This window comes from Terribacillus halophilus (assembly GCF_900162685.1).
Taxonomy (GTDB): domain Bacteria; phylum Bacillota; class Bacilli; order Bacillales; family Amphibacillaceae; genus Terribacillus; species Terribacillus halophilus_A.
Genome location: NZ_LT727826.1, coordinates 1 through 54,928 on the forward strand (window position 1 = coordinate 1; position 54,928 = coordinate 54,928).

Annotated in this window: 71 protein-coding genes, 1 pseudogene and 2 other annotated features (1 of these 74 cut by a window edge); of the genes and pseudogenes, 70 read left to right on the forward strand and 2 right to left on the reverse strand. The window is 43.3% G+C overall.

Annotated elements, in window-relative coordinates; genetic code table 11:
• Nucleotides 1–199: 199 nt before the first annotated feature.
• From B1K52_RS00460 to B1K52_RS18135, 70 genes and pseudogenes are all read left to right on the forward strand, one after another.
• Nucleotides 200–895: an MgtC/SapB family protein gene (locus B1K52_RS00460; protein WP_077304009.1), complete on the forward strand. Its 696-nt coding sequence runs from the start codon at nt 200–202 to the stop codon at nt 893–895.
• 127 nt (nt 896–1,022) lie between these two features.
• The gene (locus tag B1K52_RS00465) at nt 1,023–1,481 is read left to right on the forward strand and encodes a CtsR family transcriptional regulator (protein ID WP_077304012.1); all 459 of its coding nucleotides are present in this window, start codon (nt 1,023–1,025) and stop codon (nt 1,479–1,481) included.
• Between the two features lie 21 nt (nt 1,482–1,502).
• Nucleotides 1,503–2,033, forward strand: a complete 531-nt coding sequence (locus tag B1K52_RS00470; RefSeq protein ID WP_077304015.1) for a protein-arginine kinase activator protein McsA — start codon at nt 1,503–1,505, stop codon at nt 2,031–2,033.
• Nucleotides 2,033–3,100, forward strand: a complete 1,068-nt coding sequence (locus B1K52_RS00475; RefSeq protein WP_077304018.1) for a protein-arginine kinase McsB — start codon at nt 2,033–2,035, stop codon at nt 3,098–3,100. The genes B1K52_RS00470 and B1K52_RS00475 overlap by 1 nt, the downstream gene beginning before the upstream one ends.
• Nucleotides 3,101–3,122: 22 nt before the next feature.
• Entirely contained in the window at nt 3,123–5,552 is a 2,430-nt protein-coding gene (gene clpC, locus B1K52_RS00480; RefSeq protein WP_077304021.1) for an ATP-dependent protease ATP-binding subunit ClpC, read from the forward strand.
• A 138-nt stretch (nt 5,553–5,690) separates the two neighbouring features.
• The gene (gene radA / locus B1K52_RS00485; protein ID WP_077304024.1) at nt 5,691–7,067 is read left to right on the forward strand and encodes a DNA repair protein RadA; all 1,377 of its coding nucleotides are present in this window, start codon (nt 5,691–5,693) and stop codon (nt 7,065–7,067) included.
• A gap of 172 nt (nt 7,068–7,239) precedes the next feature.
• Nucleotides 7,240–8,349, forward strand: coding sequence for a PIN/TRAM domain-containing protein (locus B1K52_RS00490; RefSeq protein ID WP_077304027.1), 1,110 nt, complete (start codon nt 7,240–7,242; stop codon nt 8,347–8,349).
• A gap of 92 nt (nt 8,350–8,441) precedes the next feature.
• The gene (gene ispD / locus B1K52_RS00495) at nt 8,442–9,119 is read left to right on the forward strand and encodes a 2-C-methyl-D-erythritol 4-phosphate cytidylyltransferase (protein ID WP_077304030.1); all 678 of its coding nucleotides are present in this window, start codon (nt 8,442–8,444) and stop codon (nt 9,117–9,119) included.
• Between the two features lie 15 nt (nt 9,120–9,134).
• Nucleotides 9,135–9,611 (forward strand): 2-C-methyl-D-erythritol 2,4-cyclodiphosphate synthase, encoded by a 477-nt coding sequence (gene ispF / locus B1K52_RS00500; RefSeq protein ID WP_077304033.1) that lies wholly within the window; start codon nt 9,135–9,137, stop codon nt 9,609–9,611.
• 27 nt (nt 9,612–9,638) lie between these two features.
• A complete protein-coding gene (gltX, locus tag B1K52_RS00505) occupies nt 9,639–11,108 on the forward strand; it encodes a glutamate--tRNA ligase (protein ID WP_077304036.1) in 1,470 nt (489 codons plus the stop codon).
• A gap of 43 nt (nt 11,109–11,151) precedes the next feature.
• Nucleotides 11,152–11,371: a binding site (T-box leader), on the forward strand.
• A 54-nt stretch (nt 11,372–11,425) separates the two neighbouring features.
• Entirely contained in the window at nt 11,426–12,094 is a 669-nt protein-coding gene (gene cysE, locus B1K52_RS00510; protein ID WP_179106410.1) for a serine O-acetyltransferase, read from the forward strand.
• Complete coding sequence (gene cysS / locus B1K52_RS00515; protein ID WP_077304039.1) at nt 12,075–13,475, forward strand: cysteine--tRNA ligase; 1,401 nt, start codon at nt 12,075–12,077, stop codon at nt 13,473–13,475. The genes cysE and cysS overlap by 20 nt, the downstream gene beginning before the upstream one ends.
• Nucleotides 13,476–13,478: 3 nt before the next feature.
• Complete coding sequence (locus tag B1K52_RS00520) at nt 13,479–13,883, forward strand: Mini-ribonuclease 3 (RefSeq protein ID WP_077304041.1); 405 nt, start codon at nt 13,479–13,481, stop codon at nt 13,881–13,883.
• The gene (gene rlmB, locus B1K52_RS00525; RefSeq protein ID WP_077304044.1) at nt 13,873–14,616 is read left to right on the forward strand and encodes a 23S rRNA (guanosine(2251)-2'-O)-methyltransferase RlmB; all 744 of its coding nucleotides are present in this window, start codon (nt 13,873–13,875) and stop codon (nt 14,614–14,616) included. Before B1K52_RS00520 ends, rlmB begins: the two co-directional genes overlap by 11 nt.
• Nucleotides 14,617–14,618: 2 nt before the next feature.
• Nucleotides 14,619–15,128: an NYN domain-containing protein gene (locus B1K52_RS00530; RefSeq protein ID WP_077304047.1), complete on the forward strand. Its 510-nt coding sequence runs from the start codon at nt 14,619–14,621 to the stop codon at nt 15,126–15,128.
• A gap of 87 nt (nt 15,129–15,215) precedes the next feature.
• Nucleotides 15,216–15,866, forward strand: coding sequence for an RNA polymerase sporulation sigma factor SigH (gene sigH, locus B1K52_RS00535; RefSeq protein ID WP_077304050.1), 651 nt, complete (start codon nt 15,216–15,218; stop codon nt 15,864–15,866).
• Nucleotides 15,867–15,905: 39 nt separating this feature from the next.
• Nucleotides 15,906–16,085 (forward strand): 50S ribosomal protein L33, encoded by a 180-nt coding sequence (gene rpmG, locus B1K52_RS00540; RefSeq protein WP_077304052.1) that lies wholly within the window; start codon nt 15,906–15,908, stop codon nt 16,083–16,085.
• A gap of 38 nt (nt 16,086–16,123) precedes the next feature.
• Nucleotides 16,124–16,300, forward strand: a complete 177-nt coding sequence (gene secE, locus B1K52_RS00545) for a preprotein translocase subunit SecE (protein ID WP_077304056.1) — start codon at nt 16,124–16,126, stop codon at nt 16,298–16,300.
• A gap of 153 nt (nt 16,301–16,453) precedes the next feature.
• Nucleotides 16,454–16,987: a transcription termination/antitermination protein NusG gene (nusG, locus tag B1K52_RS00550; RefSeq protein WP_077304060.1), complete on the forward strand. Its 534-nt coding sequence runs from the start codon at nt 16,454–16,456 to the stop codon at nt 16,985–16,987.
• 170 nt (nt 16,988–17,157) lie between these two features.
• Nucleotides 17,158–17,583 carry a 50S ribosomal protein L11 gene (gene rplK / locus B1K52_RS00555; RefSeq protein WP_143588801.1) on the forward strand — a complete coding sequence of 142 codons (426 nt, stop codon included), beginning with the start codon at nt 17,158–17,160 and terminating at the stop codon, nt 17,581–17,583.
• A gap of 162 nt (nt 17,584–17,745) precedes the next feature.
• Nucleotides 17,746–18,438 (forward strand): 50S ribosomal protein L1, encoded by a 693-nt coding sequence (gene rplA, locus B1K52_RS00560; RefSeq protein ID WP_077304066.1) that lies wholly within the window; start codon nt 17,746–17,748, stop codon nt 18,436–18,438.
• A gap of 49 nt (nt 18,439–18,487) precedes the next feature.
• Nucleotides 18,488–18,632: a sequence feature (ribosomal protein L10 leader region), on the forward strand.
• Nucleotides 18,633–18,673: 41 nt separating this feature from the next.
• Complete coding sequence (rplJ, locus tag B1K52_RS00565) at nt 18,674–19,174, forward strand: 50S ribosomal protein L10 (RefSeq protein ID WP_077304068.1); 501 nt, start codon at nt 18,674–18,676, stop codon at nt 19,172–19,174.
• Nucleotides 19,175–19,226: 52 nt separating this feature from the next.
• Nucleotides 19,227–19,589 carry a 50S ribosomal protein L7/L12 gene (rplL, locus tag B1K52_RS00570; RefSeq protein WP_077304071.1) on the forward strand — a complete coding sequence of 121 codons (363 nt, stop codon included), beginning with the start codon at nt 19,227–19,229 and terminating at the stop codon, nt 19,587–19,589.
• Between the two features lie 99 nt (nt 19,590–19,688).
• The gene (locus B1K52_RS00575; RefSeq protein WP_077304074.1) at nt 19,689–20,291 is read left to right on the forward strand and encodes a class I SAM-dependent methyltransferase; all 603 of its coding nucleotides are present in this window, start codon (nt 19,689–19,691) and stop codon (nt 20,289–20,291) included.
• A 631-nt stretch (nt 20,292–20,922) separates the two neighbouring features.
• A complete protein-coding gene (rpoB, locus tag B1K52_RS00580; protein WP_077304077.1) occupies nt 20,923–24,462 on the forward strand; it encodes a DNA-directed RNA polymerase subunit beta in 3,540 nt (1,179 codons plus the stop codon).
• Between the two features lie 56 nt (nt 24,463–24,518).
• A complete protein-coding gene (gene rpoC / locus B1K52_RS00585) occupies nt 24,519–28,130 on the forward strand; it encodes a DNA-directed RNA polymerase subunit beta' (RefSeq protein WP_077304080.1) in 3,612 nt (1,203 codons plus the stop codon).
• Nucleotides 28,131–28,273: 143 nt separating this feature from the next.
• Nucleotides 28,274–28,525, forward strand: coding sequence for a 50S ribosomal protein L7ae-like protein (locus B1K52_RS00590; RefSeq protein ID WP_077304082.1), 252 nt, complete (start codon nt 28,274–28,276; stop codon nt 28,523–28,525).
• Between the two features lie 108 nt (nt 28,526–28,633).
• The gene (gene rpsL, locus B1K52_RS00595; RefSeq protein WP_077304085.1) at nt 28,634–29,047 is read left to right on the forward strand and encodes a 30S ribosomal protein S12; all 414 of its coding nucleotides are present in this window, start codon (nt 28,634–28,636) and stop codon (nt 29,045–29,047) included.
• Between the two features lie 41 nt (nt 29,048–29,088).
• Nucleotides 29,089–29,559, forward strand: a complete 471-nt coding sequence (gene rpsG / locus B1K52_RS00600; protein ID WP_077304088.1) for a 30S ribosomal protein S7 — start codon at nt 29,089–29,091, stop codon at nt 29,557–29,559.
• A 39-nt stretch (nt 29,560–29,598) separates the two neighbouring features.
• Nucleotides 29,599–31,677, forward strand: coding sequence for an elongation factor G (fusA, locus tag B1K52_RS00605; protein ID WP_077304091.1), 2,079 nt, complete (start codon nt 29,599–29,601; stop codon nt 31,675–31,677).
• 127 nt (nt 31,678–31,804) lie between these two features.
• A complete protein-coding gene (gene tuf / locus B1K52_RS00610) occupies nt 31,805–32,995 on the forward strand; it encodes an elongation factor Tu (protein ID WP_077304093.1) in 1,191 nt (396 codons plus the stop codon).
• Nucleotides 32,996–33,356: 361 nt separating this feature from the next.
• Nucleotides 33,357–33,665 (forward strand): 30S ribosomal protein S10, encoded by a 309-nt coding sequence (gene rpsJ / locus B1K52_RS00615; RefSeq protein ID WP_077304095.1) that lies wholly within the window; start codon nt 33,357–33,359, stop codon nt 33,663–33,665.
• 27 nt (nt 33,666–33,692) lie between these two features.
• The gene (gene rplC, locus B1K52_RS00620) at nt 33,693–34,322 is read left to right on the forward strand and encodes a 50S ribosomal protein L3 (RefSeq protein WP_077304097.1); all 630 of its coding nucleotides are present in this window, start codon (nt 33,693–33,695) and stop codon (nt 34,320–34,322) included.
• Nucleotides 34,323–34,348: 26 nt separating this feature from the next.
• Nucleotides 34,349–34,972 carry a 50S ribosomal protein L4 gene (gene rplD / locus B1K52_RS00625; RefSeq protein ID WP_077304100.1) on the forward strand — a complete coding sequence of 208 codons (624 nt, stop codon included), beginning with the start codon at nt 34,349–34,351 and terminating at the stop codon, nt 34,970–34,972.
• The gene (rplW, locus tag B1K52_RS00630; RefSeq protein ID WP_077304103.1) at nt 34,972–35,262 is read left to right on the forward strand and encodes a 50S ribosomal protein L23; all 291 of its coding nucleotides are present in this window, start codon (nt 34,972–34,974) and stop codon (nt 35,260–35,262) included. The genes rplD and rplW overlap by 1 nt, the downstream gene beginning before the upstream one ends.
• 28 nt (nt 35,263–35,290) lie before the next feature.
• Complete coding sequence (rplB, locus tag B1K52_RS00635; RefSeq protein ID WP_077304106.1) at nt 35,291–36,121, forward strand: 50S ribosomal protein L2; 831 nt, start codon at nt 35,291–35,293, stop codon at nt 36,119–36,121.
• 57 nt (nt 36,122–36,178) lie between these two features.
• Nucleotides 36,179–36,457 carry a 30S ribosomal protein S19 gene (gene rpsS / locus B1K52_RS00640; protein ID WP_077304109.1) on the forward strand — a complete coding sequence of 93 codons (279 nt, stop codon included), beginning with the start codon at nt 36,179–36,181 and terminating at the stop codon, nt 36,455–36,457.
• Nucleotides 36,458–36,475: 18 nt separating this feature from the next.
• Nucleotides 36,476–36,817, forward strand: coding sequence for a 50S ribosomal protein L22 (rplV, locus tag B1K52_RS00645; RefSeq protein WP_077304112.1), 342 nt, complete (start codon nt 36,476–36,478; stop codon nt 36,815–36,817).
• 3 nt (nt 36,818–36,820) lie between these two features.
• Nucleotides 36,821–37,462, forward strand: coding sequence for a 30S ribosomal protein S3 (rpsC, locus tag B1K52_RS00650; protein ID WP_077304115.1), 642 nt, complete (start codon nt 36,821–36,823; stop codon nt 37,460–37,462).
• Nucleotides 37,463–37,480: 18 nt separating this feature from the next.
• A complete protein-coding gene (rplP, locus tag B1K52_RS00655; RefSeq protein ID WP_077304118.1) occupies nt 37,481–37,915 on the forward strand; it encodes a 50S ribosomal protein L16 in 435 nt (144 codons plus the stop codon).
• A complete protein-coding gene (rpmC, locus tag B1K52_RS00660; RefSeq protein WP_077304121.1) occupies nt 37,905–38,105 on the forward strand; it encodes a 50S ribosomal protein L29 in 201 nt (66 codons plus the stop codon). Before rplP ends, rpmC begins: the two co-directional genes overlap by 11 nt.
• Nucleotides 38,106–38,127: 22 nt before the next feature.
• A complete protein-coding gene (gene rpsQ, locus B1K52_RS00665) occupies nt 38,128–38,391 on the forward strand; it encodes a 30S ribosomal protein S17 (protein WP_038565201.1) in 264 nt (87 codons plus the stop codon).
• Nucleotides 38,392–38,434: 43 nt separating this feature from the next.
• On the forward strand, nt 38,435–38,803 hold the full coding sequence (rplN, locus tag B1K52_RS00670; RefSeq protein WP_077304124.1) for a 50S ribosomal protein L14: 369 nt from the start codon (nt 38,435–38,437) through the stop codon (nt 38,801–38,803).
• A 35-nt stretch (nt 38,804–38,838) separates the two neighbouring features.
• Nucleotides 38,839–39,150, forward strand: coding sequence for a 50S ribosomal protein L24 (rplX, locus tag B1K52_RS00675; protein ID WP_077304127.1), 312 nt, complete (start codon nt 38,839–38,841; stop codon nt 39,148–39,150).
• 25 nt (nt 39,151–39,175) lie between these two features.
• On the forward strand, nt 39,176–39,715 hold the full coding sequence (gene rplE, locus B1K52_RS00680) for a 50S ribosomal protein L5 (protein ID WP_077304130.1): 540 nt from the start codon (nt 39,176–39,178) through the stop codon (nt 39,713–39,715).
• A gap of 21 nt (nt 39,716–39,736) precedes the next feature.
• The gene (rpsN, locus tag B1K52_RS00685) at nt 39,737–39,922 is read left to right on the forward strand and encodes a 30S ribosomal protein S14 (RefSeq protein ID WP_077304134.1); all 186 of its coding nucleotides are present in this window, start codon (nt 39,737–39,739) and stop codon (nt 39,920–39,922) included.
• A gap of 31 nt (nt 39,923–39,953) precedes the next feature.
• Nucleotides 39,954–40,352 carry a 30S ribosomal protein S8 gene (rpsH, locus tag B1K52_RS00690; RefSeq protein WP_077304137.1) on the forward strand — a complete coding sequence of 133 codons (399 nt, stop codon included), beginning with the start codon at nt 39,954–39,956 and terminating at the stop codon, nt 40,350–40,352.
• Nucleotides 40,353–40,381: 29 nt separating this feature from the next.
• On the forward strand, nt 40,382–40,918 hold the full coding sequence (rplF, locus tag B1K52_RS00695; RefSeq protein ID WP_077304140.1) for a 50S ribosomal protein L6: 537 nt from the start codon (nt 40,382–40,384) through the stop codon (nt 40,916–40,918).
• A gap of 32 nt (nt 40,919–40,950) precedes the next feature.
• Nucleotides 40,951–41,313 (forward strand): 50S ribosomal protein L18, encoded by a 363-nt coding sequence (gene rplR, locus B1K52_RS00700; protein WP_077304143.1) that lies wholly within the window; start codon nt 40,951–40,953, stop codon nt 41,311–41,313.
• Between the two features lie 21 nt (nt 41,314–41,334).
• Complete coding sequence (gene rpsE, locus B1K52_RS00705) at nt 41,335–41,838, forward strand: 30S ribosomal protein S5 (RefSeq protein WP_077304145.1); 504 nt, start codon at nt 41,335–41,337, stop codon at nt 41,836–41,838.
• A 13-nt stretch (nt 41,839–41,851) separates the two neighbouring features.
• A complete protein-coding gene (gene rpmD, locus B1K52_RS00710) occupies nt 41,852–42,034 on the forward strand; it encodes a 50S ribosomal protein L30 (protein ID WP_077304148.1) in 183 nt (60 codons plus the stop codon).
• Between the two features lie 30 nt (nt 42,035–42,064).
• Nucleotides 42,065–42,505: a 50S ribosomal protein L15 gene (gene rplO / locus B1K52_RS00715; protein ID WP_077304151.1), complete on the forward strand. Its 441-nt coding sequence runs from the start codon at nt 42,065–42,067 to the stop codon at nt 42,503–42,505.
• The gene (secY, locus tag B1K52_RS00720) at nt 42,505–43,794 is read left to right on the forward strand and encodes a preprotein translocase subunit SecY (protein ID WP_077304154.1); all 1,290 of its coding nucleotides are present in this window, start codon (nt 42,505–42,507) and stop codon (nt 43,792–43,794) included. The genes rplO and secY overlap by 1 nt, the downstream gene beginning before the upstream one ends.
• Nucleotides 43,795–43,833: 39 nt before the next feature.
• Nucleotides 43,834–44,484: an adenylate kinase gene (locus tag B1K52_RS00725; RefSeq protein WP_077304157.1), complete on the forward strand. Its 651-nt coding sequence runs from the start codon at nt 43,834–43,836 to the stop codon at nt 44,482–44,484.
• Nucleotides 44,485–44,865: 381 nt separating this feature from the next.
• Nucleotides 44,866–45,174 carry a KOW domain-containing RNA-binding protein gene (locus B1K52_RS00730; protein WP_077304160.1) on the forward strand — a complete coding sequence of 103 codons (309 nt, stop codon included), beginning with the start codon at nt 44,866–44,868 and terminating at the stop codon, nt 45,172–45,174.
• 4 nt (nt 45,175–45,178) lie between these two features.
• The gene (gene infA / locus B1K52_RS00735; protein WP_038565240.1) at nt 45,179–45,397 is read left to right on the forward strand and encodes a translation initiation factor IF-1; all 219 of its coding nucleotides are present in this window, start codon (nt 45,179–45,181) and stop codon (nt 45,395–45,397) included.
• A gap of 35 nt (nt 45,398–45,432) precedes the next feature.
• Nucleotides 45,433–45,546 (forward strand): 50S ribosomal protein L36, encoded by a 114-nt coding sequence (gene rpmJ, locus B1K52_RS00740; RefSeq protein WP_003156543.1) that lies wholly within the window; start codon nt 45,433–45,435, stop codon nt 45,544–45,546.
• Between the two features lie 22 nt (nt 45,547–45,568).
• A complete protein-coding gene (rpsM, locus tag B1K52_RS00745) occupies nt 45,569–45,934 on the forward strand; it encodes a 30S ribosomal protein S13 (protein ID WP_077304163.1) in 366 nt (121 codons plus the stop codon).
• Nucleotides 45,935–45,952: 18 nt separating this feature from the next.
• Nucleotides 45,953–46,342, forward strand: coding sequence for a 30S ribosomal protein S11 (gene rpsK / locus B1K52_RS00750; protein WP_077304166.1), 390 nt, complete (start codon nt 45,953–45,955; stop codon nt 46,340–46,342).
• A 184-nt stretch (nt 46,343–46,526) separates the two neighbouring features.
• Entirely contained in the window at nt 46,527–47,471 is a 945-nt protein-coding gene (locus B1K52_RS00755; protein WP_077304169.1) for a DNA-directed RNA polymerase subunit alpha, read from the forward strand.
• A 47-nt stretch (nt 47,472–47,518) separates the two neighbouring features.
• Entirely contained in the window at nt 47,519–47,872 is a 354-nt protein-coding gene (gene rplQ, locus B1K52_RS00760; protein ID WP_077304172.1) for a 50S ribosomal protein L17, read from the forward strand.
• 202 nt (nt 47,873–48,074) lie between these two features.
• Nucleotides 48,075–48,908 carry an energy-coupling factor ABC transporter ATP-binding protein gene (locus B1K52_RS00765; protein WP_077304175.1) on the forward strand — a complete coding sequence of 278 codons (834 nt, stop codon included), beginning with the start codon at nt 48,075–48,077 and terminating at the stop codon, nt 48,906–48,908.
• On the forward strand, nt 48,884–49,750 hold the full coding sequence (locus B1K52_RS00770; protein ID WP_077304178.1) for an energy-coupling factor ABC transporter ATP-binding protein: 867 nt from the start codon (nt 48,884–48,886) through the stop codon (nt 49,748–49,750). The genes B1K52_RS00765 and B1K52_RS00770 overlap by 25 nt, the downstream gene beginning before the upstream one ends.
• Nucleotides 49,743–50,546, forward strand: coding sequence for an energy-coupling factor transporter transmembrane component T family protein (locus tag B1K52_RS00775; protein WP_077304181.1), 804 nt, complete (start codon nt 49,743–49,745; stop codon nt 50,544–50,546). Before B1K52_RS00770 ends, B1K52_RS00775 begins: the two co-directional genes overlap by 8 nt.
• An 11-nt stretch (nt 50,547–50,557) precedes the next feature.
• Nucleotides 50,558–51,301 carry a tRNA pseudouridine(38-40) synthase TruA gene (gene truA / locus B1K52_RS00780; protein ID WP_077304184.1) on the forward strand — a complete coding sequence of 248 codons (744 nt, stop codon included), beginning with the start codon at nt 50,558–50,560 and terminating at the stop codon, nt 51,299–51,301.
• 171 nt (nt 51,302–51,472) lie between these two features.
• Complete coding sequence (gene rplM, locus B1K52_RS00785; RefSeq protein WP_077304187.1) at nt 51,473–51,910, forward strand: 50S ribosomal protein L13; 438 nt, start codon at nt 51,473–51,475, stop codon at nt 51,908–51,910.
• A gap of 20 nt (nt 51,911–51,930) precedes the next feature.
• Nucleotides 51,931–52,323 (forward strand): 30S ribosomal protein S9, encoded by a 393-nt coding sequence (rpsI, locus tag B1K52_RS00790; RefSeq protein WP_077304190.1) that lies wholly within the window; start codon nt 51,931–51,933, stop codon nt 52,321–52,323.
• Nucleotides 52,324–52,519: 196 nt separating this feature from the next.
• Nucleotides 52,520–53,005, forward strand: a complete 486-nt coding sequence (locus B1K52_RS00795; RefSeq protein WP_077304193.1) for an RNA polymerase sigma factor — start codon at nt 52,520–52,522, stop codon at nt 53,003–53,005.
• 3 nt (nt 53,006–53,008) lie between these two features.
• Nucleotides 53,009–53,692: a zf-HC2 domain-containing protein gene (locus B1K52_RS00800; protein WP_077304196.1), complete on the forward strand. Its 684-nt coding sequence runs from the start codon at nt 53,009–53,011 to the stop codon at nt 53,690–53,692.
• A 15-nt stretch (nt 53,693–53,707) separates the two neighbouring features.
• Nucleotides 53,708–54,319 (forward strand): annotated as a pseudogene (locus tag B1K52_RS18135) (ABC transporter ATP-binding protein).
• An 88-nt stretch (nt 54,320–54,407) separates the two neighbouring features.
• Here B1K52_RS18135 and B1K52_RS00810 read toward each other — a convergent pair.
• Together B1K52_RS00810 and B1K52_RS00815 are read right to left on the reverse strand one after the other, a co-directional pair.
• Nucleotides 54,408–54,722: a hypothetical protein gene (locus B1K52_RS00810; protein ID WP_077304199.1), complete on the reverse strand. Its 315-nt coding sequence runs from the start codon at nt 54,720–54,722 to the stop codon at nt 54,408–54,410.
• 35 nt (nt 54,723–54,757) lie between these two features.
• On the reverse strand, nt 54,758–54,928 hold the final stretch of the coding sequence (locus tag B1K52_RS00815) for a DUF3221 domain-containing protein (protein WP_077304203.1). The gene runs 219 nt beyond the window's last position; the window shows 171 of its 390 coding nt (coding positions 220–390); its start codon lies beyond the right edge, outside the window; its stop codon occupies nt 54,758–54,760.

Consider the following 54,928-nt stretch of genomic DNA (forward strand, 5'->3'; position numbering starts at 1 on the left):
TTAAGCTCTTCAGCGCCGATGGTAGTTGGGTTCGCCCTGCGAGAGTAGGACGTTGCCAGGCAAAATGAAAAGCTCCCGATAAGTTAGTGACTAACTTATCGGGAGCTTTTTTGTGTTGCTTCCTTTATACTTCTGTAACATATACTCATATTTACTAGTTAAATTTCATATACTTCATAGAGGAAGAAGGGAATTTGATATGGAACATTTAATAAATGATCAATCACTAACTGTAATGATGAAAATTATAATAGCAGTGTTTCTCTCCGGGGCAATTGGTATGGAGCGAGGAATGGGAAATCACCATGCAGGTTTACGTACACATATCTTGGTTGGAGTAGGTTCCTGCCTTATGATGATTCTTTCTTTATATGGCTTTACAGCCTTTAGCGAAGAACACGGTTATGTACAATTTGATCCTGCGCGGATACCTTCTTATGTTATTAGCGGGATAGGGTTCTTGGGAGCAGGTACAATTATTGTAAATGGTTCAACAGTTAAAGGGCTCACAACAGCAGCATCTGTCTGGACGGTAGCTGGACTGGGGTTAGTTATTGGAGCGGGTATGTATATGGAAGCTGTCTTTACAACTGTTCTTATTTTATTGATCTTAATCTTTCTAAATAACTTTGAGAAGATGTTTCTGGCGAATAAAAAACAGAAAGCATATCAACTAGAGATAGAATTAGATATAGATGAAACCGTCACACCAATCATGGACGTATTGGAAAGCCATCATTTAGCACTTACAAATATGAAAATGAAAAAGCAGCACGATGGCCGTAAAATGTTATATATCGAGCTGGAAACACGGCAAGTATTAAACGAGATGAAACTCTTTGAAGAATTAACAAACATACCCAATATTCGCACAGTTAGTACTGCGAAAAGTTAAAACCCTTTTGAGGGTTTTTTTCTGTTATTCGAGGCTATCCTAGGAAGGAAGAGTTTTGCATTCCTTCTGCAAAGCGTATATAATAAAGTCAAAGATAGTCAAAGTCAAAAGAAGGGAGGCGGCATGAGTGAGCAACATATCTGACATAATCGAAGCATACCTAAAGAACATCCTGCAATCTGCAGATGAACAGGAAGTGGAGATTAAGAGGAGTGAAGTAGCTAATCGTTTTCAGTGTGTGCCTTCCCAAATTAATTATGTCATCAAAACAAGATTCACTGTTGAAAAAGGCTATTTAGTTGAGAGTAAGCGCGGCGGCGGTGGTTATATTCGTATTATTCGGGTAAAACACCATACAGCAGCAAGTTTGATAGACGAGGTAATTGCTATGGTCCAACCGCGCGTAGCACAGCAAACAGCCAACAGTGTGATTGAAAGGCTAGCAGAAGAAAAGATCCTGACAGAGCGAGAAGCGAAGATTATGTTAAGAGCAACAAGCCGGGATACATTAGCCTTTCCGTTACCGCTTCGCGATGAGGTCAGGTCTCGTATCTTGGTATCAATGCTGACTGCTATTAAGTATTAGTCAGATAAGGAGGACGTCTTGATGGAGTGCCAAGAATGTCATATAAGACCTGCAACCTTGCATTTGACAAATGTCATTAACGGTCAGAAAACGGAGATGCACGTATGTGAACAATGTGCAAAAGAGAATGGATATGTATCGTATGGTCAAGAAGGGTATTCTTTGCATAACCTATTATCCGGCCTATTTCATATGAATCCTTCTTCTATCCAAGATCATAAACAGTTCTCCCAATCGTCAACAGCTCTTGCTTGTCCGAAATGTGGGCTGAGTTATCATGAGTTCACTCGTGTAGGAAAGTTTGGATGTGCTTCCTGCTATGAAACTTTCGAAGATAACTTAAATCCAATATTTCGGCGTGTACACAGCGGAAACACAAAGCATGAAGGCAAGATACCAAAGCGAATGGGAAGCGGTATCGAGAAAAAGCGTAAGATTGCAGCTTACCGGGAATCCATGCAGGAGTACATTCAAGCGGAGGAATTTGAGAAGGCAGCAGAAATCCGCGATAAGATTCGTCTCCTGGAACAGCAAGAAGAGGAGGAGAGCTGATGTCACTTGAGAACTTTATGAGTGATGCAATTAGTCCGTGGATGAAAGAAAATGGACCTGACTGCGATATTGTCATGAGCAGCCGAATCCGTCTTGCTCGTAATTTCGAGAACCGTTCCTTTCCACTCATTGCAAAAGCAGAGGAGTTAGACGATGTACTTGAGTTCTTTCAGGAGAATTATCAAGATACTGCTTTTGACCAACAGGGAGCGCTGCAGTTCATTCGTATAGCAGACCTCTCTCCAATAGAAAAGAAAGTACTTGTCGAAAAACATCTGATTAGTCCGCATTTAACAGAACATGCGGAAGAGGCAGGAGTTTTGCTTTCTGAAAGCGAACAAGTCTCTATTATGGTAAATGAGGAAGATCATCTGCGTATTCAGCTGTACTTGCCAGGCTTTCAACTGCAAAAAACATTAAATGAAGCATTTAAAGTTGATGATTGGCTTGAGCAGAAAATAACCTACGCTTTCGATGAAGAAAGAGGTTACCTGACTACCTGTCCAACAAACGTTGGGACGGGGCTGAGAGCTTCGGTTATGATGCATCTGCCTGCTCTTACGATGACGCACCAAATGAACCGCTTGACCCCAGCTATTAATCAGCTTGGTTTAGTCGTTCGCGGTATCTATGGGGAAGGAAGCGAAGCACAAGGTAATATCTATCAGATTTCTAACCAGATTACGCTAGGCAAATCAGAACAAGATATAGTAGAAGATTTGGAAAGTGTGGTAAGTCAGCTGATTGAACAAGAGCGGCAGGCACGCGAGACATTAACCGAGGAATTGAGCATTCAGCTGGAGGATCGTATCTTCCGTTCCTATGGTACATTGCGGTACAGCCGGATTATTGAATCCAAAGAAGCTGCAACGTGTCTATCGGATGTTAGACTAGGTATCGATCTTGGGTATATAGAAGATATGCCGCAATCTATACTTAATGAATTAATGGTTTTAATTCAGCCAGGCTTCCTGCAGCGCTATGCGAAGAGAAGCTTGTCTGGCAGAGAAAGAGATGTATTACGTGCATCCCTTATTAGGGAAAGAATGCATTTAGAAAATAACTGAGTGACCAAGGAGGAAATTTCCTATGATGTTTGGACGCTTCACTGAAAGAGCACAGAAAGTCCTTGCGCTGGCACAGGAAGAAGCAGTGCGCCTAGGGCATAACAATATCGGGACAGAGCACATCCTACTAGGACTAGTAAGCGAAGGCGAAGGAATCGCTGCTAAGGCACTGTCTACATTAGGATTAGAAACAGAACGTATCCAAGAAGAGGTAGAGCAGTTGATTGGCCGAGGCCAGAAGATCACTGGTACACCTTATTACACGCCGCGGGCAAAGAAAGTAATTGAGCTTTCTTTAGATGAGGCAAGAAAACTAGGACATTCCTATGTCGGCACTGAACATATCCTCCTCGGCTTAATTCGTGAGGGTGAGGGTGTTGCTGCTCGTGTGCTGAATAACCTAGGTGTCAGCTTGAATAAAGCCCGTCAGCAAGTGCTGCAGCTTTTAGGCAGTAATGAATCTTCTGCTGGCAAACAGCGCGGTGGTCAGTCTGCCAGAGCGAATACACCTACACTTGATTCTTTGGCACGAGACCTTACTGCTATTGCGAAAGAAGGCAATATCGATCCGGTCATCGGTCGTGAAAAAGAAATTGAGCGTGTCATCCAAGTTCTTAGCCGCCGAACAAAAAATAACCCTGTTTTAATCGGGGAGCCGGGTGTCGGTAAAACGGCTGTTGCTGAAGGGCTGGCGCAGCAGATTATTAATAATGAAATACCAGAGATTCTTCGTGACAAGCGCGTGATGACGCTTGATATGGGTACGGTTGTAGCCGGTACAAAATATCGCGGGGAATTCGAGGATCGTTTGAAGAAAGTAATGGAGGAGATTCGCCAAGCGGGGAATATTATCCTCTTTATTGATGAACTGCATACATTAATCGGAGCAGGCGGAGCGGAAGGAGCAATAGATGCTTCTAATATCCTGAAGCCTTCCTTGGCACGCGGAGAATTGCAGTGCATCGGTGCCACTACATTGGATGAATACCGAAAATATATTGAGAAGGATGCTGCGTTGGAAAGACGTTTTCAGCCAATCCAAGTTGATGAGCCATCTGTAGAAGAATCCATCCAGATTCTAACGGGTTTGCGCGATCGCTATGAAGCGCATCACCGCGTGACGATTACAGATGAGGCCATTCGAGCAGCGGCGGAATTCTCCGATCGTTATATTACGGATCGTTTCCTGCCGGATAAAGCAATTGACTTAATTGATGAGGCGGGTTCGAAAGTACGTCTTCGTTCTTATACAGCTCCGCCGAATTTGAAAGAGCTTGAGCAGAAATTAGAAGAAGTTCGCAAAGAGAAAGATGCAGCTGTACAAAGCCAGGAATTTGAGAAAGCGGCTTCCTTGCGTGATACCGAGCAGCGTCTGCGCGATCAGCTGGATCAGACGAAGGATCAGTGGAAAGAAAAGCAAGGACAGGAAAGCAGTGAGGTCACAGTTGAAGATATCGCTTCTGTTGTGTCTATCTGGACAGGTGTACCTGTTGCTAGACTGACGAAGGATGAATCAGAGCGGCTGCTTAATATGGAACAAACACTGCATGGACGTGTAATCGGCCAGGAAGAAGCTGTGCTTGCAATTTCCAAAGCAATTCGCCGTGCAAGAGCTGGTCTGAAAGATCCGAAGCGTCCAATCGGTTCCTTTATCTTCCTTGGACCAACAGGTGTCGGGAAAACAGAATTGGCACGTGCGCTGGCAGATACGATGTTTGGTGATGAAGATGCAATGATTCGTATCGACATGTCTGAGTATATGGAGCGTCATTCCACTGCACGTTTGGTTGGTTCTCCTCCGGGCTATGTAGGCTATGAGGAAGGCGGACAGCTTACAGAGAAGGTACGCCGTAAACCTTATTCTGTTGTGCTGCTTGATGAAGTTGAAAAAGCACACCCGGAAGTATTCAATATCCTGCTTCAAGTGTTGGAAGATGGCCGATTGACTGATTCCAAAGGGCGTCTGGTAGATTTCCGTAATACGGTATTGATCATGACATCCAACGTTGGTGCAAGTGAATTGAAACGCAGCAGATCACTTGGATTCGCAATGGATGAAGCGGATCAGAACTTCAAAGATATGAAAGCCAAAGTTACAGAGGAATTGAAAAAGGCTTTCCGTCCAGAGTTCCTTAACCGTATTGATGAAACAATTGTGTTCCATCCGCTTGAGAAGAAACACATGAAGAGTATTGTGACATTGATGACTGAACAGCTTAAAAAACGTCTTGCACAGCAGGAGATTGAGTTCACACTCACAGATGCTGTTATTGAGAAGATTGCTAATGAAGGATTTGATCCGGAATACGGTGCTAGACCGCTGCGCCGGGCAATCCAAAAGCATGTAGAGGATTTGTTATCGGAAGAATTGTTGCGTGAGAATATCAGCATGGGTCAACAAGTGAATATTGATGTAGATAAAGACGGTAAGTATGTCGTAACAGGCAAATAGTGAATAGGGAGGTGTATTTCGCCTCCCTTTTTTACTTTATTGTGTAATTTTTTCTATACTATATAATTTGATTGATATATTTCTGTAACTTTTGTGCCGTAATTATCGTATAAAATGATGAAGAAGGATTTGATAGGCTTGGCAAAACGGAAGACAAAGTATGTATGTCAGGAATGTGGATATGAATCTGCAAAATGGATGGGTAAATGTCCGAGTTGCGGTAATTGGAACACATTTACCGAGGAAGTTGTAGCACCAGCTGGCAATGGCGCATTTCGTCATTCCACAGCATCAACTACAGCGGCAAAGCCGCAATCAATTACAGCAATTCATTCCGAAAAGGAACCGCGAGTTACGACAAACCTACCGGAATTTAACAGAGTACTTGGAGGCGGAATTGTACCGGGGTCACTTGTATTAGTTGGGGGAGATCCTGGTATTGGTAAGTCTACTTTGCTTTTGCAAGTAAGTGCGCAGCTTGCGGAGAAGGAATTGCCTGTACTGTATATATCGGGTGAGGAATCTGCTCGCCAGACGAAATTACGGGCCGATCGACTTGGTGTGAAGGCGGATGAGCTGTACGTTCTGTCTGAGACAAACCTTCAGGATATCGTTCGGCATATTGAGGAGATAAAGCCTGCTTTCGTTGTTGTCGATTCTATTCAAACGGTGTATCGAGAAGAAGTGACAAGTGCACCGGGCAGTGTATCTCAAGTGCGGGAATCAACAAGTGAGCTGATGCGCGTTGCGAAAACGAATGGCATTCCAATTTTTCTTGTAGGCCATGTAACCAAAGAAGGAGCCATTGCTGGTCCGAGACTGCTAGAACATATGGTAGATGCAGTACTTTACTTCGAAGGAGAGCGTCACCATACATTCCGGATATTGCGCAGTGTAAAAAACAGGTTTGGAAGTACGAATGAAATGGGTATCTTCGAGATGAAAGAAGAGGGCCTGCGTGAAGTCACCAATCCTTCTGAGATCTTCCTAGAAGAGCGTTCACAGGGAGCAGCAGGTTCTACAGTTGTCGCCTCGATGGAAGGAACACGCCCTGTCCTTGTTGAGATTCAGGCGCTCATCTCACCAACTAGTTTTGGTAACCCTCGCCGAATGGCTACTGGTACCGATCATAACCGCGTTCCCTTGTTAATGGCAGTGCTGGAGAAGCGGGTTGGTCTTATGCTTCAAAATCAAGATGCTTATGTGAAAGTTGCCGGCGGAATGCGTTTGGATGAACCAGCTATTGATTTAGCTGTAGCGGCAAGTATTGCATCCAGTTTTAAGGACAAGCCAACCAAGCCAGATGATGTGCTTATTGGAGAAGTAGGTTTGACTGGTGAGGTAAGACGTGTTTCCCGAATTGAACAGCGTGTGCAAGAAGCGGCTAAGCTGGGGTTCAAGCGTGCCATTGTTCCAAAGAAAAATTTGGACGGCTGGACAACTCCTTCAGGGATTAAAGTTGTCGGTGTGAACTCTGTGAGTGAAGCATTGCGGATTGCACTAGGAGAGGATTAACCTCTCCTGATTCTGGAATATTTTTTGACACAAACTCTATAACTATGCTACTATGTAATGTTTCCTAAATTGACGGAAAGTCTAAAACGTGCTACCGTTAAACTGCAATTATTTATTTTTACGTCTAATATTTTTTATTTCAGGTAATACTTTCTGTTAGGAGGTGACAGTAATGTTAAAGCGTATCGTGCAATTATTTATTATCGTTGCAGGTGGTATGGTCGGTTTCATCTATATCCCAAATCTTATGGATTTAGTGAACACTGCCAATATTGGTTGGCTTAATTCTCCGATCGTAGGTTTAATTGGCGGAGCTATTCTATTATTCTTATTACTGTTCTGGGTGGTTGACTATATTGTCGGGTTCATCCACTGGGTGGAAGATTCACTCGTCAAGACACCGGCTGCTGATTTATTCTTTGGCAGCGTAGGGCTCATCATTGGGTTGGTCGTGGCATATCTGATTACTATTCCGATTCGAGGAATTAACTTTGTGCTTGTTTCGGAAGTTTTACCGCTATTCGTTACAATCTTCCTTGGCTATATTGGATTCCAAGTCGGTTTTAAACGCCGGGACGAGTTCCTCAATATGATGACTTTGCCGAAGAAAGATAGGAAGAAGGCACCGGATGAGCAAGACGAGCGGGATAATAAAGAGGCAGCAATTCAGCCTAAATCTAAACTGCTGGATACAAGTGTTATAATTGATGGGCGTATCGCTGATATTTGTGAAACGAATTTCTTGGAAGGCACCATTGTCATCCCGCAATTTGTGCTGAATGAACTGCAGCATATTGCAGACTCATCTGATGCATTGAAGCGTAATCGCGGCCGCCGCGGATTAGACGTTTTGAATCGAATCCAGAAAGAAATGCCGGGAGTGCAAGTGGAATTTTATGAAGGTGATTTCGAGGATATCCCCGAAGTAGATTCTAAGCTGGTGAAACTGGCTAAAGTATTAAATGGCATCGTTGTAACAAATGATTTTAACTTGAATAAGGTATGTGAGTTCCAAAACGTTCCTGTATTAAATATTAATGACTTAGCCAATGCTGTGAAGCCGGTAGTCATTCCGGGTGAAGAACTGACTGTCCAAGTGATTAAGGATGGTAAGGAGCATAACCAGGGTGTTGCGTACTTGGATGATGGTACAATGATTGTTGTCGAAGAAGGTAAGAATTATATCGGCAAGACAATCGAAGTACTCATTACAAGTGTCTTGCAGACATCTGCAGGTCGAATGATCTTTGCGAAGCCGAAATTACTTGAAAAAGCATTGTAAAAAAGTATAACATGATAGAAGTAGACAAAAGTGATAACATGGGATGTTATCGCTTTTGTTTGGATTCGACATAATATAAGGCGGTAAAGTAGATGCATTATCAAGCTATCGTGTTAGCTGCCGGGCAAGGAAAACGCATGCAGGCAGGCCACAATAAACAATTCCTCACAATCGGGCAAAAGCCGCTCATTGTGCATACGCTGACGGTTTTCGACAAGGATCCTTGGTGTGAATCAATTACACTTGTTGTCAGTAAAGCTGATCAGGAGTTGATGGCAGAGGTTCTCACATCCCAGCGCTGGGCCACATCTATCAATATGGCTGATGGCGGAAGTGAGCGCCAAGAGAGTGTCCTAATGGGACTGGAAGCTTTGCCTAAAAATGATGGGATGGTTTTCATACACGATGGTGCGCGTCCGTTTGTAACGGTTGAAAGGCTGCACGCACTTGCTGAGGCTTGCCAGCAGCATCAAGCTGCTTTGCTGGCAGTACCTGTAACGGATACAATCAAAGTTCGACGAGGAAATCGCCTGGAGACGATGGACCGTGAGTTATTGTGGGCCGCACAGACACCGCAAGCCTTTGATTATCAATTGATCTATGATGCCCATGTAACAGCAAAAGCAGATGGAGTACTTGGAACAGATGATGCTTCACTGGTAGAGCGTCTCGAACGCGATGTATTCATCATAGAAGGCAGCTATGATAATATAAAGCTGACAACGCCAGAAGATTTATATAAAGCAGAAGCTTACTTAAACGGCAAATAAAGCGAGGGTCACATAATGTTTCGAATAGGACAAGGATTTGATGTACATGCATTTGCAGAAGACAGACCGTGCATTATCGGCGGTATCACCATTCCGTACGAATTAGGACTGCTTGGCCATTCAGATGCAGATGTACTATTACATACAATAGCAGATGCGTGCCTAGGTGCATTGGCGCTAGGTGATATCGGCAAACATTTCCCGGACACGGATCCGGCTTTCAAAGATGCAGATTCTGAAGTATTGCTGCGACATGTTTGGCAGCTTGTAAAAGAGAAAGGGTTCAAACTGGGGAACCTGGATTGCACAGTGATTGCACAGGCCCCGAAAATGGCGCCGTACATCGACCAGATTCGTGAAAATGTAGCAAACATGCTTGAAGCAGAGCCTGATCAAATTAATGTGAAAGCAACAACAACAGAAAAACTAGGATTTACTGGCCGCAAGGAAGGAATCGCCGCGCAAGCTGTTGTCCTTCTTCAGCAAGCCTAACTTAAAACAAAAAAGGGAGTAATTCTTATGACAAGACCTGTACGTGTAAGATATGCGCCAAGCCCGACTGGCCATTTGCATATTGGAAATGCACGAACTGCACTATTTAATTATTTATATGCACGCCATCATGATGGCAAATTTATCGTCCGCACAGAAGATACCGACCAAAAGCGTAATGTAGAAGGCGGAGAAGAAAGTCAGTTCAGCTATTTGAAATGGCTCGGAATTAAATGGGACGAAGGTGCGGACATCGGCGGTGAATACGGCCCTTACCGCCAATTAGAGCGTCTGGACATTTATCAAAAATATGTAGATGAGCTGCTTGATCGCGGACTTGCTTATAAATGTTATGTAACAGAAGAGGAATTAGAAAAAGAGCGCGAAGAGCAAAAGGCGAATGGACAAGTACCGAAATATTCAGGTGCGCACCGTGATTTGACACCGGAACAGCAAGCGGCGTTTGAGGAAGAAGGCAGACAGCCGAGTATTCGTTTCCGAGTACCACAAAATAAAACGTATAAGTTCCAAGACATCGTACGTGATGAAATTAGCTTCGAGTCAAGTGATTTTGGCGATTGGGTTATTGTGAAAAAGAATGGTATCCCAACGTATAACTTCGCTGTTGCAGTTGATGATCACTTGATGGAGATTTCACATATCCTTCGCGGGGAAGAGCATATCTCCAACACACCGAAGCAGCTGATGATCTATGAAGCATTCGGCTGGGAGCCGCCGCAGTTTGGTCATATGACGTTAATTCTAAACGAAAACCGCAAAAAGCTTTCCAAGCGGGATGAGCATATCCTTCAGTTCATCGAGCAATATAAAAACCTAGGCTACTTGCCAGAAGCGATGTTCAACTTTATTAGTCTTCTTGGCTGGTCTCCAGTCGGTGAAGAAGAGATTTTCTCTAAAGAAGAGATTATTAATATTTTTGACCCGAACCGTCTTTCTACTTCTGCAGCAATCTTTGATCCGCAGAAGCTAAAATGGATGAACAATCAATACATCAAGTCTGAAGATGCAGGCCGCATTGAGAAACTGACTTTGCCGCATTTGATTCAGGCGGGCAAGCTGCCAGAGAACATGGAAAATTCTCGTCGTGATTGGGCTGCGGAGCTTATTGCGTTATATAAAGATCAGTTGAACTATGGAGCGGAAATTGTTGAATTGACAGAGCTATTCTTCCAAGAAGAGATTTCTTATGATGAAGAAGCAATGGCAGTTCTGGAAGATGAACAAGTACCAGAGGTGTTGAAAGCCTTCTCCGAACAACTGACAGCATTGGAAGCATTCGAGCCGGATGCGATTAAAGGTGCAATCAAAGCAACGCAAAAGCAGACAGGTCAAAAGGGTAAGAAACTCTTCATGCCAATTCGTGTGGCAACGACAGGCTTCACACATGGTCCGGAGCTTCCGAACTCTATTCATCTGCTTGGTGAAAACGTAGTCCAAAGCCGCCTTCGTGCTGCGATTGATCAGCTGACAAAGTAAAACATTCACATTTCGACTGAAATATAATATAGTAATACTACACATTCGAACGTAGAAGAGGAGAAGTACGTATCTGTCTTTCCATTCAGAGAGAGCCGCATATGCTGCGAGCGGCTTTGGAAAGTTTTTGCGGAAATGCACCTCGGAGTCTTTTGCCGAACTAATAGTAGGCCAAAGCGGTTCTCACCGTTATCTGAGTGAAGCTGGGGAAGTCTGTCAGACTCGCCCAAATAGAGTGGAACCGCGCAAAAAGCGTCTCTGTCATTGTACAGAGGCGCTTTTTTTGTGGAACGAAGAAAGCGGAAAGGAAGGGGAAAATGGGATTTTTTAAAATGCTGAAAGAGGATGTTACGGTTGTTTTTGACCAAGATCCAGCGGCTCGTTCTTATCTGGAAGTTATCCTAACATACTCTGGTCTGCACGCCATCTGGTCACATCGATTTGCGCACCAATTGTATAAGCATAAATTCTATTTCCTTGCCCGCGTTGTTTCACAAGTAAGTCGTTTTTTCACTGGTATCGAAATCCATCCTGGAGCAACAATCGGCCATCGATTCTTCATTGACCACGGAATGGGTGTCGTCATCGGAGAAACCTGTGAGATAGGTAATGATGTGACGATATTCCAAGGTGTGACGCTAGGAGGTACTGGGAAGGAAAAGGGAAAACGTCATCCAACAGTGAAAGATAACGCACTTATTGCGACGGGTGCAAAAGTTCTTGGTTCCATCACAATAGGAGCCAATTCAAAAATAGGAGCAGGGTCCGTCGTCCTGCATGATGTACCAGACTGTTCAACCGTAGTCGGTATTCCCGGCCGCGTCGTCATTAAGGATGGAGAGCGTGTCAGAAGAGATTTGGACCATCAGGACTTACCGGATCCAATTGCGGAGAAACTAAAGCAAATGGACCAGGATATAAAAGAATTGCAGCGGGAATTAGCTGCAGCTAAAGGAGAGAAGCAGCATGTCGGTAAAAATTTATAATACATTAAGCCGAAAGAAGGAACCGTTTGTCCCACTTGAAGAAGGAAAAGTAAGTATGTATGTATGCGGACCTACTGTATATAACTACATTCACATTGGGAATGCCAGACCGCCAATTGTATTTGATACAGTCCGCCGTTACTTAGAATATCGCGGCTATGAAGTTAAATACGTTATGAATTTCACCGATGTTGACGATAAAATCATTAACGCAGCAAAGGAAATGGACGAAGATGTTTATGCGGTGGCAGAGAAATTCATTCAAGCTTACAAAGAAGATACATCGGCGCTAGGTGTGAAAGAGGGGGCGCTGCATCCGCGCGTAACGGAGAGCATGGAAGAGATTATCGATTTTGTTCAAGGTTTAATTGATAACGGTCATGCGTATGTTTCAGAAGGAGATGTATACTTCCGCACACGAAGCTTCGATGGCTACGGAAAGCTGTCTCACCAACCTATTGATGAGCTTCGCTCCGGAGCACGCATTCGCGTTGGCGAACAAAAAGATGATCCGCTTGATTTTGCATTATGGAAAAATGCAAAGCCGGGAGAGATTTCCTGGGAAACGCCTTGGGGACACGGTCGTCCTGGCTGGCATATTGAATGCTCGGCAATGGTGAAAAAACACCTCGGGGATACCATTGATATTCATGCAGGCGGTCAAGACCTTACTTTTCCGCACCATGAGAACGAGATTGCCCAATCGGAAGCACTCAATGGGAAATCATTTGCGAACTACTGGATGCATAACGGCCATATAAATATTGATAACGAAAAAATGTCCAAATCACTTGGGAACTTCATTCTTGCGCATGATCTGATTAAGAAGCACGATCCGCAAGTGCTGCGTTTCTTCATGCTGAGTGTGCACTACCGCAACCCAATCAATTTCACGGATGAACTTCTGGAAAGTGCAAAAACAGGGCTTGCACGAATCAAGAATGCGTATGATAACCTGCAGCATCGTAAAGCTGCAAGCACAAATCATGATAGCAATGAAGATCGTGCTTTGGAATTGATCCAGCAGCTTGTATCTCGATTCGAACATGAAATGGATGATGACTTCAATACAGCCAATGCTGTTTCTGTACTGTTCGATCTTGCTAAAGAGGCGAATGTGTACTTACAGCAAGAACAAACATCTGAGCAGGTAATTGATGCATTCACAAAAGCATATGAGGAACTTGGCGGTGTGCTTGGAATTGTATTCACTGCAGAAGAAGAATTACTAGATGATGAAATCGAAGGCTTGCTCACGCAGCGAGTTGAAGCGCGTAAAAGTCGGGACTTCCAGGAAGCTGATCGAATTCGCGACCTGCTGAAGGAGAAAAACATCATCCTCGAGGATACGCCCCAAGGTACACGCTGGAAAAGAGGGTAAGGCATGAACGTGAAACAAACGAAAAGTCTAGCGCTCGCCTATATGGGAGACGCTGTATATGAAATCTATGTCCGCCGGCATCTTCTTCAGAAAGGAGAGGTCAAGCCGAATCAGCTGCATCATGCAGCTGTCACCTTCGTTTCCGCTAAGTCGCAAGCGAGGGTGATTCGGCATTGGCTGGAGCAGGACATGCTGTCAGAGGAAGAACAGGGTGTTGTGCGGAGAGGGCGTAATGCTAAATCCGGCACTGTTCCTAAAAATACAGATGTTCAGACGTATCGATATAGTACAGGATTTGAGGCGTTAATCGGCTATCACTATTTGCTGGAAGATACCGATCGGCTCGAATTTCTTGTACAAGCAGCTATTAACCACGTAGAAGAGAGGAGACAGCAGCATGGCAGATGAATGGATAATCGGGAAGAATCCCGTAACAGAAGCACTACGCTCAGGCCGGTCTATCAACAAGATTATGGTTTCAGAGCACTTGCAGCCAAAAACATGGCAGTCAATACAAGAACTTGCTAAAGCTAGCGGCACGATTGTGCAAAAAGTACCGAAACGGAAATTGGATCAGCTTATTGAGGGAAGCCATCAAGGAATTGTTGCATCTGTAGCGGCGTATGAATACAGCACAGTCGACGACTTGTTCCGTGTAGCAGAGGAAAGAGGAGAGGAACCGTTCTTCATTATTTTGGATGAAATGGAGGACCCGCATAATCTCGGCTCCATTTTGCGTACAGCAGATTCTGTCGGAGCACATGGTGTTATTATTCCGAAGAGACGTTCGGTCAGTTTAACAGCTACAGTAGCCAAAACCTCTGCCGGAGCAATAGAATATATTCCGGTCGCACGAGTGACAAATTTGGCTAAGACCATTGATGAACTGAAGGAGCGGAATGTGTGGATTGCTGGCACAGCAGCAGAAGGGGCAATTGATTACCGACGTCTTGATGCTGTCGGAGCAATCGGTCTTGTGATCGGCAATGAAGGAAAAGGCATTAGCCGACTTGTTCGGGAGAAATGTGACTGGACAGTTGCCCTCCCAATGAAAGGCAGGGTTACTTCTCTTAACGCCAGTGTTGCAGCAAGCCTGCTTATGTATGAAGTTCATCGTCAGCGTTATCCGTTAGGAGAATAGAGATGGATATCTTAGTGGTCGATGGCTATAACGTCATTGGTGCATGGGATGAACTGCACGCACTCCGCGATAAGGATTTTGAACAATCCCGCCAGATTTTAATAGAGAAGCTGGCCGAGTACCAAGCATACACAGGTCATCGAGTCATTGTCGTATTTGACGCTTACCATGTGAGAGGTTTGGAGAAAAAATACGAAAACTTTAAAGTAGAAGTTGTTTATACAAAAGAAAAAGAGACAGCTGATGACCGTATCGAAAAACTGATTAAAACGTTGAAAAATGTCAAGACACAAGTTTACGTTGCAACAAGCGATTATGCAGAACAGCGTACTATATTTGGGCAAGGTGCACTTCGTAAATCATCTCGGGAACTATATCTGGAAATCAAGCAAATTGAGCGGGAAATTGACCAGGAGATAGAGGGATACAATACTCGACATTTTCTACCAAAAATCCCTCTAAAACCTGAAGTGCGGGATACACTCGAAGCTTGGCGCAGAAGGAAGAAATAACCAAAGTAGTATATTGACGGTTATTTGGACCGACTGTATAATGACCCTAATGTACTCGCGGTATATATGGTCAGGGGGAATCCTTAAGTGACAATTGTCAAGCATCGGACGGAAGACCAAGATTATGCAGTGATGGAAGATAGTGCACTTGTAGATTTAGTTAAAGCAGGACGCGTTGATGCCCTAGATTTTCTGATTAACAAGTATCGAAATTTTGTCAGAGCAAAAGCTCGTACGTATTTTCTGATTGGAGCCGACCGGGAAGACATTGTGCAAGAAGGTATGATTGGTCTGTACAAGGCCATCCGTGATTTTAACGGGGAAAAGCTAGCCTCATTTAAAGCATTTGCTGAACTGTGTGTGACAAGACAGATTATCACAGCAATTAAGACAGCAACAAGACAAAAGCATATTCCGCTCAATTCATATGTATCGCTGGACAAGCCTATTTATGATGAGGAGTCGGACAGGACATTGCTTGATATCATTGTCAGTTCCAAAGCGGGTGATCCGCAAGACGTCCTTATCAATCAGGAGCGCTTCCTTGATATGGAGGAGAAGATGGCGCAGCTGCTCAGTGAATTGGAAAGACAGGTGCTAGCCCTTTACTTGGATGGCAGATCTTATCAAGAGATTTCTGAGGAATTGAAGCGGCACGTCAAATCGATAGATAATGCACTTCAGCGAGTGAAGCGGAAGTTAGAGCGTTATCTTGAAATCAGCGAAGTGACACTATAAGCTCCGTTGACAAGCCATTTTAAGCGTGCTACAGTAAAAATGTGTCAAAATTACCCGAAGAGGGTGGAAATACTGCGTAAAACAGTTACATTAGCGTGCTCGGAATGCTTGAGTCGCAATTATTCAACAGCAAAGAATGCAAATCAAACACAGCGATTAGAGACGAATAAATTCTGCAAACGATGCGACAAGCATACAGTCCATCGGGAGACGAAATAGACATCAATGCCTGTCGGCGAAAGTTTGGGGGTAGTACCATGAATCCTGTTACGTTTTTGAGAAATGTATCAAAAGAGATGAAGAAGGTCAGCTGGCCAACCGGTAAGGAATTATTCCGTTATACAATTGTGACTGTCCTGACAGTCGCATTCACAGCTATATTTTTCGGTTTGGTCGATTTTGGGATCTCTGAGCTCTTAAATTTATTCTTTTGAATAATACCCACTAATATATGCTATAATGATATTAAATATTGCTCGCAGCGAAAAACCCGTTTATATACGGGTTTTTTAAATTGGACTTTTTGCTTCAGCATTTGCAATAACTAAGAACCAAAGGGAGGGAAGGACAAGCGCTTGTCCTGACACATGGAAAAAAGATGGTATGTCGTACACACCTATTCTGGGTATGAAAATAAAGTAAAGGCCAACTTGGAGAAGAGACTCGATTCTATGGGAATGGAAGATAAAATCTTCCGCGTCGTCGTTCCAGAAGATGAAGAAACGGAAATCAAGAACGGCAAACGCAAAACATCGATGAAAAAGGTTTTCCCAGGTTATGTTTTGACTGAGATGGTCATGACAGATGACTCATGGTACGTGGTGCGGAATACACCTGGCGTAACAGGTTTCGTTGGCTCAACAGGTTCCGGTTCTAAGCCGACGCCGCTATTAGAAGAAGAAGTAGAAGTTATTCTTAAACGGATGGGTATGGAAGAGGCACTTACAGATTTCGATTTCGAAGAGAAAGAAAGTGTTCGTGTCACGGATGGTCCGTTCAATGACTTTACAGGAACAATTGAACATATTGATATGGATAAACAGAAAGTCAAAGTCCATGTGAATATGTTTGGAAGAGAAACACCAGTTGAACTTGACTTCTCACAGATTGAGAAAATATAATTCCCTTATCCGGAATTTATCTGGAAGGCCTCTTGCATTGTTTATGGATAAATGCTAGAATCTTAATGTTAATGACTATAGTGTATACTATCTATAGCTATATACAGACATGTTGAGTGGGAGGGTGACAAGCCCTATTACCACATCACGGACTTAAGGAGGTGTGTCTCGTGGCTAAAAAAGTAATCAAAGTTGTAAAATTGCAGATCCCTGCAGCTAAAGCAAATCCAGCTCCACCAGTAGGACCGGCATTAGGTCAAGCAGGTGTGAACATCATGGGATTCTGTAAGGAATTTAACGCCCGCACGCAAGAGCAAGCTGGCTTGATCATTCCAGTTGAAATCACGGTATTCGAAGACCGTTCATTTACATTCATCACTAAAACTCCGCCTGCTGCAGTCTTGCTTAAGAAAGCAGCTGGTATCGAATCAGGATCAGGTGAACCGAACCGCAACAAAGTTGCTACGGTTAAACGCGATAAAGTACAAGAAATCGCTGAATCTAAAATGCCTGACTTGAATGCTGCAAGTGTTGAAGCAGCAATGCGTATGGTTGAAGGTACTGCTCGCAGTATGGGAATTGTCATCGAAGACTAATTCTGTTTCAATCAAGGAAAATGACGAGGTTGCGTGAATGGAGGATACCATTTCGCAGCCTTTTTAAAAGCCGGCATTTCCGGCAATAGCGGGCTTTGTCCGCTCCGCTTTAACAAGTGGGAGGTCCTACCGTTAAAACCACAATCCGAGGAGGAAAAGGAAATGGCTGTAAAAAGCAAAAAGAAACAAGAAGCAATTAAGCTTGTTGATCGTACACAGCTGTACGAAGTAAAAGAAGCTGTTGAACTTGTCAAAAAGACAGCAACTGCTAAATTTGATGAAACAATTGAAGCTGCTTTCCGTTTGGGCGTAGACCCTAAGAAAGCTGACCAACAAATTCGTGGAGCTATGGTATTGCCGCATGGTACTGGTAAATCTCAGCGCGTATTAGTATTCGCTAAAGGTGATAAAGCAAAAGAAGCGGAAGCTGCTGGAGCTGACTTCGTTGGCGAACAAGATCTAATCGCAAAAATCAATGGAGGCTGGTTCGAGTTTGACGTAATCGTTGCAACTCCGGACATGATGGCTGAAGTTGGTAAATTGGGTCGTGTACTAGGACCAAAAGGTCTAATGCCTAACCCGAAAACTGGCACAGTTACTTTCGACGTGACAAAAGCTATCCAGGAAATCAAAGCTGGTAAAGTTGAGTACCGCGTTGACAAGCAATCTAACGTTCATGTACCAATCGGTAAAGCTTCCTTCTCTCAAGAGAAATTGGAAGAAAACCTTGTTGCATTAATTGAACAGCTAGTTAAAGTTAAACCACAAGCTTCCAAAGGCCTTTACATGAAGAATGCAGCAGTTGCATCTACTATGGGTCCTGGAATCAAAGTTGACGTGTCTCCTTTCCGTTAATCGTCTATTGACATCTAACTGGAAACACTATATAATCAATTGTGGTTAAAACCTAATAAACGTTATACCTAAGACAGCAGGTGCCTTCGGGCTTAATCTCCTGCCGAGGTGTGTGAGATATAACAGGCAGTCTGTTCCGACTGTTCCTATATGATCATGCCTCCATGTCGAATGGAGGCATTTTTCATGTTAACTCCAGGTATAATGGTGAACAAGCTAACAGGAGGTGGAACATATGTCCAATATCATCGAACAAAAGAAACAGGTTGTTACGGAAATCGCTGATAAATTCCAAGCGAGCCAATCTACAGTTATCGTAGACTACCGTGGTCTTTCTGTTTCTGAGGTGACTGAACTTCGCAAGCAGCTTCGTGAAGCTGGTGTGGATTTCAAAGTTTACAAAAACACAATGACTCGCCGTGCTACAGAAGTAGCTGGTTTGACAGAACTAGACGAGAACTTGACAGGCCCGACTGCTATTGCCTTCAGTAATGAAGATGTAATCGCTCCTGCTAAGATCTTGAACGAGTTCGCTAAAAAGCATGAAGCGCTAGAAATCAAAGCTGGTGTCATCCAAGGTAATGTAGCTAGTGTAGAACAAGTGAAAGAACTTGCATCTCTACCGAACTACGAAGGCTTGCTTTCTATGTTGCTTAGCGTGCTACAAGCACCGGTTCGCAACTTCGCTTATGCAGCGAAAGCAATCGCGGAACAAAAAGAAGAACAAGGCGCGTAAGGCTGCCTAAGACTTCCAAACAAAAATACACATTTTCCAAGGAGGAAATAACATGTCTAAAGAGACAATCATTGAAGAGATTAAAGGTATGTCCGTTCTAGAATTGAACGATCTAGTTAAAGCTATCGAAGAAGAATTCGGCGTAACTGCTGCTGCTCCTGTAGCTGCTGCTGCTGGTGGCGCTGCTGAAGCTGCTGAAGAGCAAACTGAATTTAACGTTGTTCTTACAAGCGCTGGCGCTTCTAAAATCAAAGTTGTTAAAGCTGTACGTGAAGCAACTGGTCTAGGTCTTAAAGACGCTAAAGACCTTGTAGATAACGCTCCTGGTAACATCAAAGAAGGCGTTTCTAAAGAAGATGCTGAAGAACTTAAAGCTAAACTTGAAGAAGCTGGAGCTTCTGTAGAAGTTAAGTAATAACAAGAAAGCTCGCCCTCGGGCGAGCTTTCCTTTTATCTATTTCTCCAATTCTCCATGGCAATCGTGAATGGATCCTGAAAAAGAAGGTGACCAATTATGTCGGATCATTATTATACTAACCAGCCAAATTCCGAAAGTGCTCCTGCTACATGGCAGTTCAACTTAAAAGGAGAGACACTCGTATTCACGTCGGATAGCGGTGTATTTTCCAAAAAAGAAGTCGATTTCGGTTCTAGGGTCTTGATTGATGTTTTTCACGAGCCGGAAATAGAGGGTGATATACTGGACTTGGGCTGTGGGTATGGACCGATTGGCATTTCGTTCGCAAAGGCATATCAAGAACGCTCTGTTGTTATGAGTGATGTAAATGAGCGTGCTGTTTCACTTGCGAGAAAGAATGCAGAAGCAAATGGTGCGGACAATACATCTTTTTATGTAAGTGATCGCTTAACTGCTTTTTCGGATCGTAAATTTGCAGCAATTGCTACTAATCCTCCAATCCGGGCAGGCAAGAAGCTTGTTCATCAATTATTTGAAGAAAGCTATCACGCTTTGCTTCCTCAAGGTGAGCTCTGGGTAGTTATCCAGAAGAAACAGGGCGCTCCATCTGCTCAGGAAAAACTGAATCAGCTATTTGGTTCTTGTGAGATCGTGAAAAAAGATAAAGGCTATTATATTCTACTGGCTAAAAAAGATTGACTCAAAGAAATGCTTGTGATAGTATAGTAAAATGCCAATAGGTAACGATACTTGGAGAAAAATATAATTTTTCTTTAGTAATCGTGTTTAAACTGTCGGCTGATTGGTAAGACTGCTATCATTATTATGCTTTTTGCCGTCGTCGATTTTATTTTAATATGTATGATTAGGGTATGTCGCCATTCGGGGGAGCTAGTAAGCTGAATTTTTAACGGTTTTTATGAAAAAACCTTTTTCGCTTTTAGCTTGCAGGCGGCGCAGAGTGAACAGTAGGAAGTATTTTGCTGTTGGAACTATACCACTTTTTGTTTTTTGTTAAACAGGAAGGGAAGCCCGCTTCATTACAACATTCACATCACATTCGTATTTATGCGAATGCTTTTCTATGTAAAAGAGAAGATGTGAACAATGTAAATATTGTGGCGATTCATTTATGTTAGCTACAATATATAATTTATTGCTTGGAAAGTCAATCGGCATTTCCGGCAATTCAGGCAGACCTTTATCCGAAAAAGGCCCGTTATGTCTCTTTTAGGCAATGGGAATAAACTGTCACAAAGTGTTGATTTACTGCAGTTTACGGACTGTAGCTTGAATACATTACTAATGTTTGATTTGAGGGGTGAAGCTGTTGACAGGTCAAGTAGTTCAGTATGGACGACACCGCCAGCGCAGAAGCTATGCACGTATTAGTGAAGTGCTAGAGTTACCGAATCTTATCGAGATTCAAACCGCTTCTTATGAATGGTTCTTAGAAGAAGGATTGCGAGAGATGTTCCAAGATATTTCCCCGATTGAAGATTTCGCGGGTAACCTATCGCTGGAATTTGTCGACTATAGCCTTGGCGAACCGAAATATCCAGTAGATGAAGCGAAAGAAAGAGACGTTACCTATAACGCTCCACTTCGTGTGAAAGTACGCTTGTTGAATAACGAAACAGGTGAAGTGAAAGAACAAGAAGTATTCATGGGTGATTTCCCATTAATGACTGATACAGGTACGTTCGTCATTAATGGTGCGGAACGTGTTATCGTTTCTCAGCTTGTTCGTTCCCCTAGTGTTTATTTCAGTGAAAAAGTTGATAAGAACGGAAAACGCGGGCATACAGCTACTGTAATTCCTAACCGTGGTGCATGGTTGGAATTCGAAACAGATGCGAAAGATGTTGTACATGTACGTATTGACCGTACTCGTAAACTGCCAATCACTGTATTGCTTCGTGCACTTGGATTCGGGACAGACCAAGAAATCATTGATTTGATTGGTGAGAACGAATACTTACGTAACACGTTGGAGAAAGACAACACAGAAACAACAGAAAAAGCATTGCTTGAAATCTATGAGCGTCTTCGCCCAGGTGAGCCGCCAACAGTAGAGAATGCGAAAAGCTTGCTTGTTTCTCGTTTCTTCGATCCAAAACGTTATGACCTAGCGCATGTAGGTCGTTACAAAATGAATAAAAAACTTAACATCGCAAACCGTCTTTTCAACCAAACATTGGCTGAGCCAGTTGTTGATGAAGAGACAGGCGAAGTGCTTGCTCAAAAAGGCGATAAATTAGACCGCCGTTTGCTTGATAAGATCCTTCCTCACTTGGACGGAACAAACGGTAAATTCGGTGAAAATGTTGTTGAACCTCATGACGGTGTTGTAGAAGATCCTGTTGTAGTACAGACAATTAAAATTGTTGACCCTACAGATCCTGAAGGTGAGCGCACATTAAATGTTACTGGTAATGCTAAGGTTGATGACAGCATCAAGAATCTTGATCCTGCTGATATCTTATCTGCTGTCAGCTACTTCTTTAACTTATTGTATGAAGTAGGCGGCACAGATGACATTGACCATCTTGGTAACAGAAGATTGCGTTCTGTTGGTGAGTTGCTTCAAAACCAATTCCGTATCGGTCTATCCCGTATGGAACGTGTGGTAAGAGAACGTATGTCTATCCAAGACACTTCTTCCATCACACCACAGCAGCTGATCAATATTCGTCCGGTAATTGCATCGATTAAAGAGTTCTTTGGTAGCTCTCAGCTTTCCCAGTTCATGGACCAAACGAATCCGCTTGGTGAATTGACGCACAAACGTCGTCTTTCTGCTTTGGGACCTGGTGGTCTTACGCGGGAACGTGCCGGCTTTGAAGTTCGTGACGTACATTACTCCCACTATGGAAGAATGTGTCCGATCGAAACGCCAGAGGGTCCGAACATTGGTTTGATTAACTCACTTTCATCTTATGCGAAAGTGAATAAATTTGGATTTATCGAAACGCCTTACCGCCGCGTTGATCCAGAAACAAACCGTGTTACAGAACATATCGACTACCTAACTGCTGATGAGCAAGATAACTATGTTATCGCACAGGCAAACTCTCCGTTATTAGAAGACGGAAGCTTCGAGAACGAAGAAGTAGTTGCTCGTTTCCGTGAAGAGAATACAATTGTAGGCCGTGATCGTATCGATTACATGGACGTATCGCCGAAGCAGGTTGTATCTGCCGCAACGGCATGTATTCCTTTCTTGGAAAACGATGACTCCAACCGTGCACTGATGGGTGCGAACATGCAGCGACAAGCAGTACCGTTGATGCAGCCAGAAGCGCCAATCGTTGGTACGGGTATGGAATATGTATCGGGTAAAGACTCCGGTGCAGCTGTTATTTGCCGCGAAGACGGTATCGTCGAGCGTGTAGAAGCAAAAGAAATCTTCGTACGACGTGTAACAGAAGTAGGCGGCAGTGAAGTAAAAGGCGACACGGACCGCTATCGTCTACAGAAATTCAAACGTTCCAACCAAGGAACGTGCTATAACCAGCGTCCAATCGTAAGTGTTGGCGACCGCGTCACTAAAGGAGAAATCCTTGCTGACGGACCTTCTATGGAAGATGGGGAGCTTGCACTTGGCCGTAACGTACTAGTTGCCTTCATGACATGGGAAGGTTACAACTACGAGGATGCGATCATCATGAGTGAACGCCTTGTAAAAGATGATGTTTATACATCTATCCACATCGAGGAGTACGAATCAGAAGCTCGTGATACGAAGCTTGGACCAGAAGAAATCACTCGCGATATCCCTAACGTTGGGGAAGATGCACTGAAGAACCTTGACGAGCGCGGTATTATCCGTGTTGGTGCTGAGGTTTCTGATGGTGATCTGCTTGTTGGTAAAGTAACACCTAAAGGCGTAACGGAGCTTTCTGCTGAAGAGCGTCTATTGCACGCAATCTTTGGTGAAAAAGCTCGTGAAGTACGTGATACTTCCCTTCGTGTACCACACGGTGCCGGCGGTATTGTCTTGGATGTTAAAATCTTCAACCGTGAAGATGGCGATGAGCTTCCTCCAGGTGTAAACCAGCTAGTGCGTGCCTACATCGTTCAGAAACGTAAGATTTCTGAAGGGGATAAGATGGCCGGACGTCACGGTAACAAAGGTGTTATCTCTAAAATCCTTCCTGAAGAGGATATGCCGTTCATGCCAGACGGCACACCAGTTGATATCATGCTTAACCCATTAGGGGTACCATCTCGTATGAATATCGGTCAGGTGTTTGAGCTTCATTTAGGAATGGCAGCTCGTGCTCTAGGCATCCACGTTGCAACACCAGTATTTGATGGTGCGCGTGAAGAAGATGTTTGGGAAACACTTGAAGAAGCTGGAATGCCGCGTGATGCGAAAACAATCCTTTACGACGGAAGATCCGGTGAACCATTTGATAACCGCGTTTCTGTTGGTGTATCGTACATGATCAAGCTTGCTCACATGGTTGATGACAAGCTGCATGCACGTTCCACTGGTCCTTACTCTCTTGTTACGCAGCAGCCGCTAGGTGGTAAAGCCCAGTTCGGTGGACAGCGTTTCGGTGAGATGGAGGTATGGGCACTTGAAGCATACGGTGCAGCATACACATTGCAAGAGATTCTAACAGTTAAATCCGATGACGTAGTCGGACGTGTGAAAACTTATGAAGCTATTGTTAAAGGTGATAATGTACCAGAGCCAGGTGTACCAGAATCATTCAAAGTATTGATTAAAGAACTTCAGAGTCTTGGTATGGATGTCAAGATCCTCAATGGTGATGAAGAAGAAGTAGAATTGCGCGAACTCGAGGATGAAGACGATACGCAAGCGCCTGACCGCATCAATCTTGATGTACAGGAAGGTTAAGCGACGCAACATCAACTGCAGGGCAGTAACGGGATACTAAAAGGGAGGTAGGCCCCTTGATAGATGTAAATAATTTTGAGTTTATGAAAATAGGTTTGGCTTCACCTGATAAGATTCGTTCTTGGTCTTATGGAGAAGTGAAAAAGCCGGAAACGATCAACTATCGTACATTGAAGCCTGAGAAAGACGGTTTGTTCTGTGAACGTATCTTCGGTCCTCAAAAAGACTGGGAATGTCACTGCGGAAAATACAAACGCGTCCGTTATAAAGGTGTTGTATGTGATCGCTGCGGCGTAGAAGTTACCAAAGCAAAAGTACGCCGTGAGCGTATGGGACACATCGAGCTAGCTGCTCCTGTGTCTCACATTTGGTACTTTAAAGGTATTCCAAGCCGTATGGGTCTTGTACTAGACTTGTCCCCTCGCGCGCTTGAAGAAGTTATTTACTTTGCAGCGTACATTGTGACTGAAACTGGTGACACAGCGCTTGAGAAGAAACAACTTCTTTCTGAAAAGGAATATCGCCTTTACCGCGAGAAATACGGTAATACTTTCCAAGCCCAAATGGGTGCGGAAGCTATCCGTAAACTTCTTTCTGATATCGATGCAGAAAAAGAAGTAGAAACACTTCGTGAAGAGTTGAAAACAGCACAAGGTCAGCGTAGAACGCGTGCAATCAAACGTTTGGAAGTCTTGGAAGCGTTCCGTAATTCCGGAAATGATCCTTCTTGGATGGTATTGGATGTTCTTCCAATCATCCCGCCTGAGCTTCGTCCGATGGTACAGCTTGACGGAGGACGTTTTGCTACGTCTGACTTGAACGATTTGTATCGCCGTGTAATCAACCGGAATAACCGTTTGAAACGCTTGCTTGATCTTGGCGCTCCTAGCATCATCGTACAAAATGAAAAACGTATGCTGCAGGAAGCTGTTGATGCGTTGATCGATAACGGTCGTCGCGGTCGTCCGGTTACAGGTCCTGGTAACCGTCCTTTGAAATCTCTTTCTCATATGCTGAAAGGTAAGCAAGGGCGTTTCCGTCAGAACTTACTAGGTAAACGTGTAGACTATTCCGGTCGTTCCGTAATCGTTGTAGGTCCGCATTTGAAGATGTATCAGTGTGGTCTTCCGAAAGAAATGGCGCTTGAGCTATTCAAACCGTTCATCATGAAAGAATTGGTTGAAAAAGGACTTGCGCATAATATTAAATCTGCAAAACGTAAAATCGAACGCTTGCACCCAGAAGTATGGGATGTACTCGAGGAAGTTATCCGCGAGCATCCAGTCTTGCTTAACCGTGCACCTACGCTTCACCGCCTAGGTATTCAGGCATTCGAACCAACACTAGTAGAAGGCCGTGCAATCCGTCTTCACCCGCTCGTATGTACAGCATATAACGCTGACTTTGATGGTGACCAGATGGCCGTTCACGTACCTCTATCTGCAGAAGCGCAAGCAGAAGCTCGTATTCTTATGCTTGCAGCACAGAACATCTTGAACCCGAAAGATGGTAAACCAGTTGTTACACCGTCTCAGGATATGGTACTAGGTAACTACTACTTGACGCTTGAGCGCGAAGATGCCATCGGTGAAGGTAAGATCTTCAATGATGTAAACGAAGCGATGCTTGCATATCAGAACGGCTATGTACACTTGCACACTCGTGTAGCAGTACATGCAGGTTCATTGAAAAACGAAACATTCACTGCTGAGCAGAATGAACAGATCTTGCTTACATCAGTAGGTAAACTGATCTTTAATACAATTTTGCCGAGCTCGTTCCCTTACATGAACGAACCAACTCGCGAGAACTTAGAAGAAAAAACACCTGCACACTACTTCGTTGAGAAGGGTGCGAACATTAAAGAGGAAATCGCTAAACGCGATGTTATCTCACCGTTCAAGAAAGGCTTCCTTGGAGACATCATTGCTGAAGTATTCAAGCGTTTCAAAATCAGCGAAACGTCTAAGATGCTCGACCGCATGAAAGATCTTGGATTCAGCTATTCTACAAAAGCAGGTATTACAGTTGGTATCTCTGATATCGTCGTATTGAAAGAAAAAACAGAGATTCTTGATGAGGCACAATCACGTGTGGATAAAGTATTGAAACAGTTCCGCCGTGGTTTGATTACAGAAGAAGAACGTTATGACCGTGTTATCTCAATCTGGTCTAAAGCGAAGGATGATATTCAGGAACGTCTAATGAAATCCTTGAGCAACCGTAACCCGATCTTTATGATGAGTGACTCTGGTGCCCGTGGTAACGCATCTAACTTCACACAGCTTGCTGGTATGCGTGGTCTAATGGCCAACCCGGCCGGCCGAATCATCGAATTGCCGATCAAGTCCAGTTTCCGTGAAGGTTTGACAGTACTTGAGTACTTCATCTCTACACATGGTGCGCGTAAAGGTCTTGCCGATACCGCTCTGAAAACAGCCGATTCTGGTTACTTGACTCGTCGTCTAGTTGACGTTGCGCAGGATGTTATCATCCGTGAAGAAGATTGTGGAACTGACCGCAGCTTGAAAGTGCGCGCACTTACAGAAGGCACAGAAATGATCGAACCATTGTATGACCGTCTTGTTGGACGTACAGCATTTGAGAATGTGAAACATCCAGAAACAGGCGACGTTATCGTAACGAAGAATGAATTGATTAATGAAGATACTGCTAGACAGATTATTGAAGCTGGTATTGAAGAAGTTTCAATCCGTACTGTGTTTACATGTAATACAAAACACGGAGCTTGTAAGAAATGTTATGGCCGTAACCTTGCAACTGGCAGCGACGTTGAAGTCGGTGAGGCAGTTGGTATCATCGCAGCACAATCCATCGGTGAACCAGGAACACAGCTTACAATGCGTACGTTCCACACAGGCGGGGTAGCTGGAGACGATATTACACAAGGTTTGCCGCGTATCCAGGAATTGTTCGAGGCGCGTCATCCTAAAGGTCAAGCGGTTATTTCCGAAATCAAAGGTACTGTCATCGAAATCAACGAAGTCAAAGAGAAGCAAGAAGTTGTTGTTCAAGGTACCGTTGAGACGAAGACATACACAGCTCCATACGGCGCACGTCTGCGTGTTGCGGAGGGCGATGTAATTGAAGCTGGTGAAGGACTGACTGAAGGTTCTATCGATCCGAAAGAATTGCTTCGTGTCCGCGGTGTTGCTGGTGTTCAGCAGTATCTATTGAAAGAAGTACAAAAAGTATATCGTATGCAAGGTGTAGAAATTGGCGATAAACACGTAGAAGTAATGGTTCGTCAGATGCTTCGTAAAGTACGTGTTGTCGATTCCGGGCAAACGAATGTACTGCCAGGGTCTCTTCTTGAGATTCACCAATTCAGAGAAGCAAACCGTTCTGTACTTCAAGAAGACTTACAGCCGGCAAGCGGTAAGCCAGTATTACTTGGTATTACAAAAGCTTCCCTGGAAACTGATTCCTTCTTGTCTGCTGCTTCCTTCCAGGAAACAACTCGTGTCTTGACTGATGCAGCAATTAAAGGTAAGCGTGATGAGCTTCTCGGTCTGAAAGAGAATGTCATCATCGGTAAACTAGTTCCAGCAGGTACTGGTATGCCGCAGTATCGTAAGATTAAAGCGAAACTGGATGTACCTGAAGAAATGACGGAAGATCAAGATTTAGAATCTGTTACACCATAACGGTGCCCTTAATACACAAGGAAACTAAATAATTGTCGGAAGCACTGTAAATCTCTCGTAAGGTGATTGACAATCACCTTACTTGAGTGATACTATATTCAAGGTGCTTCCGATTCTCCTTGTATACTTTGGAGGATATGCATATGTCTTATGAAAAAGTAGCACAAGCTAACACGGGAATCGTTATCGGAACCAAACAAACACTGAAAGCCATGAAGCAGGTTGAAGTGGATACAGTTGTCATTGCAAATGACGCTGCCGAGCACATTACCAGCCAGGTAATAAAGCTGGCAGAAGAATTAAGCATACCAGTGATCCAAGTCGATTCTATGAAACGATTAGGAGAAGCTTGTGGCATAGATGTAGGGACAGCTACTTTGGCAATTAAAAGATAGTTTTGACGCAGCTGATGCTAGCTCAGCTCGTGAAAGCTTTGTTTTTTGCCCTAAAATGAACCACCTGGATGTGTGGTATTACAAAAAGCTTTGAAAGGAGGAAAAAACATGCCTACTATTAACCAATTAGTACGCAAAGGTCGCGTAAGCAAATCAAAGAAATCTGACTCTCCAGCATTGAACAAAGGGTACAACAGTTTCAAGAAGTCTTTGACTGATCAGTCTTCTCCACAAAAACGTGGTGTATGTACTCGTGTTGGTACAATGACTCCGAAGAAACCAAACTCCGCGTTGCGTAAATATGCACGTGTACGTTTGACAAACGGAATCGAGGTTACTGCCTACATTCCTGGTATCGGACATAACTTGCAAGAGCACAGTGTTGTTTTGATCCGCGGCGGACGTGTAAAAGATTTACCGGGTGTACGTTACCATATCGTACGTGGTGCGCTTGATACTTCAGGTGTTGACGGCCGTGCTCAAGGTCGTTCTAAATATGGAACAAAACGCCCTAAAAAATAAAACTAAAATAATTTGAACATCATAGGAAAGGAGGAGAACATATGCCAAGAAAAGGTCCTGTTGCGAAACGCGACGTATTACCAGATCCGTTGTACAACTCTAAATTGGTAACTCGTTTGATTAACCAAATCATGGTTGACGGACAACGCGGAAAAGCACAAAAGATTCTTTATGCAGCATTTGAACTAGTTAAAGAACGTAGCGGTAACGATCCAATGGAGGTTTTCGAAAATTCCATGAAGAACGTAATGCCTGTACTTGAAGTACGTGCGCGCCGTGTTGGTGGTTCTAACTACCAAGTTCCTGTTGAAGTACGCCCAGAGCGTCGTCAAGCACTAGGTCTTCGTTACATTGTTAACTATTCCCGTCTACGTGGCGAGAAAACAATGGAAGAGCGTCTTGCTAACGAAATTCTTGATGCGTCTAACAACACTGGTGCTTCTGTTAAGAAGCGTGAAGATATGCATAAAATGGCGGAAGCAAACAAAGCGTTTGCTCACTACCGCTGGTAAGATACAACTTAAATTCACTCTAGGAAGGAGAAATACTGCATGGCTAGAGAGTTCTCCTTAGAAAATACGCGTAATATCGGTATCATGGCTCACATCGATGCTGGTAAAACAACTGCTACAGAGCGTATTCTATTCTATACAGGACGTATCCATAAAATTGGAGAAACACATGAAGGTGCTTCTCAAATGGACTGGATGGAGCAGGAGCAAGAGCGTGGTATTACAATCACGTCTGCTGCAACAACAGCTGCATGGAAAGGTCACCGTATCAACATCATCGATACACCAGGACACGTAGACTTCACAGTTGAAGTTGAACGTTCCCTGCGTGTACTTGATGGTGCGGTAGCTGTCCTTGATGCACAGTCCGGTGTTGAGCCGCAAACTGAAACAGTTTGGCGTCAGGCTACAACATACGGTGTACCACGTATCGTATTCGTCAACAAAATGGATAAAACAGGTGCAGACTTCCTTTATTCCGTTAAGACGATGCATGAACGTCTGGGCGCAAATGCTCACCCAGTACAACTTCCAATCGGTGCAGAAGATGATTTCGAAGGAATCATCGACTTAATCACAATGGAAGCTTTCTACTATCTTGATGATCTAGGACAGCGTTCTGAAGCTCGTGCTATTCCAGAAGATATGAAAGAACTTGCGGAAGAATACCGCACAAACCTTATTGAAGCAGTAGCGGAACAAGATGAAAGTCTTATGGAACGCTACCTTGAAGGGGAAGAGTTCTCTAACGAAGAGCTTAAACAAGCGGTTCGTAATGCGACTCTATCTGTTGAATTCTACCCAGTATTCTGTGGTTCAGCATTCAAAAACAAAGGTGTACAGCTTCTAATCGACGGTGTAGTTGATTACTTGCCAGCACCAACTGACGTACCAGCTATCGAAGGTATTGTTCCAGGTACCGAAGAACAAGTTGTGCGTAAATCAAGCGACAGCGAGCCATTCAGTGCACTTGCGTTTAAAGTTGCAACAGATCCGTTCGTTGGTAAACTAACCTTCTTCCGTGTGTACTCTGGTACATTGGATGCAGGTTCATACGTGAAAAACTCTACGAAGGACAAGCGTGAGCGTGTAGGCCGTATCCTGCAAATGCATGCTAACACTCGTGAAGAGATTTCCACAGTTTACGCTGGTGATATCGCTGGAGCAGTTGGTTTGAAAGATACTTCAACTGGAGATACACTATGTGATGAAAAATCACTAGTTATTCTTGAGTCTATGGTATTCCCAGAACCAGTTATCTCTGTTGCGATTGAACCGAAAACAAAAGCAGACCAAGATAAAATGTCTGTTGCACTTGGTAAACTAGCTGAGGAAGATCCTACTTTCAGAACGGAAACAAACGTTGAAACTGGCCAGACTATTATCTCTGGTATGGGTGAGCTTCACTTGGATATCATCGTTGACCGTATGCGTCGCGAGTTCAAGGTAGAAGCAAACGTAGGTGCTCCACAAGTTGCTTACCGCGAAACATTCCGTGCATCTGCTGAAGTCGAAGGTAAATTCGTACGTCAGTCTGGTGGACGCGGACAGTTCGGTCACGTTTGGATCAAATTTGAGCCAAACGAAGAGGGTGCTGGTTTCGAGTTCCAAAACAAAATCGTTGGTGGTGTTGTTCCTCGTGAATACATCCCATCTGTTGAAGCTGGAATCAAAGAATCGATGGCAAACGGCGTATTGGCTGGATATCCGCTAATCGACGTAAAAGCATCTCTATTTGATGGTAGCTATCACGATGTCGATTCCAACGAGATGGCCTTTAAGGTTGCTGCTTCTATGGCGCTTAAGAATGCTAAGAACAAATGTCAGCCTGTCATCTTGGAACCACTTGTAAAAGTGGAAGTTGTCATCCCTGAAGAATACATGGGAGACATCATGGGCGATATCACTTCCCGTCGAGGCCGTGTAGAAGGTATGGATACACGCGGACCTGCTCAAGTAGTTAATGCATTCGTGCCACTAGCTGAAATGTTCGGTTACGCAACAGCGTTGCGTTCCAACACACAAGGCCGTGGAACTTACACAATGACATTCGACCACTATGAAGAAGTTCCGAAAAGCGTTGGAGAAGAAATTATTAAGAAAAACGCTGGTCAATAATTGATTTTTTGACAGTAATCAAGTATAACTTGTAGTGGAAGCCTACGTGCGCGTGCGTATGCTTCCGCATTACAAGAAACATACTATCTATTACATGATATTTTCTATATTTAAGGAGGAATTACTAATGGGTAAAGAAAAATTCGACCGCTCCAAATCCCACGTTAACGTTGGTACTATCGGACACGTTGACCATGGTAAAACTACACTAACTGCAGCTATCACTACTGTACTTCACAAGAAGTCTGGTAACGGTACAGCTATGGCTTATGATCAAATCGATGGTGCACCTGAAGAAAGAGAACGTGGAATCACAATCTCTACTGCACACGTAGAATATGAAACAGAAACTCGTCACTATGCACACGTTGACTGCCCAGGTCACGCTGACTATGTTAAAAACATGATCACTGGTGCTGCACAAATGGATGGTGCGATCCTAGTAGTATCTGCTGCTGACGGTCCAATGCCACAAACTCGTGAGCACATCCTTCTTTCTCGTAACGTAGGTGTACCTGCGATCGTTGTATTCCTAAACAAATGCGACATGGTTGACGACGAAGAGCTTCTTGAACTTGTTGAAATGGAAGTTCGCGATCTTCTAAGCGAATATGACTTCCCTGGTGATGATGTACCAGTAATCAAAGGTTCTGCTCTTAAAGCTCTTGAAGGCGACGCTGACTACGAAGCGAAAATCTTCGAACTTATGGATGCGGTTGATGAGTACATCCCAACTCCAGAGCGCGACAAAGAAAAACCATTCATGATGCCTGTTGAGGACGTATTCTCAATCACTGGCCGTGGTACAGTAGCAACTGGCCGTGTTGAACGTGGTGAAGTAAGAGTCGGTGACGAAGTTGATATCATCGGTCTTGCTGAAGAAAACAAGAAAACAACTGTAACAGGTGTTGAAATGTTCCGTAAGCTTCTTGACTATGCTGAAGCTGGTGACAACATCGGTGCGCTACTTCGTGGTGTATCCCGTGAAGACATCAACCGTGGACAAGTACTTGCTAAACCAGGTACAATTACTCCACACACAAAGTTCAAAGCTGAAGTTTATGTTCTTTCTAAAGATGAAGGTGGACGTCACACTCCATTCTTCACTAACTACCGCCCACAGTTCTACTTCCGTACAACTGACGTAACTGGCGTAGTTCACCTTCCAGAAGGTACTGAAATGATCATGCCTGGCGATAACACAGAAATGAGTGTTGAACTTATTTCTCCAATCGCTATCGAAGATGGTACTCGCTTCTCTATCCGTGAGGGTGGACGTACTGTTGGATCAGGCGTTGTATCTGTTATCGAAGCGTAAGCTGACATAACTTTATAGAAAAACAGACAGCAGACGTGCTGTCTGTTTTTTTATTTTTATCCAACCAAACATTGGCAGCGCAGTTGATTTGTAAAAAATGCTGAAATCACTTGAAAACAGGTAGAAGCCTCTGTATAATACATAAAGTGTCATCTTATGAAAGATTACTGTTTAGAAACTGTGAATCTAGATAAGACTTGCATTGACCGCGTTTTTTCTATATAATTATAATGTTGGTCATTTAAAAGGCGATGATGCGGGAGGTTGTTGGCACACCAGGCCCCTTTGCCATGGCAGGGTGGTCAAGTTAATTTCCGCTGAGAATGTCCTAAAAAATAAGGGCGATAAAGGAGGGAAAATAATGGCAAAAGAGAAAATCAGAATCCGTTTAAAAGCATACGATCACAGAATCCTTGATCAGTCTGCAGAAAAAATCGTAGATACAGCGAAGCGCTCTGGTGCTAACGTATCAGGTCCGATTCCGCTTCCTACAGAAAGATCTGTATATACAGTTCTACGTGCGGTGCACAAATACAAAGACTCTCGTGAGCAGTTCGAAATGCGTACTCACAAACGTCTTATCGATATCGTAAGTCCTACACCGCAAACAGTCGATTCTTTGATGAGACTTGACCTACCGTCCGGTGTGGACATCGAAATTAAACTATAATTTAACAACAAATAGGAGGTGTAACGGATGACGAAAGGAATCTTGGGACGCAAGATCGGCATGACACAGCTTTTCACTGAAAATGGTGAACTTCAAGCTGTTACAGTTATCCAAGCTGAACCAAACGTAATTCTTCAAAAGAAAACTGTCGAAACTGATGGTTACAATGCATTGCAACTAGGATTTGCTGATCAGAAAGCAAACAACGCTAACAAACCTGCGAAGGGCCATGCTGAGAAAGCAAACACAACACCTAAGCGCTACATTCGTGAAATCCGTGACGCTGCTCTAGCTGAACATGAAGTAGGCCAAGAGCTAAGCGTAGAGATTTTCGCTGCAGGAGACGTTGTAGATGTAACAGGTACTTCTAAAGGTAAAGGATTCCAAGGTGCGATCAAGCGCCACAACCAATCCCGCGGACCAATGTCACACGGTTCTCGTTACCACAGAAGACCAGGTTCTATGGGTGTAATTGACCCTATGCGCGTTTTCAAAGGTAAAGCACTGCCAGGACAAATGGGCGGAGAGCAAATTACTGTTCAAAACCTAGAAATCGTTAAAGTTGACGCTGAGCGCAACCTTATCCTTGTAAAAGGTAACGTTCCTGGTGCGAAAAAATCTTACGTGAAAGTATCAGGTGCCGTAAAAGGTAACTAATTCATAATACGAAGGGAGGATATATCATGCCTAAAGTAGCACTATTCAACCAAAGCGGTTCTCAAGTCGGTGATATCGAATTGAACGATTCCGTTTTCGGTATTGAGCCACACACACATGTATTACACGAAGCTGTACTAATGCAGCGTGCTTCTATGCGTCAAGGTACGCATAAAGTAAAAGGACGTTCTGAAGTACGAGGCGGCGGAAGAAAGCCATGGCGTCAAAAAGGTACTGGCCGTGCGCGTCAAGGATCCATCCGTTCTCCACAATGGGTTGGCGGTGGAACTGTTTTCGGACCGACTCCACGCAGCTACAGCTACAAACTACCTAAAAAAGTTCGTCGTCTAGCGCTTAAATCAGCACTATCTTCAAAAGTACAAGAAGAAAGCATCTTCGTTCTAGATAGCCTTGCATTTGATGCTCCTAAAACGAAAGATGTCGTTGCTATGCTTAACGCACTCAACGTAGATACAAAGGTATTGATCGTTACTGCAGATAAAGACGAAACAGTTGCACGTTCTGCTAACAACCTTAAAAACGTTAAAGTGTTGACACAAAGCGAAGTAAACGTTCTTGACTTGCTAACGCATGATAAGCTGATCTTAACGAAAGAGGCAGCTGAAAAAGCAGGGGAGGTGCTTGCATAATGAGAGATCCACGTGATATTATTAAGCGCCCTGTAATTACGGAACATTCTTCTGACCTTATGGTTGATAAGAAATATACGTTCGAAGTTGACAAACGTGCCAACAAGATCGAAATCAAACAAGCGGTTGAAGTGATCTTCGGTGTTAAAGTGGAGCAAATCAACACACTTAACCTTAAAGGTAAATTCAAACGTCAAGGTCGTTACGGCGGATACCGCCCAGATCGTAAAAAAGCAGTTGTAACACTTACAGAAGACAGTAAAGAAATCGACTTCTTCGAAGGTGTTTAAGAACTAATAGAGAAGGAGGGAAACAAAGATGGCGATTAAAAAGTATAAACCGACCACTAATGGACGTCGTAATATGTCCGTATCGGATTTTGCTGATATCACAACTGACAAGCCTGAAAAATCATTGCTTGCACCGCTTCACAAACGTGGCGGACGTAACAACCAAGGTAGATTGACAGTACGTCACCAAGGTGGCGGACATAAGCGTCAATACCGTATTATCGACTTTAAACGCGACAAAGATGGAATACCAGGACGCGTTGCTACAATCGAGTACGATCCAAACCGTACTGCGAACATCGCTCTTATTCACTATGTTGATGGTGAAAAGCGCTACATCCTTGCTCCAAAAGGCTTGGAAGTAGGAACTGAAATCCTTTCTGGTGAAGGTGCTGACTTCAAAGTAGGTAACGCTATGGAACTTGCTTCTATCCCAGTCGGTACAATCATCCACAACATCGAATTGAAGCCAGGTCGTGGCGCTCAGCTAGCTCGTTCTGCTGGTGCACAGGCTCAAATCCTTGGACGTGAAGGTAAATACGTTCTTGTAAGACTGACTTCTGGTGAAGTACGCCTAGTACTAGGTACTTGTCGTGCGACAGTCGGTCAAGTTGGTAACTTGGAACACGAACTAATCATCGTTGGTAAAGCAGGACGTTCTCGTTGGAAGGGTAAACGCCCAACTGTACGTGGTTCTGTAATGAACCCTAACGATCACCCACACGGTGGTGGTGAAGGACGCGCTCCTATCGGACGTAAATCACCAATGTCTCCATGGGGCAAACCGACACTTGGTTACAAAACGCGTAAACGTAACAAGCAGTCTGATAAGTTTATCGTGCGTAAGCGTAAAAAATAATGTGGTAGCAAGACGGGGATTTTCACCCGTCTCCATATCGCAAAGGGAGGTTTATGTATGGGTCGCAGCTTGAAAAAAGGACCTTTCGCAGATGACCATTTGCTAAAGAAAGTCGACAAAATGAATGAAGACGATAAGAAGCAAGTAATTAGAACTTGGTCTCGTCGTTCAACTATTTTCCCAACATTCGTTGGACACACAATCGCTGTCTACGATGGCCGTAAACACGTACCTGTTTATGTTACTGAAGATATGGTAGGTCATAAACTTGGTGAATTCGCACCAACTCGTACGTACAAAGGTCACGCAGCGGACGATAAGAAAACAAAACGCTAAGAGGGGAGGCAATCCTAAATGCAAGCAAAAGCTATGGCAAAATCAGTTCGCATTGCTCCTCGTAAGGTTCGCTTAGTAGTTGATTTAATTCGAGGAAAAAATGTTGGAGAAGCTATTGCAATTCTGCGTCACACTCAGCGTGGTGCATCATTGCCAGTAGAAAAAGTACTTCGTTCTGCAGTTGCTAACGCAGAACATAACTATGAAATGGATACGGATAACCTTGTTATCTCTGAAGCATTCGTTAACGAAGGTGCTACATTGAAACGTTTCCGTCCACGTGCACAAGGTCGTGCAAGCCAAATCAACAAACGTACTAGCCACATTACAGTGGTTGTTACAGAAAAGAAGGAGGGTTAAGCAGTGGGTCAAAAAGTAAATCCGACAGGTCTTCGCGTCGGCGTCATCCGTGACTGGGATTCCAAATGGTACGGTGGCAAAGATTACGCCGATTTACTACACGAAGATATCAGAATCCGTGATTATTTAGAACAACGTTTGAAAGATGCTGCGCTTTCCAAAGTGGAAATCGAACGTGCTGCTAACCGTGTAAACATCTCTATTCATACTGGTAAACCTGGTATGGTAATTGGTAAAGGCGGTTCTGAAGTTGAAGCACTTCGCAAAGCTCTTAACAGCCTTACTGGCAAACGTGTTCACATCAACATCGTAGAAGTGAAACGTGTCGATCTTGATGCTAAATTGGTAGCAGACAACATCGCTCGTCAACTTGAAAACCGTATTTCATTCCGTCGTGCGCAGAAACAAACATTGCAGCGTGCAATGCGTGCTGGTGCTAAAGGTATCCGTACTCAAGTTTCTGGTCGTCTAGGCGGAGCAGACATCGCTCGTGCAGAATCTTATAGCGAAGGAACAGTTCCACTTCATACTCTACGTGCTGACATTGATTATGGCACAGCTGAAGCTGACACAACTTATGGTAAGCTTGGTATTAAAGTATGGATCTACCGTGGCGAAGTCCTTCCAACAAAAAACAACCGATAAGGAAGGGGGAAAAGCATTATGTTAATGCCTAAACGCGTAAAATATCGTAGACAACACCGTGGTAAATTGAATGGTCGTGCTAAAGGCGGTACAGAAGTTGCATTTGGTGAATGGGGTCTTCAAGCTTTAGATCCAGCTTGGATTACTAGCCGTCAAATCGAATCTGCCCGTATTGCAATGACTCGTTACATGAAACGTGGCGGTAAAGTATGGATCAAAATCTTCCCAGATAAGCCATACACTAAAAAACCTCTAGAAGTTCGAATGGGTTCTGGTAAAGGTTCACCTGAAGGTTGGGTAGCTGTTACAAAACCTGGTAAAATTATGTTCGAAGTCGCTGGAGTACCTGAAGAGGTGGCTCGCGAAGCATTGCGTCTTGCTTCTCATAAACTACCAGTAAGAACAAAGATCGTAAAACGTGAAGAAATTGGTGGTGAAATCAATGAAGGCTAATGAAATCAAAGAACTTACCACTGCCGAAATTGAACAAAAAGTTAAGTCTCTTAAAGAAGAACTTTTCAACTTGCGCTTCCAATTAGCTACTGGACAGCTTGAGAATACTGCACGTATTCGCACAGTCCGTAAGACAATTGCTCGCATGAAGACTGTTGTTCGTGAAAGAGAAGTAAGCGTAAATAACTAAATTCCGAGAGGAGGTTCGCGACATGAGTGAACGTAACAATCGTAAAGTCTACGTTGGACGCGTTGTATCCGATAAAATGGATAAAACAATCACTGTTCTTGTTGAAACCTACAAAACTCACAAGCTGTACGGCAAACGTGTTAAGTACTCTAAGAAGTTAAAAGCACATGATGAAAACGGCACAGCAAAAACTGGTGACTTGGTCCGTATCATGGAAACTCGTCCATTGTCTGCAACGAAACGTTTCCGTTTGGTTGAAGTAGTAGAAGAAGCAGTAATTATCTAATTAAAGATCGCTCGGAAGGATTCCGAAGGGAGGTAACACTCGTATGATTCAACAAGAGACTCGTTTGAAAGTCGCTGATAACTCTGGTGCTCGTGAAGTACTAACTATTAAAGTACTTGGCGGATCTGGTCGTAAAACAGCTAACATCGGTGACGTAATCGTTTGTACGGTGAAACAAGCAACACCTGGTGGCGTTGTCAAAAAAGGTGAAGTTGTTAAAGCTGTTATCGTTCGTACGAAGAGCGGCGTTCGTCGTAAAGATGGTTCTTACATCAAATTCGATGAAAATGCGGCTGTAATTGTAAAAGACGACAAGAGCCCAAGAGGAACTCGTATCTTCGGACCAGTTGCACGTGAATTGCGTGACGCTAAGTTCATGAAGATCGTATCCCTAGCTCCTGAAGTATTGTAATACACTTAATGCCTTGTTAAGGAGGTGCAGTACACATGCATGTTAAAAAAGGTGACAAAGTCAAAGTAATCACTGGTAAAGATCGTGGTAAAGAAGGTACCATCCTTGAAGCTTATCCGAAGAAGAACCGTGTTCTTGTCGAAGGCGTAAACATCGTCAAAAAACACGCAAAACCTTCCCAGGATAACCCGCAAGGCGGAATCCTCGACATCGAAGCAGCTATTCACGTTTCTAACGTAATGCTAATCGATCCTAAAACTGGAGAGCCTACTCGCGTCGGCTACGAAGTGAAAGACGGCAAGAAAGTCCGTATCGCTAAGAAATCCGGTCAAGCTGTCGATAAATAATTTCTTCTGAAAGGAGGGCTACTCGATGAATGAATTGAAACAAAGATACCAAAGCGAAATTTCTCCATCTCTATTGGAAAAATTCAGCTATAAATCCGTTATGGAAGTACCAAAGATTGAAAAGATCGTAATCAACATGGGTGTCGGTGACGCCGTTCAAAACTCTAAAGCACTTGATTCTGCAGTAGAGGAATTGGCTTTGCTTGCTGGTCAGCAGCCTATCATCACAAAAGCGAAGAAATCTATCGCAGGTTTCCGTCTACGTGAAGGTATGCCAATCGGAGCGAAAGTTACATTGCGCGGAGAGCAAATGTATGAATTCCTTCAGAAACTAGTCGCGGTTTCACTTCCACGTGTACGTGACTTCCGTGGAATCTCAAACAAAGCGTTTGACGGTCGTGGAAACTACACGCTAGGTGTTAAAGAACAGCTAATCTTCCCAGAAATCAATTACGATAAAGTAAGTAAAGTACGTGGAATGGACATCGTTATCGTAACTACAGCCAACACTGACGAAGAAGCTCGTGAGCTACTAACTCAGCTAGGCATGCCTTTCCAAAAATAAAGGTAAAAAGGAGGGAATATTGTGGCTAAAAAATCTATGATCGCGAAACAACAGCGCCCACAGAAATTTAAAGTACAAGAGTACACTCGCTGCGAACGTTGCGGACGTCCACATTCTGTACTTCGTAAATTCAAGCTATGCCGTATTTGTTTCCGCGAACTAGCCTATAAAGGTCAAATTCCTGGCGTTAAAAAAGCAAGCTGGTAATCCCCTAAATCAGGGAAGGAGGTAATGATTAATGGTTATGACAGATCCTATCGCAGATATGCTAACTCGTATTCGTAATGCAAATACTGTTCGTCATGAAAAACTGGAGCTTCCTGCTTCTAAGTTAAAAAAGGATGTTGCTGATATCCTTAAACGTGAAGGCTTTATTCGCGATTACGAATTCGTAGAAGATGATAAACAAGGTGTTCTACGCATCTTTTTGAAATACGGTAAAAACGACGAGCGTGTTATCACTGGTATTAAACGTATCAGTAAGCCTGGTCTTCGTGTTTATGCGAAAGCTGACGAGATCCCTCGTGTCCTAAACGGACTTGGTATCGCAGTTGTTTCAACTTCTAAAGGCGTATTGTCTGATAAAGAAGCACGTGAGCAAGCTGTAGGCGGCGAAGTGCTAGCATACGTTTGGTAATATTCCACAATAAGTAAGGAGGTGCACATATGTCCCGCGTAGGTAAAAAGATTCTTGAAATCCCTGCAGGAGTTGAAATCATCAACGATAACAACACTGTGACTGTTAAAGGTCCTAAAGGGGAACTAACTCGTACATTCAACCAAGATATGGTGATCAAAATCGAAGAGAACGTTCTTACTGTTGAACGCCCATCTGAAAGTAAGGAACACCGTACTCTTCACGGAACTACTCGTTCCATCCTTGGTAACATGGTAGAAGGCGTACACACTGGTTTCGAGAAAGCTCTTGAAATCATTGGTGTAGGTTACCGTGCTACTAAACAAGGTGAGAAAGTTGTAATCAATGCTGGTTACTCTCACCCAGTTGAAGTTGAAAACCGCGATGGTATTGATGTCGAAGTACCTTCCAACACTCGTGTAGTAGTTAAAGGTATCGATAAGGAAGCAGTTGGCGCAGTTGCAGCTAACATCCGTGCAATCCGTCCTCCAGAGCCTTACAAAGGTAAAGGAATCCGTTACGAAGGTGAATTCGTACGTCGTAAAGAAGGTAAAACAGCGAAATAAGGTTTTCTTGGAACCAGAAAGGAGTGACCTGAATGATTACAAAAGCTGCAAAAAACGAATTGCGTAAGAGAAGACACAACCGTGTCCGTAAGAGCATTTCAGGAACATCTGAGCGTCCGCGTTTGAACGTTTACCGTTCTAACAAACACATCTACGCACAGCTAATCGATGATACAACTGGCAAAACACTTGCTAACGCTTCTACTAAGGATGCAAGCCTTAACCTAGAATCTACAAGCAATGTGGAAGCTGCTAAGAAAGTCGGAGAAGCAGTAGCTAACCGTGCGAAAGAAGCTGGCGTAACAACAATCGTATTTGACCGTGGAGGATATCTATACCACGGACGTGTAAAAGCATTGGCTGAAGCAGCTCGTGAAGCTGGACTTCAATTCTAATCGTAAAAGGAGGGACATATTTTGCGTACAACAATTGACCCGAACAAACTTGATCTTGAAGAACGCGTAGTAACGGTTAACCGTGTTGCGAAAGTAGTAAAAGGTGGTCGTCGTTTCCGTTTCGCTGCTCTTGTAGTAGTAGGCGATAAAAACGGCCATGTAGGATTCGGTACTGGTAAAGCACAAGAAGTACCAGAAGCGATTCGTAAAGCTGTCGAAGACGCGAAGAAAAATCTAATCACTATACCTATCGTCGGTACAACTATTCCACATGAAATCATCGGTGAATTCGGCGCTGGAAACATTTTGATGAAGCCAGCAGCAGAAGGTACTGGAGTTATCGCCGGTGGACCTGTACGTGCAGTGCTTGAGCTTGGTGGTATTGGAGATATCCTTTCTAAATCACTTGGTTCTAACACACCAATCAACATGGTTCGTGCTACACTTAGCGGCCTTAGCAGATTGAAACGTGCAGAAGAAGTTGCGAAACTTCGTGGAAAGTCTGTAGAAGAACTGTTAGGATAAGGAGGGAAAGCACATGGCTAACAAATTAGAAATCACCCTCAACCGCAGTACGATCGGAAGACTTGAGAAACAGCGCAAGACTGTTGCTGCTCTAGGTCTTAAGAAAATCCGTCAATCAGTTGTCTTGGAAGACAACCCAACTGTGCGCGGTATGATTAACGTAGTTTCTCATCTAGTAACAGTTAAAGAAGTATAATGATCCAAATGTAAAAGAGGAGGTGCCATTATGAAACTTCATGAATTGAAGTCAGCAGAAGGAACACGTAAGACTCGCAATCGTGTAGGTCGCGGTATGTCTTCAGGTAACGGTAAAACATCCGGCCGCGGACATAAAGGACAAAAAGCACGTTCTGGCGGCGGTGTACGTCTAGGTTTCGAAGGTGGACAAATGCCACTATTCCAACGTCTTCCTAAACGTGGATTCACAAACATCCACCGTACTGAGTACTCAATTGTTAACCTTGAGTCCCTTAACCGTTTCGAAGAGGGAACTGAAGTAACTCCAGAGCTTCTACTTGAAAGCGGAGTTGTTAGCAAATTGAGAGCCGGTATCAAAGTTCTAGGTAACGGGAATCTTGAAAAGAAACTTACTGTTAAAGCTCACAAGTTCTCAGCTTCTGCTAAAGAAGCGATTGAGGCAGCGGGCGGTCAAACAGAGGTGATCTAATGTTTCGTACAATCTCCAATTTTATGCGTGTAAAAGATATACGAAATAAAATTATCTTCACATTGCTAATGTTGATCGTATTCAGGATTGGTACGTTTATTCCGGTTCCTTTCACAGATCGTTCCGCGATCGACTTTATGAACCAACAGAACGTATTCGGCTTCTTGAATACATTTGGCGGAGGTGCATTGCAGAACTTCTCCATCCTTGCGATGGGTATCATGCCATACATCACTGCCTCGATCATCATGCAGCTTCTGCAAATGGATGTTATACCAACATTCAGTGAGTGGAAAAAGCAAGGTGAGATGGGACGTCGTAAATTAGCACAAGTGACACGATATGCCACTATCGTGCTAGCGTTAATACAGGCAGTCGGTATGTCCATCGGATTCAATCAGTTATCCGGAGGCATGCTTATATCTGAACCAAGTTTCTACAAATTCGCTGTCATTGCACTCGTGTTGACCGCGGGAACAGCATTTTTGATGTGGTTAGGAGAACAGATCACAGCACATGGTGTTGGTAATGGTATTTCTATTATCATCTTCGCTGGTATCGCTGCAGCTATCCCGAATGGTGTAAACCAGCTTTGGGAGCAGTACTTCAGCAATCCTGGTGATGACTTATTCCTGAATGTCGTGATTGTTGCAATTATCGCTATTGTGATCATTGCCGTAATTGTTGGTGTAATTTATATTACCCAAGCACTTCGTAAAATTCCGATCCAGTACTCAAAGCGTACAACTAGTCGATCTCAAGTAGGGGGGCAATCCACTCACTTGCCGATTAAAGTTAACGCTGCGGGTGTAATCCCTGTAATTTTCGCCGTTTCCTTTATCTATGCGCCGCGTACTATCGCGAGCTTTTTTGAAGGTAACGTAGCAACTACGATCGAGAACGTATTCGATTATACGCAACCAATTGGGATGGTAATCTATGTAGTCCTAATTCTTGCATTTAGTTACTTCTATACATTTGTTCAGGTTAATCCGGAACAAATGGCAGAGAACTTAAACAAGCAAGGTGGCTACATCCCGGGTATTCGCCCAGGTAAAAGCACAGAAACGTACCTCACCAGTGTGATGTATCGTTTAACCTTCGTTGGGTCTCTCTTCTTGGCTGCTGTAGCTGTATTACCTATTATTTTAGGTTCTATTGCGAACTTGCCGACTTCTGTCCAAATCGGAGGAACGAGCCTGCTGATCGTGGTAGGGGTAGCGTTGCAGACGATGAAGCAGTTAGAAAGCCAGTTAGTGAAGCGTCATTATAAAGGCTTCATGAAATAGAGAACAGTCTACAAACAGACGAGAGCGAGGGGAATTTCGTTGAATTTAATTCTTATGGGTCTGCCGGGTGCTGGTAAAGGCACACAGGCAGAAAAGATTGTAGATAAATATAGCATCCCTCATATCTCTACAGGAGATATGTTCCGAGCAGCAATCAAAGAAGGAACAGGACTTGGCCAAGAAGCGAAAGCTTATATGGATCAAGGTAAACTAGTTCCGGATGAAGTAACCATTGGTATAGTCCGTGACCGTTTAGGGCAGGATGACACCAATAACGGATTTTTACTTGACGGTTTTCCTCGTACGCTTGCTCAGGCAGAAGCGCTTGACGCATTGCTGGACGAATTGAATGCTAATGTAGATTACGTCTTACATGTAGAGGTTCCGCAAGAGAAGTTGGTGGAGCGTCTATCTGGCAGATGGGTTTGTCCGACATGCGGTACTACGTATCATACCGTCTACAACCCTCCAAAAGAGGAAGGCGTCTGTGACAAGGATGGTACTGCGCTGATCCAGCGAGACGACGATAAGCCGGAAACGGTGAAAAAACGTTTGGAAGTCAATATCGAGCAGCAAAAGCCGATATTAGATTTCTACAACGACAAGGGCTATCTTGTAACAGTGAACGGTGACCAAGCAATCGATCAGGTCTTCCACGACATCGATCAGCGCTTGAATAATCTTCGCTGATACAGGTGTGCAAACTATACTCTCTTAAAACGGATGGAATTGTTCTTTAGCTCATAATAGCGTAAGGATGCATTCTGTCCCTTGATAGAGTATAATAGACCTCGTGGTAGAGTTGAAACGATTTACATTTGTGACTCGTTCAAACTTCCATCATCGGAACCGTGCCTTACTGATATCCTGACGCTAATTGACAAGGCTGAATATGAACAATCATGAAACAAATTGTGTTCCAGTTTGTGGACTTTATATAGATTCCCTAACATGCAGCTTTCCTAACCTGGACATCTGGGCAGGAAGGTGGTAGAATATGCTCCTTGTTTGCAGCATATAATGCTAACTTATGTACAGCTTCGAAGCGAGCTAAACTGAAGGTGATCATGTTTGAGCGAAACGAAGACAGTTCCACAAATCGGGCAGGTTGTTCGTATCGTACATGGGCGAGAAGCAGGCCAGCTTGCGATTGTCATTCGAAAAATTGACAGTCGTTTTGTGTTGCTTGCTGACGGTGATAAACGCAGATTTGATTCTCCTAAGCGCAAAGCTTTGCGCCATGTAGAACTGCTGCCGTATATATCCCCGGAAGTCCGGATCAGTCTTCTAGAAGCTGGTCGCGTAACCAATGGTAAACTGCGATTTGCGATATCTACTTATGTCAATCATACCGTGAAGAGATTTGAAGAAGGGAGATAGACCGATGGCGAAAGATGATGCAATTGAAGTAGAAGGAACTGTCACCGATACATTGCCTAATGCGCAATTTAAGGTGGAGTTAGAGAATGGCCACACCGTTTTAGCACATGTTTCCGGTAAAATTCGTATGCACTTTATTCGAATTCTTCCAGGAGATAAAGTAACGGTAGAGCTTTCCCCTTATGACTTAACTAAAGGACGTATTACGTACCGTTATAAATAAATTGACTAGCTCCGATACTAAAGGAGGAATAGATGATGAAGGTAAGACCATCTGTAAAGCCTATATGCGAAAAATGTAAAGTTATTCGTCGTAAAGGCAAAGTAATGGTAATCTGTGAAAATCCTAAGCATAAGCAAAAACAAGGATAATACAAGGAGGTGCACGTAGCTAATGGCACGTATAGCAGGTATTGATATTCCACGCGACAAACGCGTTGTTATTTCCCTAACATATGTTTACGGTATTGGAAAAAACACATCGCAACAAGTATTGAAAGAAGCTGGTGTTTCTGAAGATACACGCGTTCGCGATCTTACAGAAGACGAACTAGCTAGAATCCGTCAAGCAATTGATGCTTACACAACTGAAGGTGATCTTCGTCGTGAGGTTTCTCTTAACATCAAACGTTTGATCGAAATCGGTTCTTATCGTGGTCTTCGCCACCGTCGCGGATTGCCGGTTCGTGGTCAGAAAACGAAGAACAACTCTCGTACTCGTAAAGGCCCACGCCGTACAATCGCTAACAAGAAAAAATAAGTAAGGAGGTAACAAACTATGGCACGTAGACAACAAACTCGTAAACGTCGTGTGAAAAAGCATATCGAAACTGGTATTGCTCACATCCGTTCTACTTTCAACAACACAATCGTTACGATTACTGATGTTCAAGGTAACGTAATCAGCTGGAGCAGCTCAGGTTCCCTTGGTTTCAAAGGTTCCCGTAAATCTACTCCATTCGCTGCACAAATGGCTGCTGAAGCTGCTGCTAAAGTTTCTGTCGAAAACGGCATGAAAACTTTGGAAGTAACAGTTAAAGGCCCTGGTGCTGGCCGTGAAGCTGCGATCCGTTCTCTTCAAGCTGCAGGTCTTGAAGTTACAGCGATCCGTGACGTCACTCCAGTTCCGCATAACGGCTGCCGTCCGCCAAAACGTCGTCGCGTATAAGTTTTTCCTGCTTGCTGTATAGAATTTGTATCCTTGTCTATAATGGGTTATGATAGCTTAAAAGCGATCAGGTCATACAGCAAGAGACGTATCGCCAAGATGCAGAAACGGGAACCAATATGGGGAATTTCGGTTAGAAGTAATTCTAACCGGGGTTTCGACGTTTTAAAGGAGGGCTTTATAAATGATCGAAATTGAAAAACCAAAGATTGAAACGGTTGAGATCAGCGATGATGCTACATTTGGAAAGTTCGTTGTAGAACCGCTTGAGCGTGGATATGGTACTACACTAGGAAACTCCTTGCGTCGTATCCTATTATCCTCACTTCCTGGCGCTGCTGTAACATCCATTCAAATTGATGGTGTGCTTCATGAATTCTCTACGATTGAAGGCGTAGTAGAAGACGTGACAACTGTTATTTTGAACTTGAAAAAACTGGCTCTAAAAATTTACTCTGATGAAGAGAAAACATTAGAGATCGATGTACAAGGTGAAGGAAAAGTAACAGCTGCTGACATTACTTTTGATAGTGATGTAGAAGTACTGAATCAGGATCTTCACATTGCAACATTGGGTAAAAATGCGCACTTGCACATGAAGCTTACGGCAGAACGCGGCCGCGGCTATCGCCCAGCTGATCAGAACAAACATGACGATCAGCCAATCGGTGTTATTCCGATTGATTCGATCTTCACACCAGTTTCTAAAGTAACGTATCAAGTGGAGAACACGCGTGTTGGCCAGCTGGCTAATTTCGACAAGTTGACGTTGGATGTCAATACTGACGGAAGTATTCGACCAGAAGAGGCAGTGTCTCTTGGAGCGAAGATTTATACGGAGCACTTAAATATCTTCGTAGGTCTTACTGATGAAGCACAAAACGCTGAAATCATGGTTGAAAAAGAAGAAGATCAGAAAGAGAAAGTTCTTGAGATGACAATCGAAGAGTTGGACTTGTCTGTCCGTTCTTACAACTGTCTGAAACGTGCTGGTATTAATACAGTACAAGAACTTGCTAATAAATCTGAAGAAGATATGATGAAAGTGCGTAACCTAGGACGTAAATCATTAGAAGAAGTGAAAAAGAAACTAATTGATTTAGGACTTGGTCTTCGCAAAGAAGACTAATCCCGCCTAGCGAAGCATTTTGACACCAGGAAAGGGAGGGATAACCTATGGCTAGAAAGTTAGGACGTACTACTGATGCTCGTATGGCGCTTTTGCGCAACCTTGCAACTGATCTTATCGTACACGAAAGATTGGAAACAACGGAGGCGAAAGCGAAGGAGCTTCGTTCTGTAGTAGAAAAAATGATCACTCTTGGCAAACGTGGAGACCTTCACGCTCGTCGTCAAGCTGCTTCTTTCTTATACGGTACAAAAGCGGATGAGAACCAAGATGCAGTACAAAAACTATTCAGCGATATCGCCGGACGTTATGAAGAGCGTCAAGGTGGTTACACACGCGTGTTGAAACTTGGACAGCGTCGTGGTGACGGTGCCGCAATGGCAATCATTGAACTAGTATAAGTAAGCTACAAGGGCAGGAAAATCTCTACCACGAGGTGTATTCCGGCCCTTTTCTTTTGATAAAAGCAAGCACCATTATGGGGCTTGCTTTTCTTTTTTGTCTAATTTATTTATACTAGCAATAGAAATGACAGGAACGGACATACACGTTTAAAGTATTTCCCCGGAAATAGTCGGGTAATGACGAAGGAGCACGACAAGTATGCACGCGATTGAATTTAGGAATGTTTCTTTTCGCTACGAAGAAGATCAGCCTTATGTATTACGTAATGTGAGTTTTCAAGTAGAGACTGGTGAATGGCTGGCTATTATCGGGCACAATGGTTCCGGTAAATCAACGATCGCCAAGCTGATGAATGGCTTACTGTTCCCTAGCGAAGGAGAAATTTTCATTAATGATATCCCTTTAACAGAAGAGAATATATGGGAGATACGCAGCCAAGTTGGAATGGTATTTCAAAACCCAGATAATCAGTTTGTTGGGACAACTGTCCGTGATGACGTAGCATTTGGACTAGAGAATCGCGGTGTGCCACGTGCAGAGATGATGGAGCGTATCACGTCATCATTAGAGCAAGTGCGTATGCATGACTATCTTCTGCATGAACCGTACCGGTTGTCTGGCGGACAAAAACAGCGAGTAGCGATTGCTGGTGTGCTGGCTATTTCTCCACGTGTCATTATTTTGGATGAAGCGACAGCAATGCTTGATCCATTAGGCAGAAAAGAAATCCTAGATACCGTGCATCGTGTGCAAGCTGAACAGCAGATTGGCCTCATAACAATTACACATGATCTAAATGAGGTCATGCAGGCAGAAAGAGTTTTAGTCATGAACGATGGGGAAGTATGGATGACGACAGTACCAAGAGAATTAGTGAAGAAACAAACTGAATTACAGCAGATAGGACTAGACGTTCCGTTCGTCTCCCAGCTTGCTCATGCTTTGCAGAAGCTAGGTGTGCCGCTTACGGAAGAGCCGATTGATCACGAGGAGTTGTTAGATACATTATGGACATTACATTCGAGAAAGTAGACTATACGTATCAAGCGAACTCCCCGTTTGAGCATAAAGCATTGGACAGTATGTCTTTCCATCTTCCTACTGGCAGTGTCACCGCTATTGTAGGTCATACTGGCAGCGGGAAATCTACCCTTATTCAGCACTTAAATGGCTTAATTCGACCGACAAATGGGAAAGTCCGCATCGGTGATTACGTCTTAGAACCGAAAAAGAAACCAAAGCACGCAAAAGCGCTTCGTGAAAAGGTTGGTATTGTCTTTCAGTATCCAGAGCATCAGTTATTTGAAGAGACAGTGGAGAAGGATATCGCTTTTGGTCCGCGTAACTTCGGTGTTCCGGAACAAGAGATACAAAAACGAGTAGCAGAGAGTGCACAGGCAGTGGGTCTGCGTGCAGATTTGTTAAAACGTTCGCCGTTTGAATTAAGCGGCGGCCAAATGCGGAGAGTAGCGATTGCAGGTATATTGGCTGTGCGTCCTCGTGTATTGGTTTTAGACGAACCAACGGCGGGTCTGGATCCGCGAGGACAAAAGGAAATTATGGATATGTTTTACCGTATTCATCAGGAACAGCAGCTGACGACGATACTGGTGACACACAGTATGGAAGATGCACTTGCGTATGCCGATCAGGTGCTTGTACTGGATAAGGGCAAGAAATACATGGAGGGCACACCAGTCGAGGTGTTCTCTCAACGTCAGGCACTTCAGCAGGTGCAGCTAGACGTACCAGAGATGTTTCAATTTCTATTGAAGGCCTCAGACCGGTTCGGTAAACCAGTCGCTTATCAAGGGCAGGATGTGGAGAGACTGGCAGAACAGCTGGCAGCTTTGGCAGGTGATCCGAATGAATAATTTGTTGATCGTAGGTCAGTATGTACCGACTAATTCCATCGTGCACCGAATGGATCCGCGAGTAAAGATGCTGATTATATTCTTTTATGTTATTTTTATTTTCTTTGCCAATAATGTAATTAGCTACAGTTTATTCACATTGTTCGCATTAGGAAGTACGATACTGACGAAGGTGCCGTGGCGTTTTATTGTGAAAGGATTGACGCCAGTATGGTTCCTGATTGTGTTTACATTCATTCTGCACTTATTTGTGACAAGGGAAGGTTCTGTCCTGTTCAATCTATTCGGGTTGCAAATTTATAGCGGTGCGTTAGAGCAAGGTGCGGTTATCTCATTGCGTTTCTTTTTGCTTATTTTGCTAACGTCCTTACTGACATTAACAACGACACCAATTGAGATAACCGATGCTGTTGAGTCGTTACTCGGACCGTTGCGTCGGTTCAAGTTCCCTGTTCATGAACTAGCATTGATGATGTCTATTTCCCTGCGCTTTATCCCGACTTTGCTGCAGGAAACGGAGAAGATATCCAACGCCCAAGCATCCAGGGGGGTAGATTTCCGTACAGGGCCGTTCCGAGAGCGTGTACGGGCGGTTATCCCTTTGCTTGTGCCTTTGTTTGTAAGTGCCTTTAAACGGGCGGAGGAGCTCGCTATGGCAATGGAGGCAAGAGGTTATCGCGGCGGAGAAGGCAGGACCAAACTTCGAGAACTGCGGGTAGTGAAACGAGATGTTGCAGCGCTTGTCTGCTTCATTGTCATTGCAGCCGCAGCACTGATAACGAGAGATTATAGTTAGGAGAAAGAGAAATGACGCAACGCATGAAGGCTGTTGTCAGCTATGAAGGCACGAAGTTTTCCGGTTTTCAGGTGCAGGATCAGTATCGAACTATCCAAGGTGAAATCGAGAAAGCACTTGCCAAGATTCATAAAGGACAGCAGATCAGGATACAGGCATCTGGCCGCACAGATGCAGGTGTGCACGCGAAAGGCCAAGTTATCCACTTCGATACAGAGCTCCGTCTAGGAGACTATAATTGGCGTAAGGCGCTGAATACGCTGCTGCCTGATGATATTCGTATTGTAGATATAACAGAGGCGGAGGAAGGCTTCCATGCGCGCTACAATGCCAAGCGGAAGCAATATAAGTATTTCATTCATAATGCCCCAGAACAAGATGTGTTCAAGCGCCACTATGTGCATCATGTACCGTATAACCTTGAGTTTGATAGGATGCAGCAAGCAATCCAAGTAATAGAGGGAACACATGATTTTACTGCCTTCTGTTCTGCTCGTGCAGAGGTAAAGGGAGAGAAGATTCGAACCATCTATGAAGCCACTTGTGAAAAGCAAGATGATATGCTCGTTTTGACCTTTTCCGGAAACGGGTTTCTTTACAATATGGTGCGTATTCTTGCCGGTACATTAATTGATATCGGAAACGGCCGGAAGGAGCCCGAGGATATGGCTAGCATACTAGCTTCGAAAGACCGCAAGCTAGCAAGTAAAACAGCGGCTGCAAGCGGCCTTTTCCTCTGGAAAGTAGATTACTGAAAACTTTTTTTGTAAAACAACGCATTCGGGCGTTACATGAACTTGACATAGGGGACTATGATGATATACTATGGTTTATGGCATTTTATTTCTATACCACGATTAGCCCCGGAAGACTAATTGTGTAGAATAATAAATGAACGATTTAAATCGAAAATTGGAGGAACTGACATGCGTACAACATTCATGGCGAACGAAAGCAATATCGAACGCAAATGGCTTGTTGTGGATGCAGAAGGCCAAACTCTTGGTCGTCTTGCAAGTGAAGTTGCTGCTATCCTTCGCGGTAAGCACAAACCAACTTACACTCCACATGCCGACACTGGTGACAATGTAATCATCATCAACGCTGAAAAAATTCAACTTACTGGTAACAAACTTGCTGACAAGATTTATTACCGTCACTCTAACCACCCAGGTGGTTTGAAACAGCGTACTGCTGATGAAATGCGTACAAAATACCCTGAGCAAATGCTTGAACTTGCTGTTAAAGGCATGCTTCCTAAGGGTCCACTTGCACGTAAAATGATTAAAAAGCTTCACGTATACCGTGGCGCTGAGCACAAACACCAAGCACAACAACCAGAAGCTTACACGCTTCGCGGTTAATAAAAAGGAGGTAAACGATAGTGGCACAAGTACAATACTACGGCACCGGTCGCCGTAAAAGCTCTACTGCCCGCGTACGTCTAGTACCAGGCACAGGTCAAGTAACAGTAAACAACCGTAGTGCGGAAGATTACTTCCCATACGAAACACTTCGTACAATCATCAACCAACCACTAGTTGCAACAGAAACTGCTGGTAACTACGACGTTCTAATCAACGTTAGTGGTGGTGGATTCACAGGACAAGCAGGTGCTATCCGTCATGGTGTATCTCGTGCGCTTCTACAAGCGGACCCAGAATACCGCGGAACACTTAAAGCAGCTGGTTTCCTAACTCGTGACGCACGTATGAAAGAACGTAAAAAATACGGTCTTAAAGGTGCACGTCGCGCTCCACAGTTCTCAAAACGTTAATAAACCCTATATACCAAGGTTTTGCCCTCTTTGCTCTTATAAAGCAGAGAGGGTTTTTTCATGTGCAAATTTAGAATTGAATACCCCTTAAATACCCTAAAAATTAAAAATGTTGTAACGAATCATCATTCTTTTGGATATATAGATGAGTAAACTTTTAGAGGGTTTTGCTTAATATATGAAAAGGAGGGACATGGTGAACACAGAAGATGTCTATCAAGAATATGCGGACTTTGTCTTTAAATATTTATTAACTCTAACCAATAATGATTATCAGTCTGCCGAAGAAATGACACAAGAGACGTTTTATCAGGCGATTAAGTCTATTGACAACTTCCACAATAACGGAAAAGCAAAATTTTCTACATGGCTCTGTTCGATTGCGAAAAACGTGTGGCTACAGGAACTGAATCGTGAAAAGAAAAGGCATCAATTGGCGGAATCATTAAGTGGCGAAAATGCATTATCTTATAACTTGGAAGAAGATTACTTTAGAAATGAAGATAAAATACATTTTTTCAAACAAACGCATCAGCTTAGTGAGAAAAAGAGGGAAGTTATTTATCTTAGGCTATTGGGGGATTTATCTTTTAAAGAAATCGGCTCTATCTTAGGAGAATCAGAGAATTGGGCGAGAGTAACATTTTATCGTGCTAAACAACATATACGAAAGGGTGAATAGGGTATGAATCATGATGTTTTTAGAGATTTAGTTCCAAACTATCTAGAAAATTTAACGAGCGAAGAGACGAATAGACAAATGGAACAACATATGGAGCAATGTGAAAACTGCCGGGAATATGTAAATGAAATGCGAGAAGAATTATTCATTGAACACATAAATGAACGAAAAGACGAGAAGAAAAAAGTAGACTATTTGAAAAAGGTGCGTTCCAAAAGTAAAAAAAAGATTTTTATGATTATAGGGACAATGTTATCCTTATTTCTTCTCTTAACTATTAGTTATTATTTTCTTTTTGTCCATATGTGGGTAGCAGATGAAAATAATGTGCAGACGACTATTCATCATCAAGATAATGTTGTCACAGTCACTTTTCAAACAAAAAAAGATAATCGATATCTTTTAGTTAAGAAAGAATATGGGGATCAAGAGTATGAGAATCAGATTATCGTATACGAAAGTTGGAACTTTTTTACTGATGCAAAATTAAATCAGTTTTCAGATTTAGCTAATTCCCTCCAAGATGGTACGGATAGCACATATACATTTTTGGATAAGAATACCTTATTGCTGCCTAATGGGGAAGAAAAAACATTGACAGATGAAGACAAATTGCAGATTATCTATAAAAACAGTACAGAAGAAATATTATTAAAGGATTTATACAACAATGTAGATATTAACTAGAGGGGGTTGGGCTATATGACTTTAGAAATCAATAATATAACTAAGAAATTTGAAAAAAATATAGTGTTAAATGATATTTCTGTTGTACTTGAATCGGGTGTTTACGGTTTGCTTGGTGCAAACGGATCAGGCAAAACGACGTTAATGCGCGTTATTTGCGGTGTTATTAAGGCAAATGAGGGGACGGTTATTTATAACGGTGAAGATACTAATGAAAAATCTGTTCCATTTCGATCTATATTAGGGTTCTTACCTCAAGATTTTTGATATTATCCTGATTTTACAGGACTTAAATTTTTATTATATATGGCAGCTTTAAAAGGATTAGATAATAAAACAGCTAAAGAGAAATGTAATGAATTATTACATATGGTCGGTTTGGAGGCTGTAAAAAATAAAAAAATCAAGAAATACTCTGGTGGAATGAAACAGCGTTTAGGAATTGCACAAGCAATGATAAATGACCCAAAAGTATTGATTTTAGACGAACCAACAGTTGGTTTGGATCCAAAAGAAAGGGTTCGGTTTAGAAATCTAATTAGTTCTTTTTCAAAAGAAAAAATTATCATTCTATCTACTCACATTGTTTCTGATGTCGAATATATTGCTGATGAAATCTTGTCTTAAAGGGGACTAGAACATTTAATCAATTTGTCGAGCTGCATTATGAAGTGAAGGCTAATGGATGATATATGCTCGAGTGTAGGACAAACTATTAGCCTGTTGTTTTCTCTCTTAGAACTCGGGAACAAAAAACTGTGCAAAGCCCTAGCTCCTTGTATCGATAGAGAATATCTCTTCCGTTCACAAAGATATGATTAACCAGAAGCAGCATATTAAAATTCTCCAGCTTCATGGCTTTAAAGGTTTGATAGGTATGGTTAGGAAAATGCTGATTCATTAGCGCACGCAGCTGCATCTCATTTACGCGCCCTTGTTCATACATGGATTGATTTATAATTACTGTCTCAATAAAATCGATATCAGTGAAACTTACATCTTGTAAGTGTAGCCATTCAGATGGTGTCATAACAGTTTTTCCTCCTATGCCTACTTCCTATACCACTAATACTCTTCCTTCTTAACGGCAGTTACCCAATAAGCTTTACCGCCGCCAGGACCAGACTCTTGAATTTTTCCATTAATATAGATTTTCACTTCTTGGCCTGCAGATAAATCCTGCTTTACTCTTTCGGGGAGATACGAAGGTAATTTAAATATAATTCCTTGGTACTT

Excerpts from the sequence above, each read along its gene's own strand:
- B1K52_RS00460 (WP_077304009.1), top strand. The coding sequence starts at position 200 with ATGGAACATTTAATAAATGATCAATCACTAACTGTAATGATGAAAATT.
- B1K52_RS00470 (WP_077304015.1), top strand. The coding sequence starts at position 1,503 with ATGGAGTGCCAAGAATGTCATATAAGACCTGCAACCTTGCATTTGACA.
- B1K52_RS00475 (WP_077304018.1), top strand. The coding sequence starts at position 2,033 with ATGTCACTTGAGAACTTTATGAGTGATGCAATTAGTCCGTGGATGAAA.
- clpC (WP_077304021.1), top strand. The coding sequence starts at position 3,123 with ATGATGTTTGGACGCTTCACTGAAAGAGCACAGAAAGTCCTTGCGCTG.
- B1K52_RS00490 (WP_077304027.1), top strand. The coding sequence starts at position 7,240 with ATGTTAAAGCGTATCGTGCAATTATTTATTATCGTTGCAGGTGGTATG.
- ispD (WP_077304030.1), top strand. The coding sequence starts at position 8,442 with ATGCATTATCAAGCTATCGTGTTAGCTGCCGGGCAAGGAAAACGCATG.
- ispF (WP_077304033.1), top strand. The coding sequence starts at position 9,135 with ATGTTTCGAATAGGACAAGGATTTGATGTACATGCATTTGCAGAAGAC.
- gltX (WP_077304036.1), top strand. The coding sequence starts at position 9,639 with ATGACAAGACCTGTACGTGTAAGATATGCGCCAAGCCCGACTGGCCAT.
- cysE (WP_179106410.1), top strand. The coding sequence starts at position 11,426 with ATGGGATTTTTTAAAATGCTGAAAGAGGATGTTACGGTTGTTTTTGAC.
- cysS (WP_077304039.1), top strand. The coding sequence starts at position 12,075 with ATGTCGGTAAAAATTTATAATACATTAAGCCGAAAGAAGGAACCGTTT.
- B1K52_RS00520 (WP_077304041.1), top strand. The coding sequence starts at position 13,479 with ATGAACGTGAAACAAACGAAAAGTCTAGCGCTCGCCTATATGGGAGAC.
- rlmB (WP_077304044.1), top strand. The coding sequence starts at position 13,873 with ATGGCAGATGAATGGATAATCGGGAAGAATCCCGTAACAGAAGCACTA.
- B1K52_RS00530 (WP_077304047.1), top strand. The coding sequence starts at position 14,619 with ATGGATATCTTAGTGGTCGATGGCTATAACGTCATTGGTGCATGGGAT.
- rpmG (WP_077304052.1), top strand. The coding sequence starts at position 15,906 with ATGTGTCAAAATTACCCGAAGAGGGTGGAAATACTGCGTAAAACAGTT.
- secE (WP_077304056.1), top strand. The coding sequence starts at position 16,124 with ATGAATCCTGTTACGTTTTTGAGAAATGTATCAAAAGAGATGAAGAAG.
- nusG (WP_077304060.1), top strand. The coding sequence starts at position 16,454 with ATGGAAAAAAGATGGTATGTCGTACACACCTATTCTGGGTATGAAAAT.
- rplA (WP_077304066.1), top strand. The coding sequence starts at position 17,746 with ATGGCTGTAAAAAGCAAAAAGAAACAAGAAGCAATTAAGCTTGTTGAT.
- rplJ (WP_077304068.1), top strand. The coding sequence starts at position 18,674 with ATGTCCAATATCATCGAACAAAAGAAACAGGTTGTTACGGAAATCGCT.
- rplL (WP_077304071.1), top strand. The coding sequence starts at position 19,227 with ATGTCTAAAGAGACAATCATTGAAGAGATTAAAGGTATGTCCGTTCTA.
- B1K52_RS00575 (WP_077304074.1), top strand. The coding sequence starts at position 19,689 with ATGTCGGATCATTATTATACTAACCAGCCAAATTCCGAAAGTGCTCCT.
- B1K52_RS00590 (WP_077304082.1), top strand. The coding sequence starts at position 28,274 with ATGTCTTATGAAAAAGTAGCACAAGCTAACACGGGAATCGTTATCGGA.
- rpsL (WP_077304085.1), top strand. The coding sequence starts at position 28,634 with ATGCCTACTATTAACCAATTAGTACGCAAAGGTCGCGTAAGCAAATCA.
- rpsG (WP_077304088.1), top strand. The coding sequence starts at position 29,089 with ATGCCAAGAAAAGGTCCTGTTGCGAAACGCGACGTATTACCAGATCCG.
- fusA (WP_077304091.1), top strand. The coding sequence starts at position 29,599 with ATGGCTAGAGAGTTCTCCTTAGAAAATACGCGTAATATCGGTATCATG.
- tuf (WP_077304093.1), top strand. The coding sequence starts at position 31,805 with ATGGGTAAAGAAAAATTCGACCGCTCCAAATCCCACGTTAACGTTGGT.
- rpsJ (WP_077304095.1), top strand. The coding sequence starts at position 33,357 with ATGGCAAAAGAGAAAATCAGAATCCGTTTAAAAGCATACGATCACAGA.
- rplC (WP_077304097.1), top strand. The coding sequence starts at position 33,693 with ATGACGAAAGGAATCTTGGGACGCAAGATCGGCATGACACAGCTTTTC.
- rplD (WP_077304100.1), top strand. The coding sequence starts at position 34,349 with ATGCCTAAAGTAGCACTATTCAACCAAAGCGGTTCTCAAGTCGGTGAT.
- rplW (WP_077304103.1), top strand. The coding sequence starts at position 34,972 with ATGAGAGATCCACGTGATATTATTAAGCGCCCTGTAATTACGGAACAT.
- rplB (WP_077304106.1), top strand. The coding sequence starts at position 35,291 with ATGGCGATTAAAAAGTATAAACCGACCACTAATGGACGTCGTAATATG.
- rpsS (WP_077304109.1), top strand. The coding sequence starts at position 36,179 with ATGGGTCGCAGCTTGAAAAAAGGACCTTTCGCAGATGACCATTTGCTA.
- rplV (WP_077304112.1), top strand. The coding sequence starts at position 36,476 with ATGCAAGCAAAAGCTATGGCAAAATCAGTTCGCATTGCTCCTCGTAAG.
- rplP (WP_077304118.1), top strand. The coding sequence starts at position 37,481 with ATGTTAATGCCTAAACGCGTAAAATATCGTAGACAACACCGTGGTAAA.
- rpmC (WP_077304121.1), top strand. The coding sequence starts at position 37,905 with ATGAAGGCTAATGAAATCAAAGAACTTACCACTGCCGAAATTGAACAA.
- rpsQ (WP_038565201.1), top strand. The coding sequence starts at position 38,128 with ATGAGTGAACGTAACAATCGTAAAGTCTACGTTGGACGCGTTGTATCC.
- rplN (WP_077304124.1), top strand. The coding sequence starts at position 38,435 with ATGATTCAACAAGAGACTCGTTTGAAAGTCGCTGATAACTCTGGTGCT.
- rplX (WP_077304127.1), top strand. The coding sequence starts at position 38,839 with ATGCATGTTAAAAAAGGTGACAAAGTCAAAGTAATCACTGGTAAAGAT.
- rplE (WP_077304130.1), top strand. The coding sequence starts at position 39,176 with ATGAATGAATTGAAACAAAGATACCAAAGCGAAATTTCTCCATCTCTA.
- rpsH (WP_077304137.1), top strand. The coding sequence starts at position 39,954 with ATGGTTATGACAGATCCTATCGCAGATATGCTAACTCGTATTCGTAAT.
- rplF (WP_077304140.1), top strand. The coding sequence starts at position 40,382 with ATGTCCCGCGTAGGTAAAAAGATTCTTGAAATCCCTGCAGGAGTTGAA.
- rplR (WP_077304143.1), top strand. The coding sequence starts at position 40,951 with ATGATTACAAAAGCTGCAAAAAACGAATTGCGTAAGAGAAGACACAAC.
- rpmD (WP_077304148.1), top strand. The coding sequence starts at position 41,852 with ATGGCTAACAAATTAGAAATCACCCTCAACCGCAGTACGATCGGAAGA.
- rplO (WP_077304151.1), top strand. The coding sequence starts at position 42,065 with ATGAAACTTCATGAATTGAAGTCAGCAGAAGGAACACGTAAGACTCGC.
- secY (WP_077304154.1), top strand. The coding sequence starts at position 42,505 with ATGTTTCGTACAATCTCCAATTTTATGCGTGTAAAAGATATACGAAAT.
- infA (WP_038565240.1), top strand. The coding sequence starts at position 45,179 with ATGGCGAAAGATGATGCAATTGAAGTAGAAGGAACTGTCACCGATACA.
- rpmJ (WP_003156543.1), top strand. The coding sequence starts at position 45,433 with ATGAAGGTAAGACCATCTGTAAAGCCTATATGCGAAAAATGTAAAGTT.
- rpsM (WP_077304163.1), top strand. The coding sequence starts at position 45,569 with ATGGCACGTATAGCAGGTATTGATATTCCACGCGACAAACGCGTTGTT.
- rpsK (WP_077304166.1), top strand. The coding sequence starts at position 45,953 with ATGGCACGTAGACAACAAACTCGTAAACGTCGTGTGAAAAAGCATATC.
- B1K52_RS00755 (WP_077304169.1), top strand. The coding sequence starts at position 46,527 with ATGATCGAAATTGAAAAACCAAAGATTGAAACGGTTGAGATCAGCGAT.
- rplQ (WP_077304172.1), top strand. The coding sequence starts at position 47,519 with ATGGCTAGAAAGTTAGGACGTACTACTGATGCTCGTATGGCGCTTTTG.
- B1K52_RS00765 (WP_077304175.1), top strand. The coding sequence starts at position 48,075 with ATGCACGCGATTGAATTTAGGAATGTTTCTTTTCGCTACGAAGAAGAT.
- B1K52_RS00770 (WP_077304178.1), top strand. The coding sequence starts at position 48,884 with ATGGACATTACATTCGAGAAAGTAGACTATACGTATCAAGCGAACTCC.
- B1K52_RS00775 (WP_077304181.1), top strand. The coding sequence starts at position 49,743 with ATGAATAATTTGTTGATCGTAGGTCAGTATGTACCGACTAATTCCATC.
- truA (WP_077304184.1), top strand. The coding sequence starts at position 50,558 with ATGACGCAACGCATGAAGGCTGTTGTCAGCTATGAAGGCACGAAGTTT.
- rplM (WP_077304187.1), top strand. The coding sequence starts at position 51,473 with ATGCGTACAACATTCATGGCGAACGAAAGCAATATCGAACGCAAATGG.
- B1K52_RS00800 (WP_077304196.1), top strand. The coding sequence starts at position 53,009 with ATGAATCATGATGTTTTTAGAGATTTAGTTCCAAACTATCTAGAAAAT.
- B1K52_RS00810 (WP_077304199.1), bottom strand. The coding sequence starts at position 54,722 with ATGACACCATCTGAATGGCTACACTTACAAGATGTAAGTTTCACTGAT.